A 54,335-nucleotide genomic window follows, 5' to 3' on the forward strand; every position below is an offset into this window, starting at 1 on the left:
TTGGATTTACTGACTAAATGAGTCATAGATGCAAAATTTTCTGAATACACATAACGATCAAAAATCTGAATGTTTTGCTGAAGGGTTTCCTCGATTGAGTCTAAAGCCTTAAGTTGCTCAGGATTATCCTGTACCAGCTCTCTAATTTTTTCCAATGATGGAACAATGCGAGATTTTGCCGCAATGTAAGGTTGCAGAAAGCGGTGACTGCCTGTCAGGCTATAGCCACGCACACCCGTTTCCAAGTCCAGCAGTAAGTTAAGTAGTTTTTGCGTTTCTAGTCGTACTTTTTGCGTATGCAACACCCATTCATCATCTTCAATTAGGTTTAGCTTCAACCATATAAATGACGCGACAATAATGAACAGAAAGATAATCGGCATGGCAATAATTAAGCCAGCACGATAGCGAATTGATCCAACTACTTTCCTAAGAAACATTTTGCTGGGGATTCAAGGAATAACCACTACCATAGTGGGTTTTGAGCCAATGCTCTACACCCAGTTGCTTCAATTGCTCCCGCAGCCGTTTCACTCGCACAGCAACCGCATTACTCTCAGGGGATTTATCCCATTCCCAGAGTTGACTTTCAATTTGCTGGCAGCTGAGAACTTGGCGTGGATGGCGCATCAGGTAGCTGAGCAACTGAAAATCTCGACTTTTAAGCTGAATTTCCACACCTTGATAGCTCAACTTCCGAGTCTCTAGGTGGAGAGTTAATCCCTCAAGGGTTAGTTCATCCCCCTGCCAGAGGGGCGATCGCCGCCGCAGGGCGCGGATGCGTGCCAATAATTCCAATAGATCCACGGGCTTAATGAGATAATCATCGGCACCCACATCTAAGCCAGTGACTTTATCCGCCGTCGTGTCCTTTGCGGTAAGAAAGACAATTGGCGCAGTTTTTTGCTGCTGGCGGTAATAGCGACACAGCTGTGTGCCTTCACCATCGGGTAAAAGCCAATCTAAAATGAGCAATTCATAATCCACCTCATGGATTAACCAGTAGGCTGTTTTCAAATCGGGTGCAGTATCAACGGTGTAGCCCTGCCGCTGCAGTGCTAGGCAAATGGGCTGTCGCTGCTGGGGGTCATCTTCGACAAAGAGAATGCGCATGATCGAGTGACCGCTGCTATAAAAAACGATGATAAACCGACTGAAATCCAACCTAGTTTAGACAGAAAGAAATAGGATTCGGTTCAGGCCAGAGGCAGGTTGAGCAAAAGGGGAAGGCATGCTTAACTGAGTTAAAGAGTTTTGAGCCTTTGCTTCTATGCCTTTGATAGCGCTACTGTTTGAACCCTTTTTTGCCAATGCGGCAGCAGAATCAGTGAACTTGGCGGAAGCAGCACCTTTAATTTTGGCCGCTGTTTTACTGAGTCTGGTGGTGATTTACTTGGCGAGCAAAATGGGCGGTGAAATTTGTGCCCGCATTAACTTTCCACCGGTGTTGGGTGAGCTGGTGGGCGGTGTGGTGGTTGGTATTTCGGTCTTGCACCTGTTGGTCTTTTCCGAAGGGGGAACCACTGAGCCCTCTGTGCTGACGGCGTTTATTCAGCAGACCACCGGTATGGATGACCCGCTGGCTACGGTGGTTGCCAATACTGCCAGTGAGGTCATTGCCGTCCTCTCAGAAATTGGTGTCATGATCCTGCTCTTTGAGATTGGCTTGGAGTCCGATCTAGAGGGTTTGCTGAGGGTGGGGCCGCAGGCAGCTATCGTTGCTGTGGGCGGGGTGGTGGTTCCCTTTACAGCAGGAACCCTTGGCCTCGTGACGCTGTTTCATGTGGACTTGGTACCGGCCATCTTTGCAGGGGCGGCTCTGACGGCAACCAGTATTGGCATCACAGCCAAAGTCCTTGCCGAAATTCAACGTCTTACTTCTCCGGAAGGTCAAATCATCATTGGGGCAGCCGTTCTCGATGATATTCTCGGCATTATTGTGCTGGCAGTGGTGGCCAGTCTAGCCAAAACGGGCACGGTCGAGATTAGCAATGTGATCTACTTGATCATTAGCTCTGTAGTCTTTTTGGTGGGGTCTGTTGTCGTGGGGCGGCTGCTGAGTCCCTTCTTTTTGGGAATGGTCGATCGCCTGACAACGCGCGGCAACTTACTGATTCCCTCTCTTATCTTTGCCTTTGTCCTTGGTTATGTGGCAGTGATGCTGCAATTGGAAGCGATTCTCGGTGCTTTTACCGCTGGCTTAGTCTTGGGGGAAACGGAAAAACGACGTGAGCTAGAGGAGCAGATTTTGCCCATTGCCGATATGCTAGTGCCAGTTTTCTTTGTCTGTGTTGGCGCACGCACCGATATTAGCGTTCTCAATCCCCTAGAACCGGCCAATCGTGCGGGTCTGATCATTGCCTCGTTCCTTGTATTGGTGGCCATTCTTGGTAAGGTGGTAACAGGGGCAACGGTCTTTGGCCAGCCGGGAATTAACCGTTGGGCCATTGGCATTGGTATGGTGCCTCGCGGTGAAGTGGGTTTGATTTTTGCGGCTGTGGGGTCGGCCAGCGGTGTGCTCTCGAAGGCTCTAGATGCCGGTATTATCGTCATGGTGATTGTGACCACGTTCGTTGCGCCACCCCTGTTGCGCTTGGTCTTCAAGCCAGAGGTAGAAGACTCAGAGGCGTTACCCAGCTCAGAAGTTGCAGTGGAGTCTCCCCCAGAAGGATAGCAATGGAACCGATTACGGTCATTGGTGGTGGTCTAGCGGGTACAGAAGCGGCTTGGCAAATTGTTCGAGCGGGTGTGCCGGTGGTGCTGTATGAAATGCGCCCCCATGTGCCTAGTCCAGCTCACCATACGGCGGAGTTGGCAGAGTTGGTGTGCAGTAATTCCTTTGGTGCCAAGGCCAGCGATCGCGCCACGGGGTTATTGCACCATGAACTGCGTGCCCTCGGGTCGTTGATTATTGCCACTGCCGATCGCCATCAAGTGCCTGCCGGCGGTGCTCTAGCGGTGGATCGTGCCCAGTTTAGTGGTGAGTTGACTGAAACCCTCGAACGGCATCCCCTTGTGACATTGCGGCGCGAAGAACTCCCCCATTTGCCAGAGACCGGGATTGTCGTGCTAGCCACCGGGCCGCTTACCAGTGAGGCGCTGAGTGCGGATCTCCAACGCTTTACCGGACTGGACTACCTCAGCTTTTTCGATGCTGCCAGCCCAATTGTGGTTGGGGAGTCCATTAACCGTGAGGTGGCCTTTTTGGCCTCCCGCTACGACCGCGGGGAAGCAGCCTATCTCAACTGTCCCTTCACTGCTGAGGAATATCAGCGCTTTTGGCAGGCTCTCTGTGAAGCTGAACAGGCACCCTTGAAGGACTTTGAGCGTGAGAATGCTCAATTTTTTGAGGCTTGCTTACCCGTAGAGGAGTTGGCGCGGCGGGGGGTGGATACGCTGCGCTTTGGACCTTTGAAACCCGTGGGCTTGCGAGATCCGCGTACGGGAGAGCGTCCCTATGCGGTGGCACAACTGCGCCAAGAGGATCGCCATGGTCAACTGTGGAACTTGGTGGGCTTTCAAACCAATTTGCGCTGGGGGGAGCAACAGCGGGTGTTTCGGATGATTCCGGGCTTAGAGCAGGCGGAGTTTGTGCGCATGGGGGTGATGCACCGCAATACCTTCTTAAATGCGCCGAAGTTGTTGAGTGCCAGTCTCCAGTTTCGCGATCGCCCCACCCTCTTGGCGGCGGGTCAAATTACCGGTACCGAAGGGTATACAGCAGCAGCGGCGGGGGGCTGGTTAGCAGGAACGAACGCGGCTCGCTTGGCACAAGGACTCCCACCCTTGGTATTGCCGCCAACCACGATGGCCGGTGCCCTCTTCCACTACATCAGTACGGCGGAGAGCAAAACCTTCCAGCCCATGCCCCCCAACTTTGGTATTCTGCCACCCCTAGAGCAAAACGTTCGGCAAAAGGCCTTGCGCTATGCCGCTTATCGCGATCGCGCCCTCAAAGATTTAAGCATTTGGGCAACAGCGATGTCGCTGCCCCTACAGCCTCTAGAGTTAGACAGGTGCGATCCTGCTGTCGTTGAAGCTGGAGCCTAAGGTAGTCTGGGGGTAGCGTTGGCAGGCGATCGGGCCACTCTATGGCAACAATTCCGAGATCAATTTCTTCCCCAAGCCAATAACGTTCCGGTGCCAACTCCGCCACTTCAGCAGGGGTAAGGCGATAGAGATCAAAGTGATAGAGGGGCACACGCCCTTCGGGGTATTCCTGAATCAGCGTGAAAGTGGGGCTTTGGATGACATCCGCAATGCCCAATCCCTCCCCCAAGGCTTGCACAAACGTGGTTTTCCCTGCCCCTAGATCCCCCGCTAACAAGAGCACTGTCCCCGGCGGCAGCCATGTCCCCCACTGGCGCCCCAAGGCTTGCAGATCCGCCAAGCTGAGGTTGAGGTTCGTCATCTAGGCGCGCACTGCTTCTAGGAGTCGCGAAAAGTAAAAGCGGGTTTTGGTCATGGCATTGCGTTCAATCCGCCAACCCAAGTCTCGCAAAATCCCCACAATAAATTCCTCACTGTGGAGATAGGCACGGGTGGCCTTGCTGGAGCCGGGGAAGAATTCACCAATTTTTTTCAGCAGCGTATATTTTGGTGTTTTGGGGGCAAAGCTGAGGATCAGTCGCTCCATCGCCAAGGAACTCAAGTGGGCTAGCATCCCTGCCATTTGGCTGTCGGGATAGTGGATGAGGACATCAAGGCAGATGACGGTATGGTATTGTCCCCGCAGGACTTCAAGATCACTGACACTGAGGATGAGTTCATGGTGGCCATTCAATTGAGCAGCGGCGCGATCGCGGGCTTCGGCCACCATCTTCTCGGAAATGTCACTGGCATAGACCCGTGCCCCCAATTCTGCAAGGGGAATGCTCAGACTACCAACCCCACAGCCCGCATCACAAATGAGTTTACCCTTGAGGGAGCCATCAGCCTTGAGCCATGCTAGTACCGTATCAATGGTCTGTTGGTGTCCCATGCGGATATCCGCTTGCACCTTGCTGACCTGATCCGTGCCATAGATGCGCCGCCAGCGATCGAAGCCGGTCGTGTTGAAATAATTTTGAACAATTGCTTTCTCGTCAGCCGTAAATTGTGCCATAGCCCTTAGAATCAATCGTCATTGCCCCATTTATTGTGGCATAGCCGCCTACCGCTGAGAGGTGGTTGGCAGTGCCAATCGGGTACTCACTAGCCCCAAAATTACCCCAATGATGATCAGGAACACCCCCAAGCCCAGCGACCATTCAAGGGAAACATTGCTGGCAAGGGCGCGAAAACTGGCCTGTTGGGTTAACCACTGCTGAAGCTGTTGACTACTGCCCCAGCCAACTATCCACGCCAGTAAACCACCGCCGCCACCTAGACTAGCGGCTTGAATAAATAGGGGGGTATAAATCCAAGTTTGGGTGGCGCCCACCAATGTCATGATCTCAATTTCAGGTTGGCGCACAAGGATAATCAACCGTAAAATGGCGCTCACTAAGGCAACTACCGTTAAACTCAGGAGCAGCACCAAAATGAACGTGACTGCCCGCACTACCCGCTGCACACTTTGCAGACCCGTTAGGGCACGCTCAAGATACTGCACCGACTCAATGCCTTCCTTTTGGGCAATTTGGCTGGCTAGGGGAGCCACCTGTTCGAGGCTTTGGGCGCGGATCTTGATTTCATCGCTGAGGGGATTGGTGTCAAAGAGGGCTAAGCCACCCTGTTCACTTTTGAGGCCTAAATCAGCTTGCAATTGTGCCCAAGCGCGATCGCGATCAATCCAAGTGAAGTCGGCTACCCCCGGTAATGCCGCCAACTGCTCCTTAAGGCTGGCCACTTTGGCTGCGGGAAGTTCAGGCGACACATAGGCCGTAATTTCTAGCCGATTGCCCAAGGACTCGACACTAGCGCCAAGGAGGTGCGACACTTGCCAGCCCCAACCAAAAATAAAGAGCGTCACGGCCACAGCAATAACGGCTGCGCCATTGAGCCAACCACCGCGCCAGAGACTGCGGCGCACTTCTGGAAGCAAAAAGTCAAGGGTGGGTAAGGGACTCAAGTTTGCCATGGTGCAAATGGAGAATCCGATGGGGGACTAAGCGAGTCAAGGCTAAGTCATGGGTGGTAAAGAGAACCGTTAGCCCATGTTGATGGAGGCGATGGAGCAGAGCAAGAATTTGCTGGCTGGTTTGCGGATCCAGATTGCCCGTGGGTTCATCCGCCAGCAATAGCTCAGGCCCACCAACGATCGCCCGAGCAATGCTCACCCGCTGCTGCTCTCCCCCCGATAGAGATTGGGGATTGGCATTGGCTTTGTGGCTCAGGCCCACCAGTTTGAGCACCGTTTGTACCCGCTGCTGAATTTCTGCTTTGGGAATACCGCGCACCAGCAGCGCAAAAGCCACATTGTCTGCCACGGAGCGATCGCCCAGCAGCTTAAAGTCTTGAAAGATTACCCCCAAGCGCCGCCGCAACTGTGCCATCCGTCGATCCTGTTGGGGATTGACTTCCTCACCAAAGAGGCGAACTATGCCCTGATCTGGGCGAACTTGGCCACAGAGGAGTTTTAAGAGGGTAGATTTACCCGACCCCGAAGCACCCGTGAGAAAATAAAACTCTCCCCGTCGCAGTTGTAAATTGACGCGATGTAAGCAGGGCAAAGTGCCACCAAAGGACTTCGTGACTTGCCACAGTTCTGCAACGATTACCCCCTCAGAGGTGGGTTCGCAGGGGGGTACCACTGGGGTCACTGCTGTCATCGGGACGAGAAACGCTGTCGCCCATACAAACGACTTAGAAGCGCCTTCCATGCAAATTGGGGCAAAGCCAACATCCGCCGCCAGCGCCACGGTTCCTGATACAGACGGTAGAGCCATTCTAGATGGAGTTTTTGCATTAGCTTGGGTGCTCGCTTTTTAACCCCTGCCCACACATCAAAACTACCGCCCACGCCAACCCAAATCGCTTCTGGACAAATGTGACGATGGCGATCAATCCAATATTCCTGACGGGGAACTCCCAAAGCCACAAAAATAATGTGGGGTTGTGTCTCCTTTAGCGTTTCAATGAGAGCAACCTCTGTATCGGCATCGTGGTAGCCTGACTGCACACCAATAATGTTCAGGTTGGGCAACTCTCGATGCCAGCGCTCAGCCACTTTTTCTGCCACCCCCGGCGCTGCCCCATAGAAGAAGACCCGCTTGGGCTGGGGCGCCTCATTGGCAAGTCGCAGGAGGTCTTCGGCAAATTCAATCCCCGGCAGACGGCGCACCGAGAGGCCATGCAACTTGAGGTAGAGAATGACCCCCGATCCATCGGGAATCACCAAATCAGCACGGTGTAAAACATCAGCAAACTCTGGTGTTCGCTCCGCCAGCATCACCATCTCTGAATTGAGCGTGATCACGTGCTGACCATGGCCATCCCGCTGTTGCATTAGCAGCCACTCAGGAGCGTTGTCCACCAAATGAAGGGGAAATCCGAAAACTGAGACTTTTGCGGGAATGGTGGGCATCACAAGGGGGTAACCCATAGGGAAATTGAGCACAAGAAACACCGAGTATCTTACAGCCCTTTTCACAGCAAGTGAACACTCTGCGCAAAACAGCGTGATGGGCAGGAGAACGCTTCAGTAGTGGATCCCCGTCGTCTGGAAAAGGGCTATATCGGATATACAAGGTCATCCCACGGGATATGCCTTGTTGAAAACCACAAAACGCCTTTGCTAGATTAGAGTCGTTATTAAGATTCGTAAACTTGGCTCTTATCGTCCCATTGAGCTACCTCACGAATCTGCCTTTATCACTTCCTTTCGGAGTTGAGTTTTATGACGATCGCAATTGGACGAGCGCCAGCAGAACGGGGATGGTTTGACATCCTCGACGACTGGCTCAAGCGTGACAGATTTGTCTTTGTCGGCTGGTCAGGCATCCTGCTGTTTCCCTGCGCCTACCTTGCCCTCGGGGGCTGGCTGACCGGTACCACCTTTGTGACCTCTTGGTACACCCACGGCCTCGCCTCCAGCTACCTCGAAGGCTGCAACTTCCTCACCGTTGCCGTTTCCACCCCCGCCAACAGCATGGGGCACTCCCTCCTGCTCCTCTGGGGTCCCGAAGCCCAAGGGGACTTCACCCGCTGGTGCCAACTGGGCGGTCTGTGGACCTTTATCGCCCTCCACGGCGCCTTTGGCCTCATTGGCTTCATGCTGCGGCAATTTGAAATTGCTCGCTTGGTGGGCATCCGTCCCTACAACGCCATTGCCTTCAGTGCCCCCATTGCCGTTTTTGTCAGCGTCTTCTTGATGTATCCTTTGGGGCAATCCAGTTGGTTCTTTGCCCCCAGCTTTGGCGTGGCTGCCATCTTCCGCTTCCTGCTGTTCTTCCAAGGGTTTCACAACTGGACTTTGAACCCCTTCCACATGATGGGGGTGGCCGGTGTGCTCGGCGGTGCCCTGTTGTGTGCCATCCACGGTGCCACAGTGGAGAACACCCTCTTCCAAGATGGCGAAGGCGCCAGCACCTTCCGTGCCTTTAGCCCCACCCAATCGGAAGAGACCTACTCGATGGTGACGGCCAACCGGTTCTGGAGCCAAATTTTTGGCATTGCCTTCTCGAACAAGCGCTGGTTGCACTTTTTCATGTTGTTTGTGCCCGTGACGGGGCTGTGGATGAGTGCGATTGGCGTGGTGGGTCTGGCGTTGAACCTGCGGTCTTACGACTTTATTTCGCAGGAGATTCGGGCAGCGGAAGACCCTGAGTTTGAGACGTTCTACACGAAGAACCTGCTCTTGAACGAGGGCATTCGCGCTTGGATGGCGCCCCAAGACCAACCCCATGAAAACTTTGTCTTCCCAGAAGAGGTACTCCCCCGTGGTAACGCTCTGTAGAGCCTAATCGTATCCTCGTCTGAGTGTCCCTCTCCAATTGGGGAGGGATTTTTTATCTCAAGCAAATAGGGGAAGTTCGTTGAACGACTTGCCCTGCTGATCCTTGGCAGAAAGGAGGGGTTCGCTGTCGATCGGCCATTGAATGCCGACGGTTGGATCATTCCACAGCAGCGTATATTCATCCCCCGGATTGTAGTAGTCCGTTGTTTTGTAGAGCACTTGGGCAGTGGCTGATTGCACCCAGAAACCATGGGCAAAGCCAGGGGGAATCCACAGTTGCCGGAAGGTCTGCGCACTCAGCCAAGTCCCCACCCATTGGCCACAGGTGGGCGAAGAGCGCCGCAAATCGACTGCGACATCGAAAATTTCCCCCTCGATCACGCGAATGAGTTTGCCCTGGGGCTGTTGGTGCTGGTAGTGTAATCCCCGTAGCACGCCCTGTTGTGAGGCAGAGTGATTGTCTTGGACAAAGGTCACCTCTAAGCCTGTAGCGGCCATAAAAGCCCGCTGATTAAAGCTTTCTAGGAAAAAGCCCCGCTGATCGCGAAAGACACGGGGTTCCAAGAGCAGAACGTCAGCGATCGCTAGCGGTTGTACCTTAAGCATGACTGCCTCCAGTGACTTCTGCCCACACCTGCAAGAGATATTGACCGTAGCTACTTTTGCGCAGGGGTTGGGCGAGTTCATAAAGTTGCTCTGGGGTAATGTAGCCCTGATGCAGAGCAATTTCCTCTAAGCAGGCAATTTTCACCCCCTGCCGTTCCTCCAGTGTGCGAATAAAGCTGCTGGCCTGTTGCAGCAGATCATGGGTACCCGTATCCAGCCACGCATAGCCGCGTCCCAGCAATTCCACCCGCAGTTGTCCCTTTTCAAGGTAGAGGCGGTTGAGATCGGTGATTTCCAGTTCCCCCCGCGCCGATGGTTGAAGCTGGGCTGCCAGATCGCACACTTGATGGTCATAGAAATAGATGCCGGGCACCGCATAGTTGGACTTGGGCACCGCTGGCTTTTCCTCAATGCCGAGGACGCGACCGCTGGCATCAAACTCAATCACACCGTACTGCTGCGGATTGGCCACCCGATAGCCAAAAATCATTGCCCCTTCCGTCAATTGCGCCCCCTGTTGCAATTTTTGGGGTAAATCATGGCCGTAGAGTAGATTATCCCCAAGGGTGAGGCAGACGGGTTCTCCTTGTAAAAACTCCCGCCCTAGGATAAAAGCTTCCGCGAGACCATTGGGCTGAGGCTGCACACAATAGCTGAGGGACAAGCCCCACTGATGACCATCCCCTAGAAGCTTTTCAAAAAGATAGAGGTGCTCTGGGGTAGAAATAATGAGGATCTCCCGAATCCCCGCCAGCATCAGAATTGAGAGGGGATAGTAAATCATTGGCTTGTCATAAATGGGCATCAGTTGTTTACTGAGCACCTGTGTCAGGGGATAGAGGCGGGTTCCAGAGCCACCAGCCAAAATAATTCCTTTCATGGGCAATGACTAAGAACGCTGCCATAGTGGGTTGCCAGCCAAGCACTGTAGTCGGCGGTGCGCGCTGCTTCCACCCAGTCTTGATGGGCAAGATACCACTGCACGGTTTTTTCAAGGCCACTGCCAAACGTTTCTTGGGGCTGCCACCCCAGTTCCCGCTGAATTTTACAGGCGTCAATGGCGTAGCGGCGATCGTGACCGGGGCGATCGCTGACAAAGGTAATCAAGCTGCGGTAATTCAAATCAGCGCGAGGCACAAGGGTTTGCAGCAGATCGCAGAGGGTGTGCACGACCTCAAGGTTCGGCTTTTCGCAGTTGCCACCAATGTTGTAGGTTTCCCCCACCTGACCCTTTTGCCAAACGGTATAGACCGCACGGCAGTGATCTTCAACGTAGAGCCAATCCCGCACATTTTGACCATCGCCATATATCGGCAGCGGTTGCCCCGCTAGGGCTTGGCAGATCACCAGCGGAATCAGCTTTTCGGGAAACTGGTAGGGACCATAGTTGTTGGAGCAATTCGTTGTCAGGGTGGGCAGACCGTAGGTGTGGTGGTAAGCTCGCACCAAGTGATCCGAGGCAGCCTTTGAGGCGGCATAGGGGCTGTTGGGGGCATAGGGGCTGTCTTCGCGAAAGGGCGGATCCTCAGAGCCAAGGCTGCCATAGACTTCATCGGTGGAAATGTGAATGAAGCGGAACTGCTCCTGTGCTCCAGTGGGTAACTGTTGCCAGTAGGTTTTGACCTCTTCTAGGAGATTGGCGGTCCCCACGACATTGGTTTGGATAAAGTCCTGGGGGCTATTGATGGAGCGATCCACATGGCTTTCGGCGGCAAAGTGAATCACGGCATCGGGCTGAAAGGTTTGCAATAGCTCTTGGACAAGGGGGCGATCGCCCACATCCCCCTTGACAAATTGATAATTGGGCAATTGCTCGAGCATGGCCAAGGTGCCGGGGTGACAGGCATAGGTCACTTTATCGAGGTTGAGTACCGCCCCCCAGCCTTCCGTAAGGGCTAAGCGCACAAAGTTGGCGCCAATAAAACCACCCCCACCCGTTACCAAAAACTTGATCATGGACACTGACACCACCAGATTCTGGCTTGCATCATACCAAGACTAGACACCCGTTCAGAAAAAGACGTTTACTAGGAATGAACATTTGCTCAGGCGGACAATCATGGATGAATTTATGGCGGCGGCGGCGATCGCCGAGGCAGAACAAGGACTCAAAGAAGGCGGCATTCCCATTGGCTCGGTCTTGGTACGCAATGGTGAAATTATGGGTCGGGGTCATAACCAGCGGGTACAGCAGGGTAGCCCAATTCTCCACGCGGAAATTGACTGCCTGGCCAATGTGGGACGGATCGGCAGCTATGGAGATACAATTCTTTATTCAACCTTGATGCCGTGCTATCTGTGCGCGGGTGCTGTGGTGCAGTTTGGCATTAGAAAAGTGGTTGCGGGCGAATCCCAGACCTTTGCCGGCGCACGGGAATTTATGGAGTCCCATGGCGTAGAGGTGATTGACTTGAACTTGGAGCGATGCCAGCAGTTAATGCGGGACTTTATTACGCAGCATCCCCAGCTTTGGTTTGAGGACATTGGCGAACTCACCTCTGAAGGAGAGTAGCGAAATTTTAGGATACGGGAATACGCGGCAAGCGGTTCTTGAAGCCACAGAGAATTTCCCAAGTAATTGTGCCTAGGGTGTCCGCCCAAGTTTCTACGGTTAGGCAGTCCCCGCCATCTTCGCCAAGAAGGGTCACCACATCCCCCTCCTGAAGGCCATCAATGTCACTGACATCAATCATCAGTTGATCCATCGTAATAGCCCCCACTTGGCGCACCCGTTTTCCCTGAACCAAGACTTCGAGCTTGTTGGAAAGAAGGCGGGGCACCCCATCAGCGTAGCCAATGCCCACAACGGCAATTTTCATCGGCTTGGGGGCAATGAATTGGTGGCCATAGCTAATGCCCGTATGGGCGGGAATCTCCTTCAACAGGGTAATGCGCGATCGCACTTGCATCACTGGTCGCAGCGGCACCACCCCCCGTAAATGGGGCGCCGGATACACGCCGTAGAGACTCAAACCAACGCGCACCATGTCATAGTGACTACTGCGGTTGGCCAAGGTGGCTGCCGAATTCGCCATGTGACGGCGCACAGCCCCTAAACCTAGGGCCGAAATCTGTTCCCACACCTGTTCAAAATAGGCCTGCTGCTGCCACATCAAACTGGGATCGGTGTCATCGGCACTGGCAAAGTGAGAATAGATTCCTTGGATGCGCAGGTGGGGTAACCGCTGCACAAACTGCACAAATTCGACTGCATTCTGCCACGGACAGCCCAAGCGGGACATGCCTGTATCAATCATCAAATGGACATCAAGAGGTTCCCGCCGGTGATCAGCGTAGTCAGAGAAAATCAAGGCTTGCTTGGGTGTAGAGAGGGTGGGCTGAAGCTGCCACTCGGCCATCATCTGCACCTGCACGGGCAAATTGACGGATCCCAAGACCAAAATTGGCGCTGTAATCCCCGCCTGCCGTAGGGCAATCCCTTCGGGGATTGTTGCCACCCCTAGCCAAGTTGCACCGTGGGCTAAAACCGTCTGTGCCACCGTGAGGGCACCATGACCATAGGCATCTGCTTTCACCACGGCTAAAAGTTCCGTTGTTGGTGCCAGCCATTGGCGAAGATGTTGGGTATTCGCTGCCAAGGCCGCCAAATCAATTTCAATCCATGCGCGCTCACACTCCTGGGAACTGGTGAGCTGTTCCTGACTGAGCATTGTTTTTCCTATCCTCACACCATAACTTCCCCACAGGGGGTGACCAACCCTACAGCCACGGGTGCTCTGTGATTCAATGTATAGCACCCGATGTTCAGTCTTAGCGTCAATCATTCGCTTCTTAGCAAAACCTGCTAGAGTGGCACTACAGCCCTTTTCTATGACCTAGAGTCCATCAAGGAGATCTCGCGGTTTTGAGCGTGTCCCATCTCCGTAAAAAGGGCAGTAGATTGGCTGTGGTTGCCCTCTTGCTGAACGGGGCAATGTCATTTTTGTTGGTGTGAGGTCGAGGTTCGAGTGGACAACTGGCACAAGACATCCCTAGGGCTAAATCCTCTGGGAGCGATTGGCGTGTTTGACAGTGGGGTGGGCGGCTTAACGGTTTTACAGGCACTCCAACGCCTTTTACCCCAAGAATCGTTTCTCTACTTTGGGGATACAGCACGGTTGCCCTATGGAACTCGCCGCCGCAGTGAAATCCTGCAATATGTGCGGGAGATTTTGGCGTGGATGCATTCCCAAGGCGTCAAGATGGCGGTGATGGCCTGCAACACCAGTTCAGCCCTTGCCTTGGCACAGGTTCGCAGTGAGTTTCCCTTTCCGATCCTTGGCTTGATTGTCCCCGCTGCCAAGATGGCGGTCACGCTGGGAAAGCGCATTGGTGTCATTGCTACCCCCGCAACGGTTAAAAGCGGTGCCTATGCACGGGCACTTCAGGAACTCTCACCCACAGTGGCGATCGCTCAAGTGGCTTGCCCTGAGTTTGTCCCCCTTGTGGAAAGCAATTGCCTAGAGGGCGATCGCGTCCACCGCATTGTTTGTCAGACCCTAAACCCCCTAGTTCAATTTGACCCCGATACCCTCATTTATGGTTGCACCCATTACCCCCACCTGCGCCCTGTGATTGAGCAGTATTTGCCCGCAACGGTTCATCACCTTGATCCTGCCCATGCCGTTGCCCGTGCAACAGTGCGCAAACTAGAGGCCATGAATTTAGCGACTCCTTGCCCCCAAGGCCAAGTGCACTTTTATGTCAGTGGGATACCCGAACAATTTGCCCAGTTAGCCAGTCGATGGCTGGGATACTACCCAACGGTGGAGCATCTATCCTTGAGTGTCTTGACCCAATTCTATCCGCCATTAGAGATAACCGCCCCGCCACCAGAGGTCTCCGTGGTTGTTGCCAGCTAGGTGCCCTTGGGAATTTTGGCACAATAGAACTATGCCATCTGGCTGTGTTGTCTATTCACCACCCTTGGAGGATTCCCGTGAGTAGTACCAGTAATTTTCAAGAGGCGATTCGCGAGGCGCGTAGTAGCGCGATTGTAGGGCCTAATGTGATTCGCAATGCCCTGCCCTTTGTCGGTGGTGGCCTCGTCCTGACGGCGGTGGGTAGCTGGGGTGGCCTCGGCGTCATCAGCGCCGCACCTCAACTGTTCATGCCCACATTCATTGTTGCCATTATTGCTGAACTTGTCCTCTTTTTTGTGGCACAGGGAGCCGCTCGCAAAGGGAATAATGGGCTAGCCCTACCCCTGTTGGCCACCTACAGTTTGCTGTCGGGTTATACGCTCTCTGGATTGATTGCCCTTGCCCTCAGCACCGTAGGCATTATGGGGATCATCATTGCCGCTGGCGGCTGTGGCATCACGTTTATGGCCGCTAGTCCCATTGGTTCCAATCTGTCGGAACGCGATGGCTTTGCCCTTGCCAAAACGGTACAACTGGGGATTATTGCCCTGCTGGTGGTGCTCGTTCTCCAGTTAGTCTTCAGCTTCTTTGGTGTCTTTACACCCACGTTTCTGGAAATTGCGATTTCTGGCATTGGTGTCGTGCTCTTTGTGGGGGCTGCGGTGGTGGACTTCTTTGTGCTGCCCCGTACCTACCGCGATGATCAGTACCTCTCTGCTGCCCTTTCGATGTACCTGACCTACATCAACCTGTTTATCTTTATCCTGCGGTTACTGATTGCCCTCAATCGCAGTCGCTAAAACAGCAGATGACACTGGGCATGATCCCGGAGCAGATGGTCACAGAGAACAAGAGCTACCATTGCCTCGACCATCGGCACCGCTCGCGGTAACACACAGGGATCATGCCGCCCTTTTGCCGCTAGCATGGTTTCTTCACCCGCTTGGTTCACGGTTTTCTGGGCTTGACCAATGGTGGCGGTGGGCTTAAAAGCTACCCGCAAAATAATGTTTTCGCCATTGGAGATGCCCCCCTGAACCCCCCCAGAGCGATTGGTGCGGGTGCGAATTCTTCCCTGTTCATCGGTATAGAACTCGTCATTGTGCTCTTGACCCGTGAGCAGGGTACCGGCAAAGCCAGAACCAATTTCAAAGCCCTTACTGGCGGGCAGCGACATCACCCCCTTGGCAAGATCTGCTTCTAGTTTGTCAAAGACGGGGGAGCCTAGGCCGACAGGCACATTGCGAACCACGCACTCAATGACACCGCCAATGGAGTTGGCTTGCCGCCGCACCTCATCCACAAGGGCAATCATCTTTTCTGCGGTGGTGGCATCGGGACAGCGCATGATATTCGCCTCAACGGCAGCCGCTGCCACGGTATCAGGATCAACAACGGCTTCAATGTCCTTGACCCGCTTGACGTAGGCAATGATTTCGGTACCCGCGACTTGAGCCAGAATTTTGCGGGCGATCGCCCCCGCGGCCACACGCCCAATGGTTTCCCGTGCCGAGGCACGGCCCCCCCCTTGCCAGTTGCGAATCCCGTATTTGCCGTCATAGGTAGCATCTGCATGGGAGGGACGATAGACCTGTGCCATTTCGGCATAATCTTCGGGGCGAGTGTCCTTGTTGCGCACCAGAATCGCAATGGGCGTGCCGAGGGTTTTGCCCTCAAAGACCCCGGAGAGAATTTCACAGCGATCGCTCTCTTGGCGAGGGGTCGTGAGCCGACTTTGGCCGGGGCGGCGGCGATCCAGTTCCTTTTGAATATCCGCTTCTGACAGTTCCAATCGGGGAGGGCAGCCATCCACAACCACCCCCACACCGCCCCCATGGGATTCACCAAAGGTGGTGACGCGAAAGAGATGCCCAAACGTATTGCCCATAGTGATTTCTGAAACCTACGATCCGCTCACCCGAAAGGCCATGCCACAGCCACAGGTTTGACTGGCATTGGGATTGTGGAAGCGAAAAGCGCCCCCCATTAAGTCTTCGATGTAATCCACCCGCAACCCCCGCAACATCTCAGCCGCTTCCGCCGCGATCGCGATTGTCCAGCCTTGGGACTGGGTGAGCACATCCGTCGGCTCGGGTTCGGTCACAAGGGCAAGATCGTAGCGCCAGTCACCGCAGGCACTAGGTTGCACCTGAATCCGTAGAATCGCGGCCCGACCTCGACTGACGCCATGGGCTTGGAGACGTTCCAACTCTTGAATGGCTGCGGGGGTCAATTCCACCATCTTGCACCAAACTAGCGGGAACCATCAGTATATCGTGGTTTGAGGAGGTTGGTGAGAGCTGCCTTGGCGTTGGGGTAGTCAAATTGAAATCCCGTAGCCAGCGTCCGCTCCGGCAAGACCCGCTGCCCCTTGAGCACCACATCGGCACCTTCCCCCAGCAGCAATTGGAGAACTGGGGCAGGCACAGGCAACCAAGAGGGGCGCTGCATCACCTCTCCTAATACCCGGCAAAAGTCCGCCATCGTCAGTGGCTCTGGGGCGGTGGCATTGTAAACCCCCTGCATTCCCGCTTGATCCACTGCGGCCAGAATCAGGCGCACTAAGTCCTGCTGATGGATCCACGAAAACCACTGCTGACCCGACCCAAGGGGCCCCCCTAGATATAACTGAAAGGGCAATAGGAGCTTGGCCAGTGCCCCCTGCTCGCCGAGGACAATGCCAAAACGCAGAATTACGAACCGCACCCCTAAATCCGTTACCTCTTGGGCAGCCGCTTCCCAGTCCACACAGACCTTGGCCAGAAAATCATTTCCCGCTGCATGGGTTTCGACAAACGTTTCTGTATCGCTAGTGCCGTAGTAGCCAATGGCAGAGGTCGAGACCAATACCCGCGGGCGCTGTTGACATTGGGCGATCGCCCGCACCAACTGCTGTGTGCCGACAACCCGGCTATCGTAGATCTCCTGTTTGCGCTGCGCTGTCCAGCGACCATTGGCAAGGGGTTCTCCTGCCAAGTTAATTACTGCATCCGCCCCCTCAAGGGCAGCAAACCAGTCCCCAGCGGCTTTGGGGGTATAGCCCACCCATTCAACATGGGTCATGCCAGCGAATTGTTTGGCGGCTTTCGCCGGGGAGCGTACTAAGGCAACCACGTGATCGCCGCGATCGCTGAGGGCGCTGACGACCTGCTGCCCGACAAATCCAGTAGCACCGGTTACAACGACTCTCATAGATCCCTATCCATGGGTTGCGCTGGACGCTTTTGCCTCAAGGGCGGCCACCACGGGTTGCCACTCTGTACCGTAGCGTTCCCGCAGGGCGTGCCAAGCTGCCACTTGACCTGCGGCGTATTCACCGGGCTTACCCCACTGCAAAAAGGCACTGAGGACGGATTTCTCATTGGCATCGAGAAAGCGAATGGCGTAGGTAGGAAAGTTGCCCCGCTTGGCTTGCCCTTCCTCAAAGCGAATTTTGGCCACCTGATCCATATTCAAGTGAAACTCAAAGTCCTCCGTGTGCATATTGGCATAGCGCCCCTTGGGCAGTTCAGCATAGAAAACCTTGGTGAGGGGCGATCGCACCTCCAAAACGGCAGTTTCGTTTGTAACCACAAGGCGCAGTAGCCCCAATTGCTCACAATCCCTGAGAAATTGCTGAAAGGAGGGAGAAGTATCAGACATCGTTGGTGCATCAGCTATGAACGCTTCTTCCACTGTGACGCACAGAGGATGCTGATGCAAGACTGCCAAGTTGGTCTTTGTTATTTGGCCTTGGCCAAGTGCAGCACCACCCCCAAGCCTGCTCCCATGTCCTCCGGGGTCACCTTACCATCGTGGTTGGCATCGAGGGCATCAAACACTGCATCCGTTCCCAGCCACTCTTCGCGGGTAATAATGCCATCGCCATCGAGGTCATAGACATGGAAGAGTTCTTCTGCTGCATGGGTGAGGGTTTCCGCCCCTTCAAGGCGGGTCAGTCGCTGCGTCAAGAGATCCTCAAGGGTCTCCAGTGCCTTGGTGAAGCCCTTAATGCCCTCATCCAGTTTTTCACTGGCCATCTCATCAGCCGCGTGCATCTTGCGGAAGGTGGCTTCATCCATAGCGACTTTTTCAATGTCAAGGGTGGCAGCGATCGCCGGATCCAGTTTGCGTTTTAGCTCGCCACTGGTGTTTTGCAGCTCCTGTAGCAGTGCCGGTGAAATCGTCAGCAGATCACAACCCGCCAGTTCAATAATTTCGCCAATGTTGCGGAAGCTGGCGCCCATCACTTCCGTGGGGTAGCCGAATTTCTTGTAGTAGTTGTAGATTTTGGTGACGGAAATCACCCCTGGATCCTCAGGCCCCGGATACTCGGCACGACCTGTTTTTTTCTTGTACCAGTCAAGAATGCGCCCAACAAAGGGGGAAATCAATGTCACACCCGCCTCAGCGCAGGCGATCGCCTGATGGAAGCCAAACAGCAGGGTTAAATTGCAGTGAATGCCCTCTTTTTCGAGAATTTCGGCTGCACGAATGCCTTCCCAAGTCGAGGCAATTTTAATCAGCACGCGATCGCGCCCCACGCCTGCGGCTTCGTATTGGCCAATCAACTCCCGCGCCTTTTGCACTGTAGCTTCTGTATCGTAGGAGAGCCGCGCATCTACTTCCGTTGAGACCCGACCGGGGATAATTTGCAAAATTTTCAAGCCAAAGGCCACCGCCAAGCGATCCACAGCAAGGGAGACAATCTCACGGGGAGTAGCACCAGACCCCAAATCAGCTTTGGCTTTGCGCAGGGTTTCATCCACAATGGGCTGGTACTCCTTCATTTGGGCAGCAGCCGTAATCAACGAGGGATTGGTGGTGGCATCACGGGGGGTGAATTTTTCGATGGCGAGGATGTCTCCCGTATCGGCGACCACAACTGTCATTTGTCGCAACTGTTCCAGCAAGTTCATGGGACAAGTCTCCCAAACGTGTCCCTTTCATTATCGTTCGCCAGCCCAAGGGTCGGGGAAAGCGCCGTAACAAAGCGCAATATGTCACCCCTCGGCTCTCTAGGTGTCATCGATGAGCGACCAACCTTGCGCCTCAACCCGCGATCGCCAGTGCTGCCAGTGCCGCTCAAGTTCCTGCCCCATTTCGGGAGTATTGAGGTGATTGCGCCAAAGAATCAGGGCATCCTCTGGGGGGTTCTCGTAGTAGTGGGGACGCCGTCCGACCAGTTCAAAGCCAAAGCGCTGATAGAGTTGTTGGGCGGCTGCATTGCTGGCGCGTACTTCCAACGTTGCCCACTGGCGATCGCCCCCTTGATGCCCCAGTTGCAAGAGCCGACATAGGAGTAACCCTGCTAACCCCTGCCGCCGGTACTGCGGATGCACCATCAACAGCACTAGGTGCAATTCATCGGCAATCCCCCAGCTCACGCCACAGCCCCACACCCCATCAAGGGTGGCCACCACCAGCAGCGTATGTTGCGGATTCTCCAACTCACGGGCATAGCCTTGGTGCGACCAAAAGCCCCCCAGACACACCTGATCCAGTTGAACGATGCTATCTAAATCCTTAATCGTTGGGCGTCGTAATTCTAATTGCCCCATGGCCGTTGCCTGCAAGGGAGAGTGCTATCATGCAGAGGAAATGGTACCCTATAGCAGCGCTATGGCAGAAGAGACGCCCACCCAAGCCCCCAAAAAAGAAAAGCCCCCCGCCATTGAGGATAAACCCTTTGCTGAGTTTATTAATGAGGCTTTTTTGCCTGCTCTCCAGAACGCCCTCAGCGCCAAAGTGGGGGATGTGAGTCTGCGCCTAGAGGAGAATACCGTGATGGGTGAGTGGGGCAAGGGAATGTATCAGTTTCGCCTCTACTTCCTAGAGGGGGATATCCAAGGGCCGAAGGCTTTTGTCTGTAGCAGCGGTGGCATTGCCCCCAGCACCATTGAGCCATTTTTGGGGGATGAGCGTAAAGTAACGCTTGATCTACTGGTCTTTGGGGTGATGCAGCGCCTGAATGGCCAAAAGTGGTTGGGAGGCAATTAGCGAGAGTATGGCCACAGCAATTCAAGTGGGCGATCGCGCCCCTGATTTTGAACTCACGGCTGCCAATGGCCGCAAGGTGAAGCTCTCCGACTTTCGTGGCAAAAAGAACGTTGTCCTCTACTTTTACCCCGCCTCAGAAACCCCCGGCTGCACGATTCAAGCCTGTGCCTTTCGCGATGCCTACAGTGTTTTCCAAGAACTGGGCGCTGAAGTGATTGGCATTAGTGGCGACCCCGTGGAGCGGCAGCAGGGCTTCCAGAAAAATCACCAACTCCCCTTTCTCGTCCTCAGTGATCCCGGCAACAAGGTTCGCCAGCAGTATGGTGCCTCTTCGCTCTTTGGTCTCTTTCCGGGGCGGGTCACCTATGTCATTGATCAAGAGGGTGTGGTGCGCTACGTTTTTGACTCTATGCTCAACTTCAAAGCCCACGTAGATGAGGCGCTCAAGATTTTGCGGCAGTTGGCCAGTGCCACTGCCTAGAGCAAGCGATCGCAATCACACCCCAACGGTAAGCGAGTTCACTGCCAAGGCCGACTCCCTAGGGCTAGGGTAGAGCTATTCTTCTTAGGAGTTTGGCCATGCGTTCCTACCTTGCCCTTGTACCTGCGGTGCCCCTCTTTCTGTTGTCCCTTGGTTCTCTCAGCCTTGCTCAGGGAACGACGCCTGTGGTGAGCCAGCCTTCCAGTCTTGTGGCGCGACTGCGGGCGAATCTGCCGAACCGTGGTGTTCCCGGTAGTCGCTTTGGGGGGGCAACCCGTGGAGCCTGTGTTAGCGGCAGTGAACGTTTAACCGCCTTACTCCCTGATACCCACCTTGGCCAAACGGCTGTGGCGACACCAACCCTCTTTGTTTTTGTGCCCAAGAGCAAAGCCACGCAGGGGGAAGTGGTGATTGCTGATGCTGAGCATCGTCCCCTAGCAACAATGGTGGTGGATCTACCCGCTGAACCGGGGATTCTGGCACTGAAGCCCAATGTGCAACTCCAACCCGGCCAAGACTACCGCTGGACCTTTACCCTACTGTGTGGTGCTGATGCCGATGATCCCTCCGCCTTTATCTCTGTCAGTGGCGTGATTTCGCGGGTGCAGCCGGCCACGGATTTGGCAAAGCAACTTCAGGGCAAGAGTGGGGGCGATCGCCTTGGGGCAGCAGTTGATGCAGGCCTTTGGTACGAAACCTTGGCGATTTTGGCCGAGCTGCAAGGGAATGAAGCCACACGGAACCTAGCCCGCAGTGAATGGGTCGCCGTATTATCTGCCGTTGGTCTAGGGAGTATTGCCCAAGCGCCCCTAGTACAATAAAACTGAATGAGTTAGCGTGGTGGTTGCGGGAGTCTCTCACTCCTGAGGAAAGTCCGGGCTTCCGAAAGACCAAGCTTGCTGGGTAACGCCCAGTGCGGGTGACCGCGAGGATAGTGCCACAGAAATATACCGCCGATGGAGGGAAACCTCACAGGCAAGGGTGCAACGGTGCGGTAAGAGCGCACCAGCAACATCGAGAGGTGTTGGCTCGGTAAACCCCGGCTGGAAGCAAGGTGTGCTAGCGCTAAGGAACTAGGGTTGGTCTTTTCCCCAGTTCTTTGCTAGCCAGAGCCGCTAGAGGCACTTGGTAACAAGTGTCCCAGATAGATAACCACCCTTTGAACAGAACCCGGCTTACGTCTAACTCATTCATTAGACCCTTTTGCAAATCCCTTGTGAGGATGTGTCCTTGAGTCTTTGCCCCCCTTGTCTGGATCTTCTATGGTGAAGCTGGGTTATCTTGGCCCAGTGGGCACCTACAGTGAAGAAGCCGCTCAAAGCTACGCCCAATGGCAACAGGGAGAACCCCTGACGCTGATTCCTTTGACGACGATCGCTGGCTGTTTGGAGGCGTTGGCCGCCGGCGAGTTGGATTTGGCGCTAGTCCCCAGTGAAAATTCCGTTGAGGGCAGTGTCAACATTACCCTTGATTCACTATGGCGACTGGATACGCTGCACATTCAGTACGCCTTTATCCGCCCCATTGTCCATGCCTTCATTGCCCAAACCACAGATTTCGCCCAAATTCAAGCGGTCTATTCCCATCCCCAAGCTCTCGGGCAGTGCCAGCGCTGGTTACAAGCCCATCTTTCCCATGCTCGCCAATGTCCGGTGACCTCCACCGCCGAAGGGCTGCAATACGTGGCTCAATCCGATCGGGTGGCGGCGATCGCCTCCGTACGAGCCGCCCAACTCCATCAACTACCCATTGTCGCCACCGAAATTCAGGATATTCCCGACAATTGCACGCGGTTTTGGGTGGTGAGTCGCCAACAGGGGGACGGCTGGCCCCAGCCGGGGGATACCCACACTTCCATTGCCTTTAGCCTGAAGGCCAATGCCCCCGGTGCCCTGCTCAAGGTGCTGCAACTCTTTAGCGATCGCCAGATTAACCTCAGCCGCATTGAATCGCGCCCCAGCAAACGTGCTTTGGGGGATTATCTCTTCTTTGTTGACTTAGAGGTGAATGGTCGCCCTGATGTGGTGGCTGATTGTCTGCTGGCGCTTAAGGACGCTACAGATGTGTTGAAGGTCTTTGGTAGTTATCAATTTCTAGACCTCGGAGAATAGATTGGCCATGCGTATCGGTGTCCCCAAAGAAATGAAGGATCAAGAATTCCGCGTCGGTCTGACGCCAGCAGGGGTGCAAAGTCTGCGGGAGCGCGGCCATGAGGTTCTCATTGAAAGTGGCGCGGGGGTGGGTTCAGGCTTTCTCGATGAGGCCTATGTTGCCGCAGGTGCCCAAATTGTGGCCACGGCCCAAGCCGCGTGGGATGCCCAACTGGTGGTCAAAGTCAAGGAACCCTTGCCCTCGGAGTATCGCTATTTGCGTTCTGGCCAACTGCTCTTTACCTACTTGCACCTTGCCGCTAGTCGGGAGCTGACGGTGGCTCTGTTGGAATCGGGGATTACCGCGATCGCCTATGAAAGTGTTGAAGAAACGCATCATCACCAACGCAGCTTTCCGCTGCTAACCCCCATGAGCATGATTGCCGGTCGCTTGGCAGTGCAGTTTGGTGCCCGCTTCCTAGAGCGTACCCAAGGGGGGCGGGGAGTGCTCCTCAGTGGCATTCCGGGGGTGCGGCCGGGGCGGGTTGTCATTTTAGGGGGCGGTGTCGTCGGCACAGAAGCGGCGCGGATGGCTGTGGGTTTGGGGGCACAGGTGAGCATTCTCGATATTAATGTCGAGCGTCTCAAGTATCTAGAAACCCTCTTTGGCGCCCGGGTGGAGTACCTCTACAGCAGTTCTCACCTCATTGCTGAGCTATTGCCCCAAGCGGACTTAGTGATTGGTGCTGTCCTTGTGCCGGGTCAGCGTCCTCCCTGTTTGGTGCCCAAGTCCCTTGTGCAAACGATGCGCCCCGGAGCAGTGATCATTGATGTGGCCGTGGATCAAGGGGGCTGTGTGGAAACGCTGCGACCCACGACCCATTCCAACCCCACCTATACCGCCTTTGGTGTGGTTCACTATGGCGTGCCGAATATGCCGGGAGCTGTGCCTTGGACAGCCACCCAAGCCCTGACGAATAGCACCTTGCCCTATATTCTTTGCCTCGCCGATCATGGCGATCGCGCCCTCGAACTCTCCCCTGCCCTTGCCAAGGGTCTAGTGGTCAAGCAGCACCATTTAGTCCATCCCGATGTGCGGGTTGTCTTTCCTGATCTTTAGGCCGACGATCAAGTACCTCTGGACAGGCTGAGCCCCGTTCTCATTGACGCTCATCCCGCTAAGGCTAGGCGTATAGCAGGAGATTCCCCGTTCACAGCATCTCTACGAAAAACCTAGGCCGTGCTAGTTGAAGTCCGTCCGAGGTGGAGAGAAAGTATTCTAGGCCAACATCGAGGCCAACCACCCGCTTCAAGACTTGCTGCAATGCTTGGGCGTTAACCGACGCTAAATCAGGGTTGAACTGCTTTGCTTGGGTTAATCCTTGGCACTGCACGTTGAAGCTGGGGTAGGGGGCATCCGCTGGGATGATGTACTCGCTCTCGCTACGCACAGAGCAGGCATTGACTGGACATTTGCGCGAAGCAATCCAGTCTTTGCGCTCCCTCAGCGCATCATTTCAAAACTTGGCGACACACGTCTAGATCGTAGTCGATCTGCTTAGCCTGCTGCTGGGTTAGTTTTAGTTTGTACTCGTACGTCAGGGTGATCATGAGTGGACTATAGCTATCAGTCGCACCCGATGTTCGGTGCTAGCTCAATATATCCAGCAACAAGCTGAGATTGAGTGACTGCTCCCTATGGTCGCCCGCCGCCTCACCACTACCTAACCGCTTTGCGGTATAGACGGAGCACTGCGGCGAATTTTGGTAGATTGAATGGCAAGAAACTCATTGACACAAGGGCAATAGTAACGTCACAAAGTAAAACACAAGGGGTGCCGTAAAAACATAGCTATCGGCGCGATCCAAAATGCCGCCATGCCCGGGAATCAACTGGCCAGAATCTTTGACGCCGGCATCCCGTTTCATCATTGACTCCGTTAAGTCCCCCAATAGACTGGCAATGCCAATCATGAGGCCAAACATTGCACCCAAAAGCCAAGGGAGTGGCCAGCCGAGGGAATGTGCTCCCCAAAGGGCGACGCCTAAACTCCCTAAAACGCCAAACACTGCCCCTTCTACGGTTTTCTTGGGACTGATGTGGGAAAGCCGTGTCCGGCCAAAGAGCTTACCAACAGCATAGGCACCAATATCTGCCGCCCAAATACAGACAAAGGCCAAGAGGGTTACCTGCAACCCCAAGGGCAAAGCGGTGAGTTGAAACTGCTCTGGCCAAAATCCTCCCAAAGGTAATGTTGCCTGTTGCTCCAATCCCCGCAAGCGCACCCAATAGCTTGGCAAATAGCCGCCGTAAAATAGCCCCATGATTGAAGTGGAAATGTCGGCGATCGAGGCCAGCTTGGGTTGAAATAGCAAGTAGAAGCAAATGAAGGTACCTGCGACGGGAAAGACAGCATCCGCAAGGTCTGGACGCAGCAGTGAGGTGATCAGGAGCACTTGACTCACCACGAGGGTGGTTTTAGCCGCCGGCGCACTCCCTTTGGCACGGGCTAATTCAAAGTATTCCAGTTGACCCAGATAAATCAGTGCCCCAATGCCCAGACAAAAATACCAACCGCCTAAAAAGGTCATCAGCAGCGCGAGAGCGATCGCGACAAGTCCACTGGCAATGCGGATCCAGAGCATGGTGGTGAGGGGCGGTGATAAGGAGAGGGGGTTACGATTGAGCCGCGCGTTGAGTGTTTGCGTAGCGCGTCCAAAGAACGATCGCCGCTACAATAAAAAGTTTAATCTAAATTCACCAACGTTAAGGAAACATTAACAGACTCGCAGCCAAAACAGGATGCATGGCAATGTCCTTGGCAAGCTATAACGGATCAGGGAACATCATGGGGGCAAGGGCGTCATGAAAAGCGATTGGTCTGAGGTCGATTGTATCCATGACATCCAGTCTTCCCCTTGCTTGGACGCGTGTTGAGGAGACCAGTGCTCGGGTGACGCTGCCGCTGACAAAACTTACACCCCAAGAGTTGGTTGTCCGCTGTCAAGCCGGCAGAACCCCAGATCGTGCTGCCTTTACTGAATTGTTGCGGCGATACCAATCCCATGTGGAGCGAATTATCTATCACCTCGCGCCCGACTGGGACGATCGCGCCGACCTTGTGCAAGAAGTCTGGATTCGGGTCTATCGCAACATTCACAAACTCCAAGACGCCAGCAAATTTCGGGGTTGGCTCAGCCGCATTGCCACCAACTTGTTTTACGATGAGTTGCGCAAACGCAAACGCCATCAACCGCCCCTGTCGCTGGATGCACCCCTGAAAACCCAAGAGGGTGAAATGAGCTGGGAACTTGCCGCCAGTGATGCCAGTCCCGATGACCGGTTGCGTACGGATGAATTCTATGATCAATTACGGCGGGCGATCGCCAACCTACCGGCAACCTTTCGGACAACGATTGTTCTGCGGGAAATTGAAGGCCTCTCCTACGAAGAAATTGCCCAAATCACTGGGGTTTCCCTCGGAACCGTGAAATCGCGAATCGCCCGTGCCCGACAGCGACTCCAACTAGAACTCCAACCCCACCTCGATCTCCCTTCAACCTGATGCGAATCACCCCTACCCTTTTCCTGCAAGGACAGACCCCTATGATGGACGAACTGGATCACTGCAAACGCGATACCTTTGAACTCCTGAGCGCCTACCTCGATGGTGAAGTGACGGCTGCAGAACGGCAACAGGTGGAAGCATGGCTGGCCACTGACCCCGAAGGCCAACGCCTCTATCAGCGACTCCTGACCCTCAAGCAACAGATGCAAGAACTGCCCGTACCCTTGACCCCCTGTCCAGCGGATCGTTTGGCCGCTGAAGTGATTGCTAAGGCCCATCGCCCCCGTCGTATTTGGGTCTTAGGGAGTGCGGGAGCAACCCTAGCGGCATCCTTCGTGGCAATGCTGACGGGTCTAATTCCCAATCCCTTCTCCAGTCTGCCTGTGGCTATCACCAGTCCTGCCGGCATTGAGCCAGCGGTATCTCCTCTACCGATTGAGCCAACGGCAGTTGGTTTGATGCTCAGTCTTGACCGTCCCCCTGTGGCCATTCCCGTCAGTGAAACGGCTCCTGCGGCGCTGCCGGCACCTTGGGCAAGTTCACAGCCAAGGACTGAAGCTACTGACCAGGAATAATCTCCGGCTTGAAGGGACGCTCCAAAAGACAGTTGAGGGCAGCTTGGGGAGTGAGGTCGCCCCTCAGAACGGCATTCACCATCGCCGTAATCGGGATATCTAACTGGTGCTGCTGGGCATAGGTGCAGAGCACGCGAGCAGTGTTCACCCCTTCAGCCGTCCCCTTGGTCAGCGCTAGGGCTTGGGAGAGGGATTGACCCTGGGCAAGATGCCACCCCACTTGATAGTTGCGACTCAGGGCGCTGGTACAGGTGGCGAGGAGATCCCCTAACCCTGAAAGGCCGTAGAAGGTTTCCACTTGTCCGCCCCAGTGGGTACCCACCCGCACCATTTCCACCAGTCCTCGGGTAATCAGGGCAGAGCGGGCATTGACGCCAAGACCCAGACCATCATTGACGCCACAGGCGATCGCAATCACATTTTTGAAGATGCCCCCCATTTCCACACCCCGCCGATCCTCATTGCTATAGAGGCGAAAGGTGGTACTGCCCAAACAGTCTTGCACTGGCTTGGTGGCTGCTGGCTTTCCCCCCACCACTGCCGCTGCCGGTAGTCCCTGTTGAATTTCACCGGCCAAGTTGGGACCAGAAAGAACGACGAGATCGTGATGCGGGCAGTAGGTTTGCCAAATATCCGCTGCTGTGGCAAAGGTTTCTGCTTCTAAACCCTTGGTGGCACTGACAAGGATGGTGTCTAGGGGGGGCTTGAGGGCGGCCACTTGGGCAGCGACTTCCCGCACAGCTTTGATGGGGAGAGCCGAAACCAATAAGTGAATCTCTTGGAAAAGAGCAGCCGAGAGTGCCCCCTGCGATCGCCCCCAGCAGGAGACCCTGCAGCCCTGTTGCTCAAATAGGTATGCCAGTGTTTGTCCCCAATGACCTAAGCCCAAAATCAATACCCTTGGGGACATACCATCCCCGTCCTAGGGCGTAACCGTTAGATTTTGAAATTGTTGCTGCTGTCGTTTGCGAAAGGCCTCTGCTTCAGCATTAAGATTCTCCATTTGATCCGCCACTACTTCGTTGGGATCGCGACCATCGATCAAACGCAGGCGATTCATCAGTCCGGGCACGGAAAAGTTGCCATTCTGGGGATTAAGAATGCTTCCCAAATCATTGGCATTGCCGTTTTGTTGCCAGCCTTCCATTGGGTTATTCGTGTTTGCAGTCTGGGCAAGCGCCATACCCCCGAGATTGAGAGTGAGTGCAGCAAGGGCAAGACTGGTGAGATAGCGAGGTGTCATGGGTCACTCCTCAAAACATGCGCTAGGAATGCAGACGATAGGATGGCTTAATCGGTGCCGAGGGCTGTACAAGGGATTATACCAAGTCTTTGTCCTTGCCTAGGGGTTGCAGAAGTAGCATTGACTGGGATCGGCAACGGCTTCAGGAACTGGCACTGTGAGTTGGTGCAAACAGCGTTGACAGCGGTAACGGCTGGCTTTGATGGCGCTGGTGGGTGCGCCACACCGTTCACAGGGTAGCCCCGGCAGTTTCTCACGAGCCACAAACCCCGGCCAACCACACTGAGGACAGCCCTGAGCCATTGCTTGAACGAGGTCAGCAGCCGCTTGAGCAATCACCTGCATGCGCGTCGGGTTCATGTGGGCCCGCATATCGGTTTCAAGGTGAATGGTGGGGCAATCGGTTTCCAAGGTGGCGATCGCCCTTTGCAACTGTTCCTCGCTTTGAATCCCTTTGAAAATTGGCGTATTGGGTAGAGGATCCGCCTGCGCCATTGCAATCAAACCATGGGATGGAAAGCCCACCCGCTCGGCAAAGGCCAAGGCCTCTTCAAGATGACTCACGGTGGCATGGTTAAAGTTGGTTTCTAGGGAGAGCACCTCCCCCCGCAAGACAAGGTCATGGCGGCAATCCACAAGCAGGATGAGTTCGCGATCGCTCGGAAGCATCGGAAATTGCGGATGAGGGCCAAAGCTCCCCTCACTGGCAACCACTAAGTCTGCCTCCGTTTGTGTCAGCACCGCTTCTGCCTTGGCGAGAGCTGCCTCCTCTTGGGTGCCACAGCGGGGAATTTCACGGCTAAACGTCCCAAAGCGATCGCTATCAAAATCCGAGGCCACAACCACCGTTACCCCTAGACGCGCCAGCACCGGGGCGATCGCCTGCTCTTTGCCATGCTTGGTGGCAAGAATAGCTGTTCGTCCTTGGAAATAGGAATCCGTCGCCTTAAACATCACCGCCGAGGTATGCCTCAATCACCTTGGGATCATTTTTAACCGTCAGGGGATCCCCTAAAGCAATGAGTTGACCAAAGTCCAATACTGCCAAGCGATCGCACAAACTCATCACCAAGGGCACATGGTGCTCAATGAGAATCACCGTCAGGTCAAAGGTCTCCTTGAGGCGGCGAATTAACTCACAGAGGTCTTGCTTTTCCTTGGGGTTCATACCCGCAGCCGGTTCATCTAACAAGAGCAGGCGGGGTTGCAGTGCCAAGGCACGCGCCAGTTCAAGGCGGCGTTGTTCACCATAGGGTAAGTTGCCTGCCCGCTCGTGGCGCCGCTCATAGAGATTCACCCAGTAGAGGAGTTCCTTGGCGCGGTTTTCCAAGCGCTCCTGAACATACCGTACAGGCGCTGCTCCCCAGAGGTTTGCCCAAAAACTGGCAGGGGCATGGAGATGCTGTCCCATGCGCACATTCTCCCAAACACTCATCTCTGGAAAGAGGCGAATATTTTGAAAGGTGCGAGCAATGCCCAACCCAGCAATCTGGTGGGGCTTAAGCAGGTGCAGGGGCTGCTGCTGAAACTGAATTTCTCCTGAGGTGAGAGGAATTAACCCCGTCAGCAGGTTAAAAAGGGTGGTTTTACCAGCGCCATTGGGGCCAATAATGCCAAAAATCTCCCCCGTTGCCACGCTAAAGGACACGCAATCAACCGCCTTGAGGCCGCCAAAGTAGCGGCACACATTCTCTAAGGTTAGGAGTGGCTGCGACATCTAGGGCTGAGAAGGGGGAAGTTTCTCGAAGGCTTGGTAGGCCATGCGCGAGACTTGGCGAATGAGTTCACTACCTCGGGGATCATTGTAGGGGCGTTTCACCATCATTGCTGCCACATAGCGTTGGCCATTGGGCATATCCACCATGCCCGCATCTCCCACCACAATACCAATATCGCCAGTTTTGTGGGCAATCGTAGCCCCTTTGCCAAGGCCAGCGGGCAAGAGGGTATTAGTGACCGTGCGCCGCATAATGTCCAGCAGGCGATCGCGACTACGGGGGGAGACAATTTCCCCCTGACCAATTTTCAGCATCAGCGTTGCCAAGTCGCGAGGGCTAGTGGTGTTGGTGCCCTTCATATCCGGTAGCAGATTGTTGATCACTGTATTTTCTAAGCCCCATTCCTGAAACTGTTGGTTGAGCACGGCTGCGCCCCCAAGGCGATCAATAATCATATTCGTTGCCGTGTTGTCGCTAATGGTAATCATTAAATCGGCCACCTCAAGGGCGGGGTACTGGGAATTCGGCTTTTGGTATTGCAATGTGCCCGCCTCAGAAGCAATCAGATCCGGACGCATGGTGAGGCGTTCATGGAGCGTGACTCGTCCCTCATCCACCGCCTTGAAAAAGGCAACAAGGATGGGAAATTTAATCGTAGAGGCCGCTGGAAAGACCGCATCGCCGCCTACATTCAGAGATGCCCCGGAGTCGAGGTTAAAAAAGTACAGCCCCGCCGTCAGATTGGGTTGACGGCTCACCAGTTGTTGAATTTGCTGTTGCAGAGTGGGGAGGGGACGTTCTGGGGGCAAGTTGGGGGTTGGTGTTTCAGGAGCGATCGCCTGACTGGCCGTGGTCTCTAGGGACAGTTTTTCAGGCTGCAACACCGACAGCAGTGTGCCGACTATGGTGGCAAGGGCAACCACACTGACACCAAAACGCAAACTGATTAAAAACAAATTAGGACGGGGAGGCGTTGGGCTAGGAATTACTGCTGGACGAGGCAGTGAGGAAAGCGTAGAGGACGGAACCATTGAACGAAACCGAGCAACCATGCCATTTACTGTAGAGGGAAGGCGTCCGAAGAAATCGTGGCTGCGTGCCGAATCGCCCACTCCACCTGACGAAGGATGCCCCGCAACAGCGCCACTTCGGCATCCGTGGGGTAGGCACGCCCGAGGAGCGATCGCACCTTGGCCATACGACTAGCAGCGGTATGGGGATACAAAAAACCAATCTGGAGCAGCACCTCCTCTAAATGGTCATAAAACCCCTGCAACCGCTCAAAGGGGACGGCAGACCCTTGGGGAAAAGTTCCCGCACTGTCGCAGGCCGTCAACCACAACTCATAGCAGCATACGGCAACAGCTTGCGCCAGATTCAAAGATGGATAAGCATTAGCCGTAGGAATCTGCACCAAACCATGGGCACACTCCAATTCTGCATTCGTGAGTCCCCGATCCTCGCGACCAAAGACCAGTGCCGACTGCGGGACAGCCAACAGTTGCGGTGCCGCCTGACGCGGTGTCCACAGAGGTAACGCCAAATCCGCCACCTCTCGCCCCACCGTGGCAAAGACCCGCTGACAATCCGCCAGTGCCGTTGCGAGGGAGTCCGTCATTCTGGCTTGCTGGAGCACATCCTCTGCATGAACCGCCCAGCGACGGGCTAGCTCTCCCTTGGGATCACAGCGGGGACTGACAATCCACAACTGCTGTAACCCCATATTTTTCATCGCACGGGCAATGCTGCCGACATTGATCTCCCCTTGGGGTTCCACGAGCACAATACGTACCGGAGGCAGGGTATCCACGCTTGCTGGCTGAGCCAAAATAAAAAAATAATTAACATTTTCTAGATGATTTTAGAAGACTTCTTTAATCTTTCTCAAGTCCTTACAAATTCAGGACTTTGCTGCATATTTCATAAAATTTAATAACTGTAACACGCTGAGTACGGTTCTTAGCGCAATCAGTAAAATTGGAAATAACTTTTTAGGTGTGACCCCTACTCGCAAACCGCGTTCCCTTGCTTAGGAAGTTCTCCAGAGATTTCCTAGGTACAGTCCTGTTCTAAAACATGGGGGACACAAAGGGGGCTTCTCTCCTATAGAGACTTTCACCGTTTTAACTGTGTTCCATCCCTGTGAAGAGGGCTGGGTTTTGGGCTGGCAGCAGGGGTCTTGACTTATGTGGTGTGGTTCTGTCAATGAGGAGTTAACTCATGTGGCGTTTTATGAGCTTGCATTGGCCAAAACTCAGTGCCGTCGGCATCCTGTACTGTGGTCTAGCCGCTGGCTTAGGTTATCTTACGAACCTACAACTGGATGCAATGCACAATCAAGCAAAAAATCAAGCCATCACCGTGCAATTGTCCCATAGCCTGAATGACCTCAATCCCTGAGTCAAGAGGCTTTAGCTTCGAGGGGGAGATCCTCCGTCAGACCAATTTCCCGTTTCAGCAGCTCAACCGACTGTGGATCAATGTAGCTTTCGCAGCAAATGAGACGGGGGATGCGAATCAACTCATGACGGGCCGCCGCAATAGCTGCTTTGACCCGTTCCCCACTGGCGCGATCGCTAATGATCGTGTGGGCACGGTGCACCAAGGCATTGAGCTTATAGCTATCGTTGGCTTGAGCCGTCACCAAGAGTAGCTCATCCCCTCGCAAACTGTGGATCATCACCTCGGCCACACCGAGGGTACCGGAACTCAGGCTCACCAACCCCAAGCAGGAGCCTTTTGGCAATTGTCGCACCACTTCCAGTTCCCGCTGGTAGTTGTAGATGTCGATGAAAAATACTCGCACGTCCTTATCGCGGGTAATCGCTTCCGTCATGCTGGCAAAATAGCGCACGGTAACGACAGTTGCAGAGGTATCGCCATCAAGGACGGTTTCTAAGTCTTCAAGAAAAATCAGCTCGACGGGAATTGGCAGCAGTTGTTGCAGTTCCTGAACAATCAGTTCGCCAGCCCCTTGATCGTGGCGGGGCACCGTCACCAAAACCCTCACTCCGGCTTTCTGGCGGGCATCAATCTCGGCAAGGAATAACTCGCGAATTTGACTCAGGGAATAGCCCATTTCGAGGAGGGTATCGACACTTTCTTGAACAATGCGGTGTACAGGCACAACAGCGGGTCGGCGTTGGCGAGGACGGGTTTCCTCTTGGCCGAGGGCACGCACATAGATGCCCGACCCCACTTGGGGCACGACTAAACCAGCAGCTTCAAGGCGTTCGTAAACTTTGCTGATCGTGTTGCGGTGCAATCCAGTTTGCATGGCGAGCTGCCGCGTACTGGGCAAGCGATACCCCGGCGGAAATTGCCGTGCAGCGATCGCAAAACTAATTTGGTTAAAGAGCTGAGTTGAAGCAGGAATTTCGCTATCTGGTTGGATGTGGAATTGAACCATACGTGTCCTTTCGCCCATCAGGTACTGTCCTAGAGGGATACGCCCTCCTTGGTGTGACTATGCCAGATGCAAAACCTACCCCCAATCGCTGCATAAACCGTCACAGTTAGTGAGTAATTTTACCGCACTTGCTACCGATCGTTCTTTTTGGGGCGATAAAGCACGGTTACAGGGTCACCACCAAGTTGTCGCGGTGGACAATCGTATCGGCAGCGGCATAGCCGAGGATCTTGGCTAGTTCGCTGGACTGTTGCCCCTGCACACGCCGGATTTCTTCACTGTTGTAGTTGACAAGGCCACGGGCAATTTCAGTGCCTGCGGGGTCACAGAGCTTAACAGCATCTTGGGCTTGAAACTCCCCTGCAACACGGGTGATGCCTGCTGCTAAGAGGGACTTGCCACCCACAGTAATGGCCTTAACGGCACCCTCATCGAGCCACAACTCGCCTTTGGGAATGAGGGCACGGGCAATCCAGCGTTTGCGGGCATTGATGGTTTTGGGACGGGGTTCAAAGTGGGTGCCCAAGGGCTCACCCGCAAGAATTTTTAGCAGGTTGGTGGGCGATCGCCCATCGGTAATGACAGTGCGTACGCCGGCTTCGGTGGCAATCTCGGCAGCCCGAATTTTGGTGGCCATGCCCCCGGTGCCCCAAGGGGAGCCAGCAGCACCAATTTGAATCGTTTGGGCTAACTCGGCTAAGGAGACCACCCGCTCAATGGGAACGGCTGTTTTATCAATGCGCGGGTCCGCTGAGTAGAGGCGATCGACATCCGTGAGCAAAAATAACCAATCGGCTTCCACAAGGCTCGCCACAAGGGCTGAGAGAGTATCATTGTCGCCAAACTTGAGTTCATCCACCGCCACCGTATCGTTTTCATTGACAATGGGGATGACGCCCAGTTCAAACAGCGCTTGGAACGTGTTGTAGATATTCAGGTAGCTCTGGCGATCGACAAAATTTTGCCGCGTCACGAGGATTTGGGCAATCGGCTGGCGCAGGACTGAAAAAAGATCATCGTACATGCGCATTAGGTGTCCCTGCCCCACTGCTGCCACTGCTTGTTTTTGGGCTAATTGTTGGGGACGCTCTGTTAAGCCCAAGCGCACAGCACCCACGCCCACCGCCCCAGAGGAGACGAGTACCACGCGATCGCCCCGCCGTTGACAGTGACACAAGACCTCCACCAGTTGGGCAATGGTGGCCAAGGCTAGATTTCCTTCTTTACCCCCCGTTAAGCTCGATGTGCCAATTTTGACGACCAGTGTTTGTGCCATGGGGAGTCGGGACGGATATTGACCAGTGGGTATAGGATCAGACGTGCTCATTGTATCGCGGTGGGAGACAGCCAATGAACTCAGGGTTTTGGTCTGAGGTGCTGCAAACCTGTCAACAGATTCAACAGGTGGTTGCCCCCCGTTTGCTGGAGTGGGCAGGGCAATCCCCCAGCGATCGCAAAGCCGATGGCAGCCTTGTTACCCGCGCCGACCTTTGGGCCGATCAGAAAATCACCGCGATGCTGCAAGAGCGCTTTCCCCACCATGGCTGCCTGAGTGAAGAGGGCAACCATACCTACGGTGGTGAACAGTGGTGTTGGATCATTGATCCGATTGATGGCACGACTAACTATAGTCATGGTCTGCCCATTTGGTGTATTGCCCTCAGTCTGCTCTACCAAGGCACACCCGTATTTGGCTATGTGCACGTTCCCGGCTTGCAGCAGACGTTTTATGGCTTCTATCAAGCCCCTGACCATGCCAACGGTGCCTATTTGAATGAGAAACCCATTCGCGTCAAGGTCAGTGAGCCAACGTTGCAGACGTTTTTTAGTCTTTGTGCCCGCAGTACTGATGTGCTCAAGCGCTCCTTCCCCTGCAAAATTCGCATGTTGGGATCCGCCAGTTACAACTTGCTGACCGTTGCTGCGGGTTATACGCTCGGTGCTGTGGAGCGCACACCTCGCATTTGGGATGTTGCCCCCGCTTGGCCAATTGTCCATGCCGCTGGTGCCCACTGGCAATGGTTAGACCCGCCAGAACCGTGGCAGAGAATGTTTCCCATTCAGCCGGGGCAGGAAGCCGGGAGTCGTATCTTTCATACACTGGTGAGTGCCAGTCCCAGCTTGGGGCAATTTTTTGCAGCGTACATTATCTAAAATGCGTACATTATCTAAAATGCAGCTTGAGGGGATCAGCTCATCAAAAATCATGCAAAGCAATCTTTATGAAAGCGACTTTTATGCTTGGACCCTAGAGCAGGCGAAGTTGCTCAAGGGAGGCGACTTTGGCCATCTTGATATTGCCCACCTAGTAGAGGAAATCGAAGCCTCGGGACGGCAGGAGCGGCAAGAACTAAAAAACCGCCTCGGTGTTTTGATTGGGCATTTGCTGAAGTGGGAGTATCAGCCAGAAAGACGCAGTAAAAGTTGGCGAGTCACGATTCAGATGCAACGACGCGAGATTAAGGATTTATTGGAAGAAAATCCTAGCCTTCAGTCTTATCTAACGAAGGCGATCGCCAAAGCCTATTTGGCAGGACTAGACTTAGTGTGCTTGGAAACGCCCCTAGACTATCCAGATTTACCCCCAACCTGTCCCTATACCCTAGAACAATTGCTCGACCCAGACTTCCCGCGAGATTTGTATCCCACGGAATAGTTCACCATCAAAGGCCATGACCTCTCCTCTGTATGACACGGACTTTTATGCCTGGACCCTAGAGCAGGCGAAGTTGCTCAAGGCAGGCGACTTTGGCCACCTTGATATTGCCCACCTAGTAGAGGAAATCGAAGCCTTGGGACGGCAGGAGCGTCGGGAGCTAGAAAATCGCCTCGGGATTCTCATTGGACATCTCCTGAAGTGGGACTATCAGCCACAAAAACGCAGTAAAAGCTGGCGAGCAGCCATTCGCGAACAACGGCGAGCTGTGCAGAGACTGATCCATCAAAACCCCAGCCTGGAACCCTACTTACCCCAGGCGATTGCTGAGGCCTATGAATCTGGCAAAGATTTAGTGGTGCGTGAAACCCCCTTGGACTACTCAGATCTCCCTGAAACCTGCCCCTATACACTGGGGCAACTCTTTGATCCCGACTTTCCTGCCACGAAGTAAAAAACTTCAGCGTTCTGAAGCATACTCATGGCATCAAGGCTATACTGGCAGTGACGACGTGGAGTCGCAGTATGGATACAGCCCAAATTAAAGCTCTAGTGGAAAAAGCCCTAGAAGATAAAATTCTTACCCTCGAAGAGCATGGCCAAATTATTGACGCAGTGCTTTCCGATGGCCAAATTTCCGAAGAAGAGGAAAAAATTTTACAGGAACTCCTCGAACGGGTCGCCTCTGGGGAAATTGATTCCCAGTATTAGGGTGTTTTCATCTGCACTCGCCCTTGGCGCAGGACGTGCCATTCCCCCGATTGCCATTGCACGACGGTTGAAGGTTCTGGGGGGGTAGGGGGTAACTGCCACGGGTGGAGCGTCAGCACTTGGGGAAACTCACGGGCGATCGCCCCCCATTCAATGAGTGGCGGCTGACCTGAACGGTTAATACTGGTGGTGGCCAATGGTCCTGTTTGCTCGAGGAGGGCTTGGGCAGGCGGCCAATCGGGAACCCGCAAGCCAATCGTGCCTGTACCTAGGGGGTTCAAACCCGCAGGAAGTTCAGCAGCGGGCAACACCAAGGTCACGGCTCCCGGCCAATAACGCGCCGCCATAGCAGACCACTGCTCCCATTCAGCAGCACTACCGCGCACAAAGGGCCAGAGTTGCTCAGGATTGGCGCCCATGAGGATCAAGGGTTTAGACGGTTGGCGCTCCTTGGCAGCATAGATCAATTCCCCGCGATCGCACCGACTGGCCAAGGCGGGCACCGTATCGGTGGGAAAACTAATCAACCAATTGCCCGCTCGCACTGCGGCGACTAAGGCAGCCATACTCACCTGTGCCATATTTCTCCTCTACCAACCCATGGCAGCACCTTCCCCCCGCGGATCGGCTGCCCCTTCCAATTGTCCCTGATCCAAAACGCGAATTAAGCTGGCATTTCCCCAAGGGCGGCTTTGTTCTACCCGATAGCCCCACTGTTGCCACGCTTGAATCCAAGAACTTGGAATCGTTGGCTCGACAAAGAGGGTATCCGGTGCCCACTGCTGATGAATGCGGGGACGGGCAACGGCGGTGGCGGCATCCTGCCCTAAATCAACGACGTTCAGAAACAGTTGCAGCACGGTGGTAATAATGCGACTGCCGCCGGGGGAGCCTAAAACCATATTGGGGCGATTATCCTTGAGGACAATTGTTGGACTCATGCTCGAAAGGGGACGCTTGCCGGGTTCGATGCCATTGGCAAGGGGGGCGTTTTCTGATTGAATACCAACCACACCAAAGAGGTTGGGTTGATTGGGGGCAATGGCAAAATCATCCATTTCATTGTTGAGGAGAATCCCCGTTTGCGGCACCACCACACCCGCCCCAAAGGGACCATTGATCGTAAAGGTTAGGCTAACAGCATTTCTTTGGGCATCGACAACATTCAGGTGACTGGTGTTGTCTGACTCTGCAAGTTGAATTGGGGTTGCGGCACTCACAGCACGTTGGGGACGGGCACGACGGGGAAGAATTTCAGTGACCCGCTGTTGGGCATAGCGAGGATGGGTGAGGGCCGTGACCGGCACCGGCACAAAGTCACTGTCCCCGAGGTAACGGGCGCGATCGGCGTAGGCAATTTGCATGATGCTGGCTAGGTAGTGACCGCGATCGCTGGGGGTAGAAGCAGGGGGCAACAGTTGCCAGAGGTTGAGCATTTGCACAAGGGCCACACCACCAGCAGAGGGGGGTGGCATCGAACAGATCTGAAACGCACGATAGGTGCCACAAATTGGCTCTCGCCAAACGGGGGTATAGGTTCGTAAATCCTCTAGGGTGATCTTGCCCCCTTGCTGTGCCATAAACTCGGCAATCGCTCTGGCAATCCAACCCTCATAAAAGCTGCGGGGATCACGGGCGATCGCCCCCAAGGTTTTTGCTAGCTCCGGCTGTTGAATCACCGTGCCCAAGGGGGGGACTTGGCCATCCCTGAGGAAAATGCGCGCGGCGGTAGCATCGTGCTGCAGAACGGCTTGGCGCATCGTTGCCCACTGCTGATAACGTGGGGTAACCGCAAACCCCTGTTGGGCAGCCTGAATGGCGGGTGCCACCACCTGCGACCAAGGCAGTTGACCATAGTGCTGGTGCAAAGCGGCTAAGCCAGCAACGGTGCCGGGGGTGCCTGCGGCCAAGACCCCATCCAAACTGGCGCGGGGAATCACCTCTCCCTTCGCGTTGAGATACATCGTTGGTGTCGCTTGCAGGGGGGCACGCTCCCGAAAATCAAGGGCACGCAGGGTTTGAGATTGGGCGTGATACACAAGGACAAAGCCACCGCCACCAATCCCAGCGGCATAGGGTTCAACGACGGCGATCATGAATGCGGTTGCCACGGCTGCATCCACGGCATTGCCCCCTGCCTTGAGGATATCTCTTCCTACGTTTGCTGCTGCGAGTTGAGCTGCTGTCACCATTCCCCGCTGGCTAATCGTTTGAGCTGGGGCGGGTGGGGCGGCAAAAAATGTTACCGCTAGGACAATAGCGAGGAAGGGCGATCGCCCCCATTGCTCAACCTTCCCTAGAGTGAATCCTTGCCCCATGATTGATTTGGCTCAAAACTGCTGCGGAACCCCAGCCTGTAAAATACACGAAGAGAGCAGTATTGCAAACGTCCTCAACCGCCAAGGTTCATTTTTGCCATGCCAAATTCACTGTTAGAAACCAGTTGGTGGGTACCCTGTTATGGCTTAGTGGGTGCAGCCCTGACGTTGCCTTGGGCCACCGGTGTTGTGCGGCGCACCGGGCCTCGACCCGCAGCCTATTTCAATCTGCTGATGACGATTGTTGCTTTTGTGCATGGCTTTTTCCTATTGCAACAAACTCGCAGTGGCGCCACCGCAACGATTGTTTGGCATTGGCTACAGGCACCGGGACTCGATCTCTCGTTTTCATTGCTCATCAACAGTGTCACCACGGGGGCTATGGAGTTGGTGACGGGTCTGAGCATCTTGGCGCAGATTTTTGCCCTAGGTTATCTCGAAAAGGACTGGGGCATGGCACGCTTCTTTGCCTTGATGGGCTTTTTTGAGGCGGCCCTCAGTGGCATTGCGATCAGTAACTCGTTGCTCCTCAGCTATGGTCTGTTGGAGATGCTGACCCTCTCGACCTATTTGCTGATTGGCTTCTGGTATGCTCAGCCCCTTGTGGTCAAAGCAGCACGGGATGCCTTTCTCACCAAACGGGTGGGGGATATCTTACTCCTCATGGGGGTAGTCGCTGTCGGCAGCCTTGCGGGGAGTTATGATTTTCCCGATCTCTACCAATGGGCAGAAGACGCCAATTTACCAGACGGTTGGGGCTTTTTACTGGGCTTAGCCTTGATTGCAGGTTCCACGGGTAAATGTGCTCAAGTGCCTTTGCACCTGTGGCTCGATGAAGCGATGGAAGGGCCCAACCCCGCTTCGATTATGCGCAACTCAGTGGTGGTGGCGGCGGGTGCCTATATTCTCATTAAGCTACAGCCGATTCTGGTGGCCTGCCCGGGGGCAAACATTGCGCTGATCCTGATTGGGGCGGTGACTGCCATCAGTGAATCCCTTGTTTCCATTGCCCAGATTGACATTAAACGGGCACTGTCCCACTCGACGAGCGCCTATCTGGGGTTGGTGTTTATTGGGGTCGGCACCAACTGGACAGATTTTGCCCTGTTTGTCTTGCTCACCCACGCGATCGCCAAGGCACTGCTGTTTATGAGTATTGGCAGTGTGATTATGACCACTAACTGTCAGGATTTGACGGAATTGGGGGGCTTAGGCGGACGGATGCCAGCCACAAGTTCAGCCTTTGTGATCGGCGGTCTATCCCTAATTGGCTGTCTGCCCTTGGGTGCCTTTTGGTCGTTTTATCGCGGCATTGACTATTACTGGCAAACCCAGCTTGGCTTGGTGGGGCTGATTTTGCTTGTCAATACCCTAACGGCTGTCAACCTCACCCGTGTCTTTCGCTTGGTCTTCTTGGGGCCTGCCCAACCCAAAACCCGCCGCGCCCCCGAAGTCCCTTGGCCGCTGGCCGTACCAATGGTCACCCTGAGTATTTTGAACTTGCTGGTGCCCTTCATTTTGCAGCGAGTGCAGTTGTTACCGACAACGATTGATTGGTGGATTGTGGTTCTGCTTGTGGTGTCAGGATTCACTGGAATTCTCCTTGGGGGCTTTGTCACTCTCAAACGCCAGTGGACACGTCCGATCAAGGTACCCTTGCGCTTTGTGCAGGATCTGCTGGCCTATGATTTTTACATTGAGGAGTTGTATCGCTATACCGTAGTCTGGGCAGTGCGATCGCTCTCGCAGTTAAGCGCTTGGGTGGATCGCCACATTGTCGATCGCATTGTGAATACAACGGGTGTGGCATCCCTTGTGGGGGGTGAGTTGCTCAAGTACAGTGCCAGTGGTCAATCCCAAGCCTATTTGCTGCTGGTGTTCATTGGTGTGGCGATTCTTGGGGGGGCGATCGCATGGCTACTACTGTAATGCCGCTGTTAAGTTTCCTTCTCTGGGTGCCCTTACTCGGTGCCCTTGCCCTCAGCCTGTTACCCGCTGAAAGTCTGGGACGCACCTACCGCAGTTTAGCCGCTGTCGTGATGGCGATCGCCCTTGTCGTCAGTCTCGCGATCGCCCGTCTATTTGACCCCGCCAATGCAGCACCGCAATTAACCGAGGTGATTCCTTGGTTGGAGCCACTGGGCTTGAGCTATCGCCTGAGCGTGGATGGCCTGTCGCTGCCGCTATTGGTCTTAAATAACTTCCTGACGCTGATTGCCCTCTTGGCCACTTCTGTCAATCTGCCCCGTCCGCGGTTGTATTACCCGCTGGTACTGCTGTTGAATGCGGGTGTCAGTGGCGCTTTTTTGGCCGATAATTTGCTGCTCTTTTTCCTCTTCTATGAATTGGAGTTGATTCCCCTCTACCTTCTGATTGCGATTTGGGGTGGGGCACGGCGCAGTTATGCCGCCACCAAGTTTTTAATTTACACAGCCATTTCTGGGGTGCTGCTCTTGGCTGGCTTTCTGGGACTGGTGTGGTTAGCCCATGCCCCCTCCTTTGACTTTGACCCCCAGTTATCCACCCTCTTACCCCTGAGTTCACAGCTGGTTCTGTTGGGGCTGATTTTGGTGGGCTTTGGCATCAAGATTCCCCTCGTGCCCTTCCATACGTGGCTACCTGATGCCCACGTTGAAGCCTCCACGCCGATTTCTGTGCTGCTGGCGGGGGTACTCCTGAAATTGGGTACCTATGGGCTAGTGCGCTTTGGCGTGCAGTTATTTCCGCAGGCATGGCAAGTTTTGGCGCCGGGGTTGGCCACTTGGGCGGTAGTCAGTGTCCTCTACGGTTCCCTAATGGCGATCGCCCAAACGGATATGAAAAAAATGGTGGCCTACAGTTCCATTGGGCACATGGGGTTTGTTCTCTTGGCCACTGCCACTGCCACTCCCTTGAGTATTTTGGCGGCTATTGCCCAAATGATGAGCCACGGGTTAATTTCCGCCCTCCTCTTTTTACTGGTGGGGGTTGTCTATGAAAAAACCGGCAGCCGCAACATTGAGGTACTGCGGGGATTGCTGAACCCTGAGCGGGGGTTGCCCCTGATTGGTAGCCTGATGATTGTCGGTGTCATGGCCAGTGGCGGTATCCCCGGCATGGTGGGCTTTGTGGCGGAGTTCCTGATCTTCCGCAGTAGTTTCCTCACCTTCCCAGTGCAAACACTCCTGTGTATGGTGGGGACGGGCTTAACAGCAGTGTATTTTCTCTTGCTGGTGAACCGCGTCTTTTTTGGTCGTTTGCCCAATGAATTGACGGATTTGCCGCCCGTGGCGTGGGGCGATCGCCTGCCGAGCCTCCTATTAGCCACGCTAATCTTGATCTTAGGGATTGTTCCCAACTGGCTGATCCATTGGAGTGAAACCACCGTTAGCCTTCTCACCACTGCTGTTGCTACGCTGCCCGTACCATGACCCTGATTACTGCTGCTCCAACCTCCCTGCATCAAGAACTGCGTACCGCCATCCTAGAGCGGTTGCTGAATGGTCAAGCCCTGTTACCGGATACGCCAACCCATGTGATGGAAGTGGTGGGCATCCTCAAAAGCTATGGGGTGGTGCTCAAGGCCTACGCGGAAAATCTCTGCGACATTAGTGAGCGGCAGTTTCTGGTGCTCTTTCCCTTTTTCAAATACTTCAACGGTGAGATTACCATTCCCAAGCTGCTGCGCCACTGGTGGCACGACCGCATTAACTACGAATACGCCGAATACTGTATGCGTGCCATGATGTGGCATGGGGGCGGCGGTCTTGATGCCTTCCTTGATTCGGCAGAATTTCGGCAATTGGCGGCCAAGGCGATCGCCGCTAAACTGCGGGGCAATCCCCTGATGCAATTCGTGAACCAGCTTTTTCCAGAGTTTTTGCTGGAAACGGTGCGGATGCTCTGCTACTACAGTGGCTTGGGGCAGTTTTGGACGGTGATGTATCCCATCTTTCTCACCTTGAGCGATCGCTACGATGCGGGTGAGATTCGCAGCATTCCCGATGTCGTAGATCGTATTCGCGCGGGACTGATTGCGGCTGCCGATCGCCCCATTACCTACAGCGTTACCATTCACGGCCAAACTTACGATATTCTACCGGCTAGCGCTGGTCTTACCTTTTTAGCCGACACCGCCATTCCCTATGTCGAAGCGGTGTTCCTGCGGGGTACCCCCTTCTTTGGCCTCATTTCCTTCAATGCCCAAGCGCAACAAATTTCCCGCGATCAAAGCGAGTTTGGTTATGGTGCCCTGTTTGCGGATCCCATTCCCACGGGTGCGGCTGGTATTCCTCCCACACTGCTCATGCAGGATATGCGCCACTATCTCCCTCCCTATCTTTTAGAGTTCTATCGTCGCCAAGGCCGAGGGGAAGACGATCTGCGCGTGAAAATTTGCCAAACCTTCCAAAAATCAATGTTTTGCGTCACCACAGCGGCAATCACTGCCCTTGCCCCCTATCCTTGGACGACCACTGACCCCCAAGAGCAAGCCGCCAATCGGGCATTCTACGAAACGTGGCTGGATCGCCTCGAAACCTCCCGCCTCTGGAACGTGCAACTGAGCAACTAACCAAGGCTCAGGCAGCGATCCGCGATAAGATAGTAAGGCAGTTCATCTCCCTCCATTGACAATAAAATGACCTATATTGATTGGCTTGCGCAAACGGATCCCTTGGTCGCTGAAATGGTACAGCGGGAAGTCCAGCGGCAGCAGCAACACCTTGAACTGATTGCCAGCGAAAACTTTACTTCTCCTGCGGTGATGGCCGCTCAAGGCACAGTTCTCACCAACAAATATGCCGAGGGATTGCCCGGTAAACGCTACTACGGTGGCTGCGAATTTGTGGATGAAGTAGAGCAACTGGCCATCGATCGCGCCAAGGAACTCTTTGCCGCCGCCCACGCCAATGTGCAACCCCACTCCGGTGCCCAAGCCAATTTTGCCGTCTTTTTGGCACTGCTCAATCCCGGCGACACGATTATGGGGATGGATTTGTCCCACGGTGGCCATCTCACCCACGGTTCCCCCGTCAACGTTTCTGGTAAATGGTTTAACGTCGTTCACTACGGTGTCCATCCTGAAACAGAACGCCTCGATATGGATCAAGTGCGGGATTTGGCGCGGCAGCACCGTCCTAAGCTGATCATCTGCGGCTATTCCGCCTATCCGCGCGTCATTCCCTTTGCCGAGTTTCGCCAAATTGCCGATGAAGTGGGGGCCTACCTCATGGCCGATATTGCCCACATTGCCGGTTTGGTTGCCACAGGTCACCATCCCAATCCTGTGCCCCTTTGCGATGTGGTCACCACCACCACCCATAAAACCCTGCGCGGCCCTCGCGGCGGCCTGATTCTTACCCGTGATGAAGAGTTGGGCAAAAAGTTCGATAAAGCCGTCTTTCCCGGTACCCAAGGGGGGCCGTTGGAGCACGTTATTGCCGCTAAGGCGGTGGCCTTTGGTGAAGCCCTTAAGCCCGAGTTCAAAGCCTATTCTGGCCAAGTGATCCGCAATGCCCAAGCCCTCGCTGCGGGGCTGCAAGCGCGACAACTGCGCCTTGTCTCTGGGGGCACCGATAACCACTTGATGCTGATTGACCTGCGATCGGTAAATCTAACGGGCAAAGAGGCCGATCGCCTGATGGGGGAAATCAATATCACCACCAATAAAAATACGATTCCCTTTGACCCTGCCTCCCCCTTTGTCACCAGTGGTCTGCGGTTAGGAACCCCAGCGTTGACAACCCGTGGCTTCACTGAGGCTGAGTTTACGGAAATCGCCGAAATTATTAGCGATCGCCTGCATGCCCCCGAGGATGAGGTGATTAAAAACCGCTGCCGCGAGCGGGTGGCTGCCCTCTGTACTCAATTTCCCCTCTATCCCCACTTGCAATTGCCGCAACCAGTGCTAGCCTGAGAGGGAATCCTGCTGCCAATGCCCTGAACAGATGCTGTACCACCTGATTGCCTTCCTTGCTGCCATTGCCGTTGTTCTGTTGGTCACCCCCATTGTCAATGACTTTGGCCAGAAGGCAGGGTTTGTCGATCTCCCCAATGCCCGTAAGATTCACACTCGTCCCATGGTGCGTTTAGGGGGGGTATCGATCTTTTTAGGCAATCTGGTGGCGCTGCTGATTGTTTGGAATGCGGGAGGATTTGGCGTCCTACCTCAGCCAGCAGAATATGAGATTTGGGGGGTCACCCTTGGCGGGGTGGCCTTTTTCCTGATTGGCCTCTCAGATGATCTGTTGACCTTGCCGGCGCTCCTACGCCTTGTCCTGCAATTTCTGGTGGCGGGTATTGTCTGGGCGGTGGGGGTCAAAATTCGCATTATCACAGTGCCTTTGGTGGGAACTGTTGACCTCGGCTGGCTCAGTTTGCCCTTGACCACAGTGTGGCTAGTGGGGATTGCCAATGCCATTAACTTCATTGATGGTGTGGATGGTCTGGCAGCGGGAGTGTCGGGTATTGCTGCCTCAGCGATGCTGTTTGTCTGTATGCTGATGGGGGAGCCGGAGGCAGGACTATTGGCAGCTGCCTTGGCAGGAGGTGCCTTGGGGTTTCTACGCTATAACTTCAATCCGGCACAAATTTTCATGGGCGATGGCGGCGCCTACTTCATGGGTTTTACCCTTGCCGGCCTAGGGGTCATTGGCCTTGTGAAAGCCTACACAGCGGTGGCAATTTTGCTGCCCCTATTAATTCTGGCTGTGCCTATTGTGGACACCTCAACCGTTGTTTTTAACCGCCTCCTGAAAGGGCAGTCTCCCTTTGCCCCCGATAAGGGACATCTACACCATCGCCTTCTCAACGCCGGTCTTTCCCAGCGGATGACGGTGCTGTTTATCTATTGCCTAACGCTATGGGTGGGGAGTCTGGCCTTGGCCTTGGCCGGTTTGCCGGGGGGATGGGGCTATGCCGTGGCCGCCTCCCTTTTGATGGGCTTTGCCGCTTGGTATGTATGGGAACGGGTGCGCAACAACGAAGATGCCTGAAACAATGAGTGCAGAGATTATTTGCGTGGGCACAGAATTGCTGCTGGGGGAAATTCTCAACAGCAATGCCCAGTTTTTGGCCCAGCAACTGGCAAGCTTGGGGATTCCCCACTACTATCAAACCGTGGTGGGCGACAATCCCACTCGCATCAAAAAAGTCCTCGCTATTGCCTGCGATCGCGCCCGCCTATTGATTTTCACGGGTGGCCTTGGCCCCACGCCCGATGACCTGACAACGGAAACCATCGCCGATTTCTTTCAAGCGCCCCTCGAAGAACGTCCTGAAATTATTGCCGATCTAGAACGCAAGTATGCCCATCGCGGCGGCTTTAGTCCCAGTAACCGTAAACAGGCGCTCCTGCCTGCGGGCGCCCAGATTTTGCCCAACCCGATTGGCAGTGCCCCCGGTATGATTTGGCAGCCGCGCACGGGTCTGACAATTCTCACCTTTCCCGGTGTTCCCGCCGAAATGAAGCAGATGTGGCAAGAAACTGCGGTGCCCTTTTTGCGCTCCCAGGGCTGGGGAAAAGAGGTGATTTACAGCCGTGTGCTGCGTTTCTGGGGCATCCCTGAATCGGTACTTGCGGAAAAAGTGGCTGCCCAAATTGCCCGTGAGCATCCCACGGTGGCGCCCTATGCCAGCAATGGGGAAACCCGCCTCCGCATTACTGTCCGTGCCAAGGACGAAGCAGAAGCCCAGCAATTGATTCAACCCGTTGAAGCAGAAATCCGCCAAATTGTCGGCCTAGATTGCTACGGTGCGGATGAGGATACCCTTGCCAGTGCGGTAGCGCGGCTGCTTCAGGAACGACAGCAAACAGTGGCAGTGGCAGAGTCCTGCACCGGCGGTGGCCTTGGGGAGATGTTAACCCGTTTGCCGGGGAGTTCTCTCTCGTTCAAGGGGGGCGTAATTGCCTACGCCAATGATGTCAAGGTAACTCTACTGGGGGTCAATCCTGAGGACTTAGAGCAAGAAGGCGCCGTGAGTGCCGTGGTGGCTGCCCAGATGGCTTTAGGCGTGAAAACGCGTTTAGGCAGTGACTGGGGTGTCAGTATTACCGGGATTGCTGGCCCCGGCGGCGCGACGCTCAGTAAGCCAGTGGGACTGGTGTATATTGGCGTGGCACTGCCCAATGGCGAGGTCATGACCCGTGAATTTCGCTTTAGTGGTCAACGGGGACGGGATTGGGTGCGGCATCTCAGTGCGATGAATGCCCTCGATGTATTGCGGCGGCAGTTATTGGTGAATCGATGAGTCACGGTCTGCTCTGGTTACCCCTATTAGCTATTTTTATCGTGCTGGCACGGTTGGGCTGGGTCGAGTACCGGAAGGTGGAACACTATCGCCAGTGGGCAAAAAATTTTGAAACCAGTAAATATGACATTGCCGCTGTCCTCGGTCAGCAGGGCGATCGCTTGACGTGGGGACACCCTACCCAACAGGGCATTATTCATTTGCAAACTTGCGAATTATCGACTATTCAAAACATTTGGATTGAGTGTAACGGTCAACGAATTGACACACAAACTACTCCTTTTAAAGGAGCAATTCAACTGGTGCTAGAAACCTTTACAGGAGACTGTTATCGCATTCCTTTTACAGAATTCACCCTTGCCTTGGCATGGCGCGATCGCCTGCAACGGGCGATCGGGAACTGATAAGGTTGATTAAAAACGAAAAAAAATCTAAATTGTGCTTGACTAAGCTTGACAATTAAGCGAAGTCTGACTAGAGTTACTTAAATAGTGAGCTAACGGGGGATACTAAAAAGGCAGGGTTTTCCTTCGCTTTTTTAGCGACTGTAGGACTTGTGTCTTTTTGGGTTTAAGGAAAGAGTAGCCCATAGGAAAGTGCAAAATTCTACAAAGCACTTGACTGTTGTATTTACACCTTAACCTTGGGAGGCCTATCCTCATGTGCAAAAGACTACACCCCGTTTTGGCTTGTGTTGTTAGCACAACAGTGCACATTATTCTGGTCACCACACCTGCATTGTCTCAAACTCGAGACTGTGGGAATAGTGGTGCTAATCCTAATTTCGATTCTACCGCTGGTCCAGGGAGCGACAACCTAATTTGTGGCGCAAACAACAGTTTACTCGGTTCCTTGACAAGTTCTATTGCTGTTGGTATTAGCAACACAGTAAATGGTGGCACTGCCGCCAATCATGCGATCGGTAGCAACAATAACCTTGGGTCAAACATAAATACCGAAAACACTGCTGTTGGTCATAACAACCAAATTGACCAAGTTAATGCTCAAAATCATGCCTTTGGCTCTAACAACAGAATCGGCGTTGGAGCGCCTACTGTAGATAACGAAAAAGGCAACAATAACACTGCCCTAGGAGCACAAAATCGAGTCGGCACAGTTGGAACACCACATTCTTCTAGCCCTGCAGCTCGCAATAACAATACCGCAGTCGGTTATCAAAACGTTGCTGATGGCATTGCGGGTACAACTGGCAGCAACAACACCGCCATTGGCATGGAGAACCGAGCCGAGGGTGATAACAACACTGCTGTGGGGATGCAGAACCGAGCTCTAGGAAATGACAGCAGTGCAGTTGGCTTTGCAAACACCGCTCAAGGAAATAGAAGCACCGCAATGGGGTTTTTTAACCAAGCCTTGGGAAATGACAGCAGCGCAGTTGGCTTTGCAAACACCGCCCAAGGAGTTCAGAGCAGTGCAGTTGGCTTTGCAAACACCGCTCAAGGAAATAGAAGCACCGCAATGGGGTTTTTTAACCAAGCCTTGGGAAATGACAGCAGCGCAGTTGGCTTTGCAAACACCGCCCAAGGAGTTCAGAGCAGTGCAGTTGGCTTTGCAAACACCGCTCAAGGAGCTAATAGCACCGCAATGGGGTTTGTGAACCAAGCCAATGCAGTAAATGCCACCGCTGTGGGGATGCAGAATTCAGCGAATGCAGTAAATGCCACCGCCGTGGGGATGCAGAATAATTATGATGGCGCCACCAACACCTACCTGCCCCCTGGCGACAACAGTACCGCTGTAGGGATGCAGAACCGAGCCACCCAAGCAAACGCCACCGCCGTAGGCTCTGGTAACCAAGCCCAAGGAGTTCAGAGCAGCGCGGTTGGCTTTACAAACACTGCCCAAGGAACTAGAAGCACCGCAATGGGGTATGAGAACCAAGCCCAAGGAAATAGAAGCACGGCAATGGGGTATGTGAACCAAGCCCAAGGAAATAGAAGCACGGCAATGGGGTATGTGAACCAAGCCCAAGGAGATAGAAGCACCGCAATGGGGTATGAGAACCAAGCCCAAGGAGATAGAAGCACCGCAATGGGGTATGATAACAACGCCTTGGGAGATGCCAGCAGCGCAGTTGGCTTTGAAAACACCGCCCAAGGAGTTCAGAGCAGCGCGGTTGGCTTTGCAAACACTGCCCAAGGAGATAGAAGCACCGCAATGGGGTTTGTGAACCAAGCCAATGCAGACAACACTACAGCTGTGGGGATGCAGAACCTAGCCCAAGGGCTTGACAGCACCGCAATGGGTTCGGGCAACCAAGCCACCCAAACAAACGCCACCGCTGTGGGGATGCAGAATTCAGCGAATGCAGCAAACGCCACCGCTGTGGGGATGAGGAATAATTATGATGGCACCACCAACACCTACCTGAACCCTGGCGACAACAGTACCGCCGTAGGCTCTGGTAACCAAGCCCAAGGAGCTAATAGCACCGCAATGGGTTCAGGCAACCAAGCGCTGGGGGCTCGTAGTATTGCCATTGGCCACCAAAGTACTGCAAATCCGGCTGATAGTATTGCAATTGGTCAGACTGCCCAAGTCGTGGGTGGTGCTACTGATGGTGTGGCCATTGGTAGAGGTGCCACAGTTCAACATGCCAACAGTGTGGCCATTGGGGCAAACTCTGTAACAACACAGGCCAATGTTGTGTCTGTTGGTGCCCCCGGTGCTGAACGCAAGGTTGTCAATGTTGCGCCTGGCATCATTGCACCAACGAGTACGGATGCAATTAATGGCAGTCAGCTCTCTGCCCTCATCAACCAACTGTTTGCTACAGGAATTTGTTCAATCACTAACGCAACAGTAACGTGCGGTAACATTGCTTTGGGAAATGCTGCTAACCCTGGGGGTGCTAATAGTATTGCCATTGGCAACAATTCAACGACGGGTGCCAATAATGCCATTGCCTTTGGCCCATCGGCACAGGCCATCCATCCCAACAGTGTGGCCATTGGCGCTGGCTCTGTAACAACAGCTCCCAACACGGTTTCTGTGGGCGCCCCAGGAGCAGAACGCCGAATTACCAATGTGGCCACCCCCATCAATCCGACGGATGCTGTCAATAAAGCCTATGTTGACGGCATAGGAGCAGTGGCCTTGGGAGCAGCGAATGCTTACACCGATGCTCAAATCAATCAATTACGGGGAGAGGCCTTTGCGGGCATTGCCTCGGCAGCAGCACTCATGCCGATTGTGCCGGCACGTTCTGGTCAAACCACATTTAATGTGGGATTTGCAACCTACGGTGGATACAGTGCAGCTGGGATGGCCATAGCCCACCAAATCGGACCGGTGATTATTGATGCCGGGGCAAGTTTTTCTAGTGCAGGCTATCCCTTAGCACGCATTGGTATCGGCGCCCGTTTTTAGAACAATAGGGAACTAGGGGGCTTTGATGTCCACATTTGGGAAAAGACGCTAGCCTTTAAAATTGCAGCTAAGCCTCCTCAATACTGCCCAAGGAAACCTAGCCCTATGGATGTGTCTGTGGTCAACCAGAATCCACCATTCATGCTAAATCAGCCAGCAACGGCTCAGTCTTGGATCAAGCCCCGCCAAGTGGTCTCCTTCTGGAAAGGCAGTGGCTTTTGTGGGGCTTTGGATTCAAGGCTTTTTGCTGTTGGAGGTCGCTGATGAAAAATATTGTTGCGCTGGTGCCAGGGGGTATTGGGGATCAAATTTTGTTTTTTCCTACCCTCGATGACCTCAAAACCCACTTTCCGAATAGTCAAATTGATGTGGTTGCTGAGCCCCGTGCGGTTGCTGCCTACCAACTGAGTTCTACAATCCACCAAGTGATTCCCTTTGACTTCAAAGACCGCAATGCCTTGGCTGACTGGGTAAATCTGATTGGTATGCTGCGGGATGGGGAGTACGATGCCATTCTCTCCTTAGGGCGCAGTAAGGCGGTGCGCTTTTTGCTGTGGCTGACGGGGATTCCCAAGCGCGTGGGCTTTGCGAAGCTCAATCCCTTGGGGCTTCTCACCGATGCGGTACCCGTCAACCTTGATCAATACAGCGCCGCCACCTACCACGACTTACTGCAAGCCTTTGGTATCACTACCCCCTGTCCCCTGCCCAAGGCCGTGATTGCTGAGGCGGATCAACAGTGGGCAACGGCAGAGCAGCAACGCCTAGGAATTACTGGGCGGTATCGCCTCTTGCACGGTGGCTCAAGTCAGATGGCACTTACCAAGGGAATTAACAAAATTTACCCCCCCGCTGCTTGGGTTGAGATCATCCAGACGCTGCAACAGCAGGAGCCGCACCTGCCCTTTATCGTGGTCTGTGGGCCTGAAGATCACGCATGGGTGAGTGCGCTAACGCAGGCGCTACCGGAAATTAAGATTAGCCGTCCTCCAGACTTGCGCAAACTGGCAGCTCTAATGCAACAGGCACAACAGATTCTCTGTACCGACAGTGGCCCGATGCACATTGGCGTGGCGGTGGGGACTCCCCTTGTGGCGCTTTTTGGCCCTACGGATCCTGCCAAACTCCTGCCCAACGATCCGCGCTTTCGAGCCGTCAAATCCCCTACTGGCAACATGGCCGATATTCCCGTGTCAGCCGTGATTGAGGCGGCTCGCCATGGCTAGACCGGCTGTCTTTCTCGATCGCGATGGCGTGCTGAACCAAGAGGTGGGCTATATTCACCGCCTTGAGGACTTACAGCTCATCCCCGGTGTGGCTCAGGCAGTGCGACGGCTCAATGATGCGGGGTGGTTTTGCTGCTTAGCCTCCAATCAATCAGGTCCTGCGCGAGATTATTACAGCATCGATCATGTTCATGCCCTGCACCACAGACTTCAGGAGTTGCTAGCCGCCAGTGCCGGTGCGGTGTTGGATGCGGTTTATTTCTGTCCTGATCTCAGCCGTCCTGAAGGGGGAGTGGTTGCCGACTATGCGGGCTGGACAACATGGCGCAAACCCAATACAGGAATGCTCGTAGCGGCCGCTTGGGATCATGATTTAGATCTCAGCCGCAGTGTCATGGTGGGGGACAAAGCGACCGATATTGATCTGGCGCGGAATGCCGGCTGCTATGGGATTTTAGTACAAACCGGCTTTGGCGATCGCGTTCTTGAGGGGAGTTACCAGCACGCCAGTCGACCCGATTACATTGCAGCAGATTTAGCCGCTGCCGTAGAGTGGATTTGTACGCACCTTGCACCCCGTTAGCGATGAGCGCATCGCCAGACTATACCAAGTTTCCCCTTGCTCTACTGTTGCTGGTGGTTCTGGGCTACGTCCTCGTGGGCTGGTATTTGTCTGCCTATCCTTGGCTGTGGTCAGCCTATGCCTCTTTTTTGGCAGCAATTCTGATAGTGTTTGTTGTGGGGGGCACCTCTAGCCTGTTGCGATCGCGCCAGAGCAACCCTAGAAATATCTTTAGTAGCTTAATTATGCGCGTGGGCACCCCCAGTCTCTTGACCGTACTGGTGCTGAGTACCGCTGTCACCCTTGCCATTATTGCCTTTCACGTCTTTAGTGTGATCGCCATTCTCATTGGCACCGAAATTCTTGTGCGCATTGAAATGAAAGCTGCTGGCTACCACAACTGGCAAATTATGCTAGTGCTGATTCAAATGGCAATTTTAGGGGTGTTCATTGGCTGGAGCATTGGGCATTACTTGCTGCCATCCTCTTCAGGGCAATCATTATTGTTCTTAGTCCTAAAGGAGTAAACTTTCTAGGGCACGTAGATTCGTAATGCACAGGCTCTCTGGGTTGCGGCGAATAATCCCCCTGCGCTCCAGCTTCCCAAGCACCCGTGTTACCGTCTCCCGTGCCATGCCACTTAAGCTACTCAGTTCGCGGTGGGGCAGATTCGGAATTTCTAGGCCATCCGCTCCCTGTCGCCCTTGACCATCCGCCAAAAACAGCAGAATATCCGCCACCCGTGACATACTATCCGATTCCCGCAGCCGCAGCCGCCGATTCAGTTGCCGGAGCCGTCGTGCCATCAACTTGGCGAGGCGTATGCCCGCTTGAGGTTCCGTATTGACAAGATTGACAAAATCCGTTGCGGGCATATTGGCCACAACTGTCGGTGTTAGGGTAATCACATCCGTTGAGCGGGGCACTTCCTCTAGGGGAGCCATTTCGCCAAAGAGTTCGCCGGGACCGAGGATATTCAGGGTGACTTCTTTGCCATCAATGTTGTAGGTGCGAATTTTGACCCAGCCACTGAGGATGAAGTAAACTGATGTGCCCCAGTCATTCTCCAGCAAGATCACGCGGTTGGCGGGATGCTGACGTGTCACTACATGGGCTAGGGCTTTCTCCACCACTGCCTGGGGTAAGTCGCGAAAAAAGGGCGTATTTTGTAAAGATAATTCAGGTGCAGGAGAACTACGCCGTTCTTGCATAAAGGTCAAGGCCGAGAGGGCGAAAGCAGAGGCTGAGCAGACAGGTCATCAGGCGCTGCAGGGAAATCAATACCTGTGATCTTACCATTGCTATCCATCATCACAATCAATGTATCTGTAACGTTAGAAAAGGCTACCTTGATACTGACAATATTGTCGTTGATCTGACTCCCAAGACGCTCTTTGTACACGCCTACCCGCCTCAGAAAATTGGCTTGGCGTTGCTTCAATTTTTTCGGTGAAAACTCCCGTTGCAGTTGCGGATGTAAATAGCTCAACGCTAAATCAACGTGATTGCCAAAGAGGGCATCGAGAAATTGTTCAGCACTGTGTACTTGGTCTTGGGGATTGACATTGATGGATTCTTGGGACTCGCCGCGGGCGATCGCTGGCCACAGAGAGGAAGATACCCCCCGTAGGAATGCCAAGGCCAAAACTGTTAATGGTGAAAAAGACTGCCCCATATTTTTTTAAGTTTTTTTATGGTTTTCTGAGAGTTTAAGGCGAAACGAATTTCTGAATATCATACCGCCTTTTGCAGAGGGATTGAGTGAGGTCGCGATCGCCCTGAGGCCGCCGTCCCGTCCAAGAAAAGCAATTCACATATCTCTTATCAATTCTC

The 54,335-nt window shown here is 54.2% G+C and carries 61 protein-coding genes, 1 other RNA gene and 1 pseudogene (1 of these 63 cut by a window edge); 32 read left to right on the top strand and 31 right to left on the bottom strand.

Annotated elements, in window-relative coordinates; all coding sequences use genetic code 11:
- A protein-coding gene (locus RHH81_RS07765) for a CHASE3 domain-containing protein (protein WP_310742858.1) crosses the window boundary here: on the bottom strand, window positions 1–383 show its 5' end (the start). 979 nt of this gene lie to the left of the window's left edge; 383 of the gene's 1,362 nt are visible here — the first part of the coding sequence; the start codon lies at window positions 381–383; its stop codon lies beyond the left edge, outside the window.
- Between the two features lie 46 nt (window positions 384–429).
- A complete protein-coding gene (locus RHH81_RS07770) occupies window positions 430–1,113 on the bottom strand; it encodes a response regulator transcription factor (RefSeq protein ID WP_206199688.1) in 684 nt (227 codons plus the stop codon).
- Window positions 1,114–1,270: 157 nt separating this feature from the next.
- Here RHH81_RS07770 and RHH81_RS07775 point away from each other — a divergent pair, with 157 nt between their 5' ends.
- Together RHH81_RS07775 and trmFO are read left to right on the top strand one after the other, a co-directional pair.
- Window positions 1,271–2,674, top strand: coding sequence for a cation:proton antiporter (locus RHH81_RS07775; RefSeq protein WP_310742859.1), 1,404 nt, complete (start codon window positions 1,271–1,273; stop codon window positions 2,672–2,674).
- A 2-nt stretch (window positions 2,675–2,676) separates the two neighbouring features.
- Window positions 2,677–4,050 (top strand): FADH(2)-oxidizing methylenetetrahydrofolate--tRNA-(uracil(54)-C(5))-methyltransferase TrmFO, encoded by a 1,374-nt coding sequence (gene trmFO / locus RHH81_RS07780; protein ID WP_310742860.1) that lies wholly within the window; start codon window positions 2,677–2,679, stop codon window positions 4,048–4,050.
- Here trmFO and tsaE read toward each other — a convergent pair.
- The 5 genes from tsaE to RHH81_RS07805 are packed head-to-tail and all read right to left on the bottom strand — an operon-like array spanning window position 3,953 to window position 7,525.
- The gene (gene tsaE, locus RHH81_RS07785) at window positions 3,953–4,411 is read right to left on the bottom strand and encodes a tRNA (adenosine(37)-N6)-threonylcarbamoyltransferase complex ATPase subunit type 1 TsaE (protein WP_206199691.1); all 459 of its coding nucleotides are present in this window, start codon (window positions 4,409–4,411) and stop codon (window positions 3,953–3,955) included. The genes trmFO and tsaE overlap by 98 nt on opposite strands.
- Window positions 4,412–5,104 carry a magnesium protoporphyrin IX methyltransferase gene (gene bchM / locus RHH81_RS07790; protein WP_206199692.1) on the bottom strand — a complete coding sequence of 231 codons (693 nt, stop codon included), beginning with the start codon at window positions 5,102–5,104 and terminating at the stop codon, window positions 4,412–4,414.
- Between the two features lie 48 nt (window positions 5,105–5,152).
- Window positions 5,153–6,061 carry an ABC transporter permease gene (locus RHH81_RS07795; RefSeq protein WP_206199693.1) on the bottom strand — a complete coding sequence of 303 codons (909 nt, stop codon included), beginning with the start codon at window positions 6,059–6,061 and terminating at the stop codon, window positions 5,153–5,155.
- Complete coding sequence (ftsE, locus tag RHH81_RS07800; protein ID WP_225901530.1) at window positions 6,030–6,752, bottom strand: cell division ATP-binding protein FtsE; 723 nt, start codon at window positions 6,750–6,752, stop codon at window positions 6,030–6,032. The genes RHH81_RS07795 and ftsE overlap by 32 nt, the downstream gene beginning before the upstream one ends.
- Entirely contained in the window at window positions 6,749–7,525 is a 777-nt protein-coding gene (locus RHH81_RS07805) for a WecB/TagA/CpsF family glycosyltransferase (RefSeq protein ID WP_206199694.1), read from the bottom strand. Before RHH81_RS07805 ends, ftsE begins: the two co-directional genes overlap by 4 nt.
- Before the next feature lie 294 nt (window positions 7,526–7,819).
- Here RHH81_RS07805 and psbD point away from each other — a divergent pair, with 294 nt between their 5' ends.
- Window positions 7,820–8,878: a photosystem II D2 protein (photosystem q(a) protein) gene (psbD, locus tag RHH81_RS07810; RefSeq protein ID WP_206199695.1), complete on the top strand. Its 1,059-nt coding sequence runs from the start codon at window positions 7,820–7,822 to the stop codon at window positions 8,876–8,878.
- Between the two features lie 57 nt (window positions 8,879–8,935).
- On the opposite strand, the gene rfbC is transcribed toward psbD, so the two are convergent.
- Genes rfbC through rfbB form a run of 3 tightly spaced genes read right to left on the bottom strand, consistent with a single transcriptional unit; the run spans window position 8,936 to window position 11,440 of the window.
- The gene (gene rfbC / locus RHH81_RS07815; RefSeq protein WP_206199696.1) at window positions 8,936–9,484 is read right to left on the bottom strand and encodes a dTDP-4-dehydrorhamnose 3,5-epimerase; all 549 of its coding nucleotides are present in this window, start codon (window positions 9,482–9,484) and stop codon (window positions 8,936–8,938) included.
- Window positions 9,477–10,364 (bottom strand): glucose-1-phosphate thymidylyltransferase RfbA, encoded by an 888-nt coding sequence (rfbA, locus tag RHH81_RS07820; protein WP_206199697.1) that lies wholly within the window; start codon window positions 10,362–10,364, stop codon window positions 9,477–9,479. The genes rfbC and rfbA overlap by 8 nt, the downstream gene beginning before the upstream one ends.
- Entirely contained in the window at window positions 10,361–11,440 is a 1,080-nt protein-coding gene (gene rfbB / locus RHH81_RS07825) for a dTDP-glucose 4,6-dehydratase (protein ID WP_310742861.1), read from the bottom strand. The genes rfbA and rfbB overlap by 4 nt, the downstream gene beginning before the upstream one ends.
- A gap of 103 nt (window positions 11,441–11,543) precedes the next feature.
- Here rfbB and RHH81_RS07830 point away from each other — a divergent pair, with 103 nt between their 5' ends.
- Window positions 11,544–11,996, top strand: coding sequence for a nucleoside deaminase (locus RHH81_RS07830; protein ID WP_310742862.1), 453 nt, complete (start codon window positions 11,544–11,546; stop codon window positions 11,994–11,996).
- Window positions 11,997–12,003: 7 nt separating this feature from the next.
- Here the strand turns inward: RHH81_RS07830 and alr are convergent, their stop codons facing one another.
- Window positions 12,004–13,155, bottom strand: a complete 1,152-nt coding sequence (alr, locus tag RHH81_RS07835; protein ID WP_206199700.1) for an alanine racemase — start codon at window positions 13,153–13,155, stop codon at window positions 12,004–12,006.
- A 297-nt stretch (window positions 13,156–13,452) separates the two neighbouring features.
- On the opposite strand from alr, the gene murI reads away from it, so the two are divergent.
- Together murI and RHH81_RS07845 are read left to right on the top strand one after the other, a co-directional pair.
- A complete protein-coding gene (gene murI / locus RHH81_RS07840) occupies window positions 13,453–14,346 on the top strand; it encodes a glutamate racemase (RefSeq protein ID WP_310742863.1) in 894 nt (297 codons plus the stop codon).
- 77 nt (window positions 14,347–14,423) lie between these two features.
- Window positions 14,424–15,146, top strand: a complete 723-nt coding sequence (locus tag RHH81_RS07845; protein ID WP_206199702.1) for a Bax inhibitor-1 family protein — start codon at window positions 14,424–14,426, stop codon at window positions 15,144–15,146.
- On the opposite strand, the gene aroC is transcribed toward RHH81_RS07845, so the two are convergent.
- From aroC to rimI, 6 genes are all read right to left on the bottom strand, one after another.
- Complete coding sequence (aroC, locus tag RHH81_RS07850; protein WP_302677994.1) at window positions 15,143–16,234, bottom strand: chorismate synthase; 1,092 nt, start codon at window positions 16,232–16,234, stop codon at window positions 15,143–15,145. The two genes, RHH81_RS07845 and aroC, sit on opposite strands and share 4 nt — an antisense overlap.
- Window positions 16,235–16,249: 15 nt before the next feature.
- The gene (locus RHH81_RS07855; RefSeq protein WP_302676218.1) at window positions 16,250–16,588 is read right to left on the bottom strand and encodes an iron-sulfur cluster assembly accessory protein; all 339 of its coding nucleotides are present in this window, start codon (window positions 16,586–16,588) and stop codon (window positions 16,250–16,252) included.
- A gap of 11 nt (window positions 16,589–16,599) precedes the next feature.
- Window positions 16,600–17,538: a TIGR01777 family oxidoreductase gene (locus RHH81_RS07860; RefSeq protein ID WP_310742864.1), complete on the bottom strand. Its 939-nt coding sequence runs from the start codon at window positions 17,536–17,538 to the stop codon at window positions 16,600–16,602.
- 6 nt (window positions 17,539–17,544) lie between these two features.
- Window positions 17,545–17,988: a ChuX/HutX family heme-like substrate-binding protein gene (locus RHH81_RS07865; RefSeq protein WP_206199706.1), complete on the bottom strand. Its 444-nt coding sequence runs from the start codon at window positions 17,986–17,988 to the stop codon at window positions 17,545–17,547.
- 80 nt (window positions 17,989–18,068) lie between these two features.
- Complete coding sequence (locus RHH81_RS07870) at window positions 18,069–19,244, bottom strand: transaldolase (RefSeq protein WP_206199707.1); 1,176 nt, start codon at window positions 19,242–19,244, stop codon at window positions 18,069–18,071.
- A 99-nt stretch (window positions 19,245–19,343) separates the two neighbouring features.
- Window positions 19,344–19,886 (bottom strand): ribosomal protein S18-alanine N-acetyltransferase, encoded by a 543-nt coding sequence (gene rimI, locus RHH81_RS07875; protein WP_310742865.1) that lies wholly within the window; start codon window positions 19,884–19,886, stop codon window positions 19,344–19,346.
- Window positions 19,887–19,947: 61 nt separating this feature from the next.
- On the opposite strand from rimI, the gene RHH81_RS07880 reads away from it, so the two are divergent.
- The 6 genes from RHH81_RS07880 (at window position 19,948) to ald (ending at window position 24,016) form a co-directional block, all read left to right on the top strand.
- Window positions 19,948–20,325 (top strand): DUF2996 domain-containing protein, encoded by a 378-nt coding sequence (locus RHH81_RS07880; RefSeq protein WP_310445776.1) that lies wholly within the window; start codon window positions 19,948–19,950, stop codon window positions 20,323–20,325.
- Complete coding sequence (locus tag RHH81_RS07885) at window positions 20,297–20,806, top strand: peroxiredoxin (protein ID WP_310742866.1); 510 nt, start codon at window positions 20,297–20,299, stop codon at window positions 20,804–20,806. The genes RHH81_RS07880 and RHH81_RS07885 overlap by 29 nt, the downstream gene beginning before the upstream one ends.
- 98 nt (window positions 20,807–20,904) lie before the next feature.
- Window positions 20,905–21,627: a DUF928 domain-containing protein gene (locus RHH81_RS07890; RefSeq protein WP_206199709.1), complete on the top strand. Its 723-nt coding sequence runs from the start codon at window positions 20,905–20,907 to the stop codon at window positions 21,625–21,627.
- Between the two features lie 7 nt (window positions 21,628–21,634).
- Window positions 21,635–21,999, top strand: an RNA gene (gene rnpB, locus RHH81_RS07895) — RNase P RNA component class A.
- Window positions 22,000–22,068: 69 nt separating this feature from the next.
- Window positions 22,069–22,917 carry a prephenate dehydratase gene (gene pheA, locus RHH81_RS07900; protein WP_206199710.1) on the top strand — a complete coding sequence of 283 codons (849 nt, stop codon included), beginning with the start codon at window positions 22,069–22,071 and terminating at the stop codon, window positions 22,915–22,917.
- 7 nt (window positions 22,918–22,924) lie between these two features.
- Window positions 22,925–24,016 carry an alanine dehydrogenase gene (gene ald / locus RHH81_RS07905; RefSeq protein ID WP_206199711.1) on the top strand — a complete coding sequence of 364 codons (1,092 nt, stop codon included), beginning with the start codon at window positions 22,925–22,927 and terminating at the stop codon, window positions 24,014–24,016.
- A gap of 91 nt (window positions 24,017–24,107) precedes the next feature.
- Here the strand turns inward: ald and RHH81_RS13075 are convergent, their stop codons facing one another.
- Window positions 24,108–24,347: a hypothetical protein gene (locus RHH81_RS13075; protein WP_310742867.1), complete on the bottom strand. Its 240-nt coding sequence runs from the start codon at window positions 24,345–24,347 to the stop codon at window positions 24,108–24,110.
- Window positions 24,348–24,684: 337 nt separating this feature from the next.
- On the bottom strand, window positions 24,685–25,542 hold the full coding sequence (locus RHH81_RS07915) for a phosphatidate cytidylyltransferase (RefSeq protein ID WP_149821646.1): 858 nt from the start codon (window positions 25,540–25,542) through the stop codon (window positions 24,685–24,687).
- Between the two features lie 254 nt (window positions 25,543–25,796).
- Here RHH81_RS07915 and RHH81_RS07920 point away from each other — a divergent pair, with 254 nt between their 5' ends.
- Both RHH81_RS07920 and RHH81_RS07925 read left to right on the top strand, forming a co-directional pair.
- Window positions 25,797–26,462: a sigma-70 family RNA polymerase sigma factor gene (locus RHH81_RS07920; protein ID WP_206199712.1), complete on the top strand. Its 666-nt coding sequence runs from the start codon at window positions 25,797–25,799 to the stop codon at window positions 26,460–26,462.
- 41 nt (window positions 26,463–26,503) lie between these two features.
- On the top strand, window positions 26,504–27,040 hold the full coding sequence (locus RHH81_RS07925) for an anti-sigma factor (RefSeq protein WP_225901533.1): 537 nt from the start codon (window positions 26,504–26,506) through the stop codon (window positions 27,038–27,040).
- Here the strand turns inward: RHH81_RS07925 and RHH81_RS07930 are convergent.
- The 6 genes from RHH81_RS07930 to RHH81_RS07955 all read right to left on the bottom strand — a co-directional run bounded on the left by RHH81_RS07930 (window position 27,024) and on the right by RHH81_RS07955 (window position 31,811).
- Window positions 27,024–27,950, bottom strand: coding sequence for an NAD(P)H-dependent glycerol-3-phosphate dehydrogenase (locus RHH81_RS07930; protein WP_310742868.1), 927 nt, complete (start codon window positions 27,948–27,950; stop codon window positions 27,024–27,026). The genes RHH81_RS07925 and RHH81_RS07930 overlap by 17 nt on opposite strands.
- 12 nt (window positions 27,951–27,962) lie before the next feature.
- Window positions 27,963–28,283: a hypothetical protein gene (locus tag RHH81_RS07935; protein ID WP_310742869.1), complete on the bottom strand. Its 321-nt coding sequence runs from the start codon at window positions 28,281–28,283 to the stop codon at window positions 27,963–27,965.
- Window positions 28,284–28,382: 99 nt separating this feature from the next.
- On the bottom strand, window positions 28,383–29,237 hold the full coding sequence (locus tag RHH81_RS07940; RefSeq protein WP_310742870.1) for a DUF6671 family protein: 855 nt from the start codon (window positions 29,235–29,237) through the stop codon (window positions 28,383–28,385).
- Window positions 29,230–30,000 (bottom strand): ABC transporter ATP-binding protein, encoded by a 771-nt coding sequence (locus RHH81_RS07945; RefSeq protein ID WP_310438255.1) that lies wholly within the window; start codon window positions 29,998–30,000, stop codon window positions 29,230–29,232. Before RHH81_RS07945 ends, RHH81_RS07940 begins: the two co-directional genes overlap by 8 nt.
- Entirely contained in the window at window positions 30,001–31,032 is a 1,032-nt protein-coding gene (locus tag RHH81_RS07950; protein WP_310742871.1) for a serine hydrolase, read from the bottom strand.
- 26 nt (window positions 31,033–31,058) lie between these two features.
- Complete coding sequence (locus RHH81_RS07955; protein ID WP_310742872.1) at window positions 31,059–31,811, bottom strand: RNA methyltransferase; 753 nt, start codon at window positions 31,809–31,811, stop codon at window positions 31,059–31,061.
- A gap of 410 nt (window positions 31,812–32,221) precedes the next feature.
- Here RHH81_RS07955 and RHH81_RS07960 point away from each other — a divergent pair, with 410 nt between their 5' ends.
- Window positions 32,222–32,401 (top strand): hypothetical protein, encoded by a 180-nt coding sequence (locus RHH81_RS07960; protein ID WP_206199720.1) that lies wholly within the window; start codon window positions 32,222–32,224, stop codon window positions 32,399–32,401.
- A gap of 1 nt (window position 32,402) precedes the next feature.
- Here the strand turns inward: RHH81_RS07960 and RHH81_RS07965 are convergent, their stop codons facing one another.
- Window positions 32,403–33,410, bottom strand: a complete 1,008-nt coding sequence (locus tag RHH81_RS07965; RefSeq protein ID WP_190278210.1) for a GntR family transcriptional regulator — start codon at window positions 33,408–33,410, stop codon at window positions 32,403–32,405.
- 166 nt (window positions 33,411–33,576) lie between these two features.
- Window positions 33,577–34,686, bottom strand: a complete 1,110-nt coding sequence (gene proB, locus RHH81_RS07970; RefSeq protein ID WP_206199721.1) for a glutamate 5-kinase — start codon at window positions 34,684–34,686, stop codon at window positions 33,577–33,579.
- Between the two features lie 74 nt (window positions 34,687–34,760).
- Between proB and RHH81_RS07975 the strand changes: the two genes are divergently transcribed.
- The 4 genes from RHH81_RS07975 (at window position 34,761) to RHH81_RS07990 (ending at window position 36,777) form a co-directional block, all read left to right on the top strand.
- Window positions 34,761–35,564 (top strand): inositol monophosphatase family protein, encoded by an 804-nt coding sequence (locus RHH81_RS07975; RefSeq protein ID WP_206199722.1) that lies wholly within the window; start codon window positions 34,761–34,763, stop codon window positions 35,562–35,564.
- Window positions 35,565–35,616: 52 nt separating this feature from the next.
- Window positions 35,617–36,066, top strand: coding sequence for a DUF29 domain-containing protein (locus tag RHH81_RS07980; RefSeq protein WP_206199723.1), 450 nt, complete (start codon window positions 35,617–35,619; stop codon window positions 36,064–36,066).
- A 16-nt stretch (window positions 36,067–36,082) separates the two neighbouring features.
- Window positions 36,083–36,520: a DUF29 domain-containing protein gene (locus RHH81_RS07985; RefSeq protein WP_206199724.1), complete on the top strand. Its 438-nt coding sequence runs from the start codon at window positions 36,083–36,085 to the stop codon at window positions 36,518–36,520.
- Window positions 36,521–36,591: 71 nt separating this feature from the next.
- On the top strand, window positions 36,592–36,777 hold the full coding sequence (locus tag RHH81_RS07990) for a hypothetical protein (protein ID WP_011057956.1): 186 nt from the start codon (window positions 36,592–36,594) through the stop codon (window positions 36,775–36,777).
- Here RHH81_RS07990 and RHH81_RS07995 read toward each other — a convergent pair.
- Together RHH81_RS07995 and ggt are read right to left on the bottom strand one after the other, a co-directional pair.
- Window positions 36,774–37,358 (bottom strand): L-threonylcarbamoyladenylate synthase, encoded by a 585-nt coding sequence (locus tag RHH81_RS07995; protein WP_206199725.1) that lies wholly within the window; start codon window positions 37,356–37,358, stop codon window positions 36,774–36,776. The genes RHH81_RS07990 and RHH81_RS07995 overlap by 4 nt on opposite strands.
- 9 nt (window positions 37,359–37,367) lie before the next feature.
- Window positions 37,368–39,095: a gamma-glutamyltransferase gene (gene ggt / locus RHH81_RS08000; RefSeq protein WP_310742873.1), complete on the bottom strand. Its 1,728-nt coding sequence runs from the start codon at window positions 39,093–39,095 to the stop codon at window positions 37,368–37,370.
- A 99-nt stretch (window positions 39,096–39,194) separates the two neighbouring features.
- Here ggt and RHH81_RS08005 point away from each other — a divergent pair, with 99 nt between their 5' ends.
- From RHH81_RS08005 to RHH81_RS08065, 13 genes and pseudogenes are all read left to right on the top strand, one after another.
- Window positions 39,195–41,024, top strand: coding sequence for an NAD(P)H-quinone oxidoreductase subunit F (locus RHH81_RS08005; protein WP_310742874.1), 1,830 nt, complete (start codon window positions 39,195–39,197; stop codon window positions 41,022–41,024).
- Entirely contained in the window at window positions 41,009–42,505 is a 1,497-nt protein-coding gene (locus RHH81_RS08010) for an NADH-quinone oxidoreductase subunit M (RefSeq protein WP_310453654.1), read from the top strand. Before RHH81_RS08005 ends, RHH81_RS08010 begins: the two co-directional genes overlap by 16 nt.
- A complete protein-coding gene (locus RHH81_RS08015; RefSeq protein ID WP_310742875.1) occupies window positions 42,502–43,647 on the top strand; it encodes a CO2 hydration protein in 1,146 nt (381 codons plus the stop codon). The genes RHH81_RS08010 and RHH81_RS08015 overlap by 4 nt, the downstream gene beginning before the upstream one ends.
- A 66-nt stretch (window positions 43,648–43,713) precedes the next feature.
- Window positions 43,714–44,991, top strand: a complete 1,278-nt coding sequence (glyA, locus tag RHH81_RS08020) for a serine hydroxymethyltransferase (protein WP_206199729.1) — start codon at window positions 43,714–43,716, stop codon at window positions 44,989–44,991.
- Between the two features lie 31 nt (window positions 44,992–45,022).
- Window positions 45,023–46,069: an MraY family glycosyltransferase gene (locus RHH81_RS08025; RefSeq protein WP_310742876.1), complete on the top strand. Its 1,047-nt coding sequence runs from the start codon at window positions 45,023–45,025 to the stop codon at window positions 46,067–46,069.
- Window positions 46,070–46,073: 4 nt separating this feature from the next.
- Complete coding sequence (locus RHH81_RS08030; protein WP_206199731.1) at window positions 46,074–47,324, top strand: competence/damage-inducible protein A; 1,251 nt, start codon at window positions 46,074–46,076, stop codon at window positions 47,322–47,324.
- Entirely contained in the window at window positions 47,321–47,728 is a 408-nt protein-coding gene (locus RHH81_RS08035; protein WP_310742877.1) for a hypothetical protein, read from the top strand. Before RHH81_RS08030 ends, RHH81_RS08035 begins: the two co-directional genes overlap by 4 nt.
- Window positions 47,729–48,599: 871 nt before the next feature.
- Window positions 48,600–48,902, top strand: a pseudogene (locus tag RHH81_RS08040) (cell surface protein); the annotation flags it as partial.
- Between the two features lie 27 nt (window positions 48,903–48,929).
- On the top strand, window positions 48,930–50,714 hold the full coding sequence (locus RHH81_RS08045; protein WP_310742879.1) for a YadA-like family protein: 1,785 nt from the start codon (window positions 48,930–48,932) through the stop codon (window positions 50,712–50,714).
- Window positions 50,715–50,819: 105 nt separating this feature from the next.
- Window positions 50,820–50,978 (top strand): hypothetical protein, encoded by a 159-nt coding sequence (locus RHH81_RS08050; RefSeq protein ID WP_310742880.1) that lies wholly within the window; start codon window positions 50,820–50,822, stop codon window positions 50,976–50,978.
- The gene (locus RHH81_RS08055) at window positions 50,978–51,940 is read left to right on the top strand and encodes a glycosyltransferase family 9 protein (protein ID WP_310742881.1); all 963 of its coding nucleotides are present in this window, start codon (window positions 50,978–50,980) and stop codon (window positions 51,938–51,940) included. The genes RHH81_RS08050 and RHH81_RS08055 overlap by 1 nt, the downstream gene beginning before the upstream one ends.
- On the top strand, window positions 51,933–52,523 hold the full coding sequence (locus RHH81_RS08060) for an HAD-IIIA family hydrolase (RefSeq protein ID WP_206199736.1): 591 nt from the start codon (window positions 51,933–51,935) through the stop codon (window positions 52,521–52,523). The genes RHH81_RS08055 and RHH81_RS08060 overlap by 8 nt, the downstream gene beginning before the upstream one ends.
- A gap of 2 nt (window positions 52,524–52,525) precedes the next feature.
- Entirely contained in the window at window positions 52,526–53,029 is a 504-nt protein-coding gene (locus RHH81_RS08065; protein ID WP_206199737.1) for a hypothetical protein, read from the top strand.
- On the opposite strand, the gene RHH81_RS08070 is transcribed toward RHH81_RS08065, so the two are convergent.
- Complete coding sequence (locus RHH81_RS08070) at window positions 53,018–53,713, bottom strand: Crp/Fnr family transcriptional regulator (RefSeq protein WP_206199738.1); 696 nt, start codon at window positions 53,711–53,713, stop codon at window positions 53,018–53,020. The genes RHH81_RS08065 and RHH81_RS08070 overlap by 12 nt on opposite strands.
- A 5-nt stretch (window positions 53,714–53,718) precedes the next feature.
- Window positions 53,719–54,177, bottom strand: a complete 459-nt coding sequence (locus RHH81_RS08075) for a hypothetical protein (RefSeq protein WP_310453659.1) — start codon at window positions 54,175–54,177, stop codon at window positions 53,719–53,721.
- Between the last annotated feature and the right edge of the window lie 158 nt (window positions 54,178–54,335).

It is taken from the genome of Thermosynechococcus sp. PKX95, assembly GCF_031583295.1.
Classification (GTDB): Bacteria; Cyanobacteriota; Cyanobacteriia; order Thermosynechococcales; family Thermosynechococcaceae; genus Thermosynechococcus.

Coding starts and splice junctions, on each gene's coding strand:
- RHH81_RS07770 (WP_206199688.1), bottom strand. CDS start 1,113: ATGCGCATTCTCTTTGTCGAAGATGACCCCCAGCAGCGACAGCCCATT.
- RHH81_RS07775 (WP_310742859.1), top strand. CDS start 1,271: ATGCCTTTGATAGCGCTACTGTTTGAACCCTTTTTTGCCAATGCGGCA.
- trmFO (WP_310742860.1), top strand. CDS start 2,677: ATGGAACCGATTACGGTCATTGGTGGTGGTCTAGCGGGTACAGAAGCG.
- tsaE (WP_206199691.1), bottom strand. CDS start 4,411: ATGACGAACCTCAACCTCAGCTTGGCGGATCTGCAAGCCTTGGGGCGC.
- bchM (WP_206199692.1), bottom strand. CDS start 5,104: ATGGCACAATTTACGGCTGACGAGAAAGCAATTGTTCAAAATTATTTC.
- RHH81_RS07795 (WP_206199693.1), bottom strand. CDS start 6,061: ATGGCAAACTTGAGTCCCTTACCCACCCTTGACTTTTTGCTTCCAGAA.
- ftsE (WP_225901530.1), bottom strand. CDS start 6,752: ATGACAGCAGTGACCCCAGTGGTACCCCCCTGCGAACCCACCTCTGAG.
- RHH81_RS07805 (WP_206199694.1), bottom strand. CDS start 7,525: ATGGGTTACCCCCTTGTGATGCCCACCATTCCCGCAAAAGTCTCAGTT.
- psbD (WP_206199695.1), top strand. CDS start 7,820: ATGACGATCGCAATTGGACGAGCGCCAGCAGAACGGGGATGGTTTGAC.
- rfbC (WP_206199696.1), bottom strand. CDS start 9,484: ATGCTTAAGGTACAACCGCTAGCGATCGCTGACGTTCTGCTCTTGGAA.
- rfbA (WP_206199697.1), bottom strand. CDS start 10,364: ATGAAAGGAATTATTTTGGCTGGTGGCTCTGGAACCCGCCTCTATCCC.
- rfbB (WP_310742861.1), bottom strand. CDS start 11,440: ATGATCAAGTTTTTGGTAACGGGTGGGGGTGGTTTTATTGGCGCCAAC.
- RHH81_RS07830 (WP_310742862.1), top strand. CDS start 11,544: ATGGATGAATTTATGGCGGCGGCGGCGATCGCCGAGGCAGAACAAGGA.
- alr (WP_206199700.1), bottom strand. CDS start 13,155: ATGCTCAGTCAGGAACAGCTCACCAGTTCCCAGGAGTGTGAGCGCGCA.
- aroC (WP_302677994.1), bottom strand. CDS start 16,234: ATGGGCAATACGTTTGGGCATCTCTTTCGCGTCACCACCTTTGGTGAA.
- RHH81_RS07855 (WP_302676218.1), bottom strand. CDS start 16,588: ATGGTGGAATTGACCCCCGCAGCCATTCAAGAGTTGGAACGTCTCCAA.
- RHH81_RS07860 (WP_310742864.1), bottom strand. CDS start 17,538: ATGAGAGTCGTTGTAACCGGTGCTACTGGATTTGTCGGGCAGCAGGTC.
- RHH81_RS07865 (WP_206199706.1), bottom strand. CDS start 17,988: ATGTCTGATACTTCTCCCTCCTTTCAGCAATTTCTCAGGGATTGTGAG.
- RHH81_RS07870 (WP_206199707.1), bottom strand. CDS start 19,244: ATGAACTTGCTGGAACAGTTGCGACAAATGACAGTTGTGGTCGCCGAT.
- rimI (WP_310742865.1), bottom strand. CDS start 19,886: ATGGGGCAATTAGAATTACGACGCCCAACGATTAAGGATTTAGATAGC.
- RHH81_RS07880 (WP_310445776.1), top strand. CDS start 19,948: ATGGCAGAAGAGACGCCCACCCAAGCCCCCAAAAAAGAAAAGCCCCCC.
- RHH81_RS07885 (WP_310742866.1), top strand. CDS start 20,297: ATGGCCAAAAGTGGTTGGGAGGCAATTAGCGAGAGTATGGCCACAGCA.
- RHH81_RS07890 (WP_206199709.1), top strand. CDS start 20,905: ATGCGTTCCTACCTTGCCCTTGTACCTGCGGTGCCCCTCTTTCTGTTG.
- pheA (WP_206199710.1), top strand. CDS start 22,069: ATGGTGAAGCTGGGTTATCTTGGCCCAGTGGGCACCTACAGTGAAGAA.
- ald (WP_206199711.1), top strand. CDS start 22,925: ATGCGTATCGGTGTCCCCAAAGAAATGAAGGATCAAGAATTCCGCGTC.
- RHH81_RS07915 (WP_149821646.1), bottom strand. CDS start 25,542: ATGCTCTGGATCCGCATTGCCAGTGGACTTGTCGCGATCGCTCTCGCG.
- RHH81_RS07920 (WP_206199712.1), top strand. CDS start 25,797: ATGACATCCAGTCTTCCCCTTGCTTGGACGCGTGTTGAGGAGACCAGT.
- RHH81_RS07925 (WP_225901533.1), top strand. CDS start 26,504: ATGATGGACGAACTGGATCACTGCAAACGCGATACCTTTGAACTCCTG.
- RHH81_RS07930 (WP_310742868.1), bottom strand. CDS start 27,950: ATGTCCCCAAGGGTATTGATTTTGGGCTTAGGTCATTGGGGACAAACA.
- RHH81_RS07935 (WP_310742869.1), bottom strand. CDS start 28,283: ATGACACCTCGCTATCTCACCAGTCTTGCCCTTGCTGCACTCACTCTC.
- RHH81_RS07940 (WP_310742870.1), bottom strand. CDS start 29,237: ATGTTTAAGGCGACGGATTCCTATTTCCAAGGACGAACAGCTATTCTT.
- RHH81_RS07945 (WP_310438255.1), bottom strand. CDS start 30,000: ATGTCGCAGCCACTCCTAACCTTAGAGAATGTGTGCCGCTACTTTGGC.
- RHH81_RS07950 (WP_310742871.1), bottom strand. CDS start 31,032: ATGGTTCCGTCCTCTACGCTTTCCTCACTGCCTCGTCCAGCAGTAATT.
- RHH81_RS07960 (WP_206199720.1), top strand. CDS start 32,222: ATGTGGCGTTTTATGAGCTTGCATTGGCCAAAACTCAGTGCCGTCGGC.
- RHH81_RS07965 (WP_190278210.1), bottom strand. CDS start 33,410: ATGGTTCAATTCCACATCCAACCAGATAGCGAAATTCCTGCTTCAACT.
- proB (WP_206199721.1), bottom strand. CDS start 34,686: ATGGCACAAACACTGGTCGTCAAAATTGGCACATCGAGCTTAACGGGG.
- RHH81_RS07975 (WP_206199722.1), top strand. CDS start 34,761: ATGAACTCAGGGTTTTGGTCTGAGGTGCTGCAAACCTGTCAACAGATT.
- RHH81_RS07980 (WP_206199723.1), top strand. CDS start 35,617: ATGCAAAGCAATCTTTATGAAAGCGACTTTTATGCTTGGACCCTAGAG.
- RHH81_RS07985 (WP_206199724.1), top strand. CDS start 36,083: ATGACCTCTCCTCTGTATGACACGGACTTTTATGCCTGGACCCTAGAG.
- RHH81_RS07990 (WP_011057956.1), top strand. CDS start 36,592: ATGGATACAGCCCAAATTAAAGCTCTAGTGGAAAAAGCCCTAGAAGAT.
- RHH81_RS07995 (WP_206199725.1), bottom strand. CDS start 37,358: ATGGCACAGGTGAGTATGGCTGCCTTAGTCGCCGCAGTGCGAGCGGGC.
- ggt (WP_310742873.1), bottom strand. CDS start 39,095: ATGGGGCAAGGATTCACTCTAGGGAAGGTTGAGCAATGGGGGCGATCG.
- RHH81_RS08005 (WP_310742874.1), top strand. CDS start 39,195: ATGCCAAATTCACTGTTAGAAACCAGTTGGTGGGTACCCTGTTATGGC.
- RHH81_RS08010 (WP_310453654.1), top strand. CDS start 41,009: ATGGCTACTACTGTAATGCCGCTGTTAAGTTTCCTTCTCTGGGTGCCC.
- RHH81_RS08015 (WP_310742875.1), top strand. CDS start 42,502: ATGACCCTGATTACTGCTGCTCCAACCTCCCTGCATCAAGAACTGCGT.
- glyA (WP_206199729.1), top strand. CDS start 43,714: ATGACCTATATTGATTGGCTTGCGCAAACGGATCCCTTGGTCGCTGAA.
- RHH81_RS08025 (WP_310742876.1), top strand. CDS start 45,023: ATGCTGTACCACCTGATTGCCTTCCTTGCTGCCATTGCCGTTGTTCTG.
- RHH81_RS08030 (WP_206199731.1), top strand. CDS start 46,074: ATGAGTGCAGAGATTATTTGCGTGGGCACAGAATTGCTGCTGGGGGAA.
- RHH81_RS08035 (WP_310742877.1), top strand. CDS start 47,321: ATGAGTCACGGTCTGCTCTGGTTACCCCTATTAGCTATTTTTATCGTG.
- RHH81_RS08045 (WP_310742879.1), top strand. CDS start 48,930: ATGGGGTTTGTGAACCAAGCCAATGCAGTAAATGCCACCGCTGTGGGG.
- RHH81_RS08050 (WP_310742880.1), top strand. CDS start 50,820: ATGGATGTGTCTGTGGTCAACCAGAATCCACCATTCATGCTAAATCAG.
- RHH81_RS08055 (WP_310742881.1), top strand. CDS start 50,978: ATGAAAAATATTGTTGCGCTGGTGCCAGGGGGTATTGGGGATCAAATT.
- RHH81_RS08060 (WP_206199736.1), top strand. CDS start 51,933: ATGGCTAGACCGGCTGTCTTTCTCGATCGCGATGGCGTGCTGAACCAA.
- RHH81_RS08065 (WP_206199737.1), top strand. CDS start 52,526: ATGAGCGCATCGCCAGACTATACCAAGTTTCCCCTTGCTCTACTGTTG.
- RHH81_RS08070 (WP_206199738.1), bottom strand. CDS start 53,713: ATGCAAGAACGGCGTAGTTCTCCTGCACCTGAATTATCTTTACAAAAT.
- RHH81_RS08075 (WP_310453659.1), bottom strand. CDS start 54,177: ATGGGGCAGTCTTTTTCACCATTAACAGTTTTGGCCTTGGCATTCCTA.